The following is a 56,232-nucleotide window of genomic DNA, read 5'->3' on the forward strand; positions in this document are numbered from 1 at the left end:
ATCAAGACGGATACTCACTTCGGCTCGTAGAGGCCACGTATCTCGTTGGGAAGGCTTGATAATTTCTCCCACGAGGGTTCAGGAAGCTTCTGGGCGCGTTCGTGCAGTTCTATGCCGTTTGATACCTTGCGGCATCGCGGTAGCACAGGAGAACGCTACGATGCCACTGACAGTAAAGCAGATCGAAGCCGCCCGTTTCGGTGTAGACAAGGAGCGGCTTGGCGATGGGGGTGGGCTTTACCTGCGCCTGCTTCCCAACGGGGCGAAGCGGTTTCAGGTTCAGTTCGCGCGCGCGTGTGCGCTGACTGAAGACCGTCTGTCCATCAAGGCGATCCGAATTGACCTGGGCGGCCCGGCGCAACAAGTCCCAGACGCTTGTGATCCTGGCGAGGCTCATCCCGGGCGCAGGAAGAGCAAAACAAAGCGACCTGTGGCGGTGGCTGATCATGGTGTCTTGCTGCGCAATGTGGCACGGCGCTGGCTCCCTTCCAATGCTGGCACCAGCCATGGCGTCAGAACAACGTATCTTGTCGGATGCGCTCGCTGGGCTTGACCAGCTTCATTCCTTTCAGGTGCAGCGCGGCGACACTGTTGTTTTTGCACAAGCCCCGCGCGGGCGCGGTCCGGATGGGCTGGCCAACATCAAGTCCTGTGCGAAAAGCATTGTCGGGCTTTTGCTGGGTCAGGCGATAGCGCAGGGCAGGATTGATGGCGTCGGCGCACGGCTGGGCGATGTTGGCCCTGCGCTGATCCCTTCCGGCGCGTGTCCGATCTGACGATGGTGCATCTGGTCACCATGCGCGCCGGGCTAGTCTCGTATCCCGTCGCGCTCTTTCGCAATCCTTGGTCGTGAACGAGATATTATGCGGCTGCGCGGCCTGCATGCCAGTTTCATGTCCTCGCGGTCTAGCGCTGACATATCTCACAACGATGCGCGCGGATAACAGTAGGTTTGCTTGGGCGGTGTTGAGAAAACGTGAGCCCAGGAAGGCTGCAGCCCGCTGCCCTTGCAGCCGCGACGATCTTCTTGACCGCCTGCGCGGAGATGAGCTCTGAGACCGCGCACAGCACCTTCCCGCCGGTTGTCAAGTATAGCTGGGTGTGGCAGACGCGCCTGGCAGAGGAATTTGCCACGCTGCCAGAGCAGGCGCGGGCCTGTGCGAGTAGATAGGTTGGGCAAGGCTTCTGAACTATTGCGTGGCCAAGACCGCGTTCGGCCGCGCAATGTATAATGATCACAACACCTTGACTGCACCCGAAGAATAGGAAATCTCGACGGTAAGCTTGCCCTCATTGACCAACCAGGGACGGATTTCGTAACGCCGCGCGCCGGATTTGTGCATGGGATCGGCCTCCATAATCTCGCGCGCCTGATTCATCGAGTTCGCCCTGATCACCACGGTTCCGTCGCCGCGCCATTCCTGTTCATCCTCGGTCCAGTTCGGTCCGGCGGCGAACATGATGCCGCGGCTTTCGAGATCGACCTGAAAGGCGAGGTGATCCTCGATCACGGCAAGCACCGCGTCCAGATCACCGGTTGGCGTTGTGTGAACGATGTAGAGCTGCTTGCCGAGCATCCCCTTTTTCTTGACCAGATCGCGGATCGCCTGTGCCGACATCGCGTGTTGTGCCATGGTATTTTCCTCCTTTGCCGAGTTGTGTTTCATTTCGAGTGCTCGCAGTCTCGCGGGTGCAACGACGCGCCTGCCTTGTTCAGAGAATGCCGATAACCACCACGGGAAAGGCGAGCATCAGCAGCACCAGAACCAGCATGGCGGCGAGATAGGGCAGCGCGCCCAGATAGACATCACCCAGCGATACCCGCTCGCCCAGAGCCGCCTTGACCACGAAGGCAGCGATTCCGAAGGGCGGGGTAAGAAGTCCGATCTCGACCGCGACGATGGTGACGATGCCGAACCAGATCACCACTTCAGGCCCGATGATGCCGCTGCCCAGCGAGGTGACGAGCGGCAGCATCAGCGGCACCGTGATCACGATGATTGAGGTGGAATCGAGGAACATGCCCATCACGATCACGACGCCGATGAACAGCAAGAGGACCATCCAGAAACCTAGGCCCATATCGGTGACCAGATTGACCATCTGCATCGGCAGCCCGGTCATGACCAGAGAGCGCGAGAACAGGCTGGCGCCAATGATCAGGAACAGCACCGCGACGGTGATCTGCCCGGTCTCGGTCAGCACATCGCGGAAGTTGCGCCAACTGAGCTTGCGGCGGATTGCGGCCAGCAAAAGTGCGGCAAACGCGCCGATAGCACCGGCCTGAGTGGGGGTGAACCAGCCCATATAGATGCCGCCCAGAACCACCCCCACCAGTATCGCGATCGGCACCAGCAGCCGAAACGACGAGCCGAGGGTTTCGGGCTCCAGATCGTCGCTGGTTTCGGGAGCGCCGATGAAACGCGGCGCGAAGCGCGCCAGAAGCACGATGGTAACGCAAAACAGCAAGGCGAGCAGTATCCCGGGCACGACCGCGGCCATGAAGAGCCGGCCGACAGAGCTTTCCGAGACAAAGGCGAAGATGATCAGAAGCAGGCTTGGCGGGATTAACATGCCGAGGATCGACGAGCCCGCAACCGTGCCCGCGGCAAAGCGCGCCGTATAGCCATGCGCCATCATCTGCGGCACGGCCACGCGTGAGAAGATCGCGGCCGAGGCGATGGAAATGCCGGTGACAGCAGCAAAGATCGCATTGGCGACCACCGTCGCCACGCCCAGCCCGCCCAGCAGGCGACGTGTCCACCACGCCGCGACCTTGTAGGCATCGCGCCCGATATCGGCGATGCCGGTCAACAGCCCCATCAGCACGAAGAGCGGCACGACGCCGAAGTCGAACTTGTCTATGGTTCCGGTCGCGGCCACCTTGAGCGTGCGAAAAGCTACTGCGGGATTGTCGCGCACCAGCCAGATCGCGCCCAGGCCGATCACGCAGAGCACGATGGCGACCGGCATGCCACTGAGTAGCAGCAGGAACAGGAAAGCGATGGAGAAGATGCCGATGGTCACCCTCTCGAACCCGGCATTGGCGACGCCGGCGAAAACCAGCATGACTGTTGCCAGCATCAGGGCCAGCACCAGAACCTCGCGAAGAGTAGTCCCGGTCCGGACGGGCCTTGACAGCAACTCCTGGGTCGGCGCGATGACCTGTCGGGCGAATTCGACCGCAAGCGCCACCGCACCGATCAGCGTTGCCAGCGTGAACGGCCAGATCGGCGCGCTGAATACCGTCATGGTGCCGAAATAGGTTCCGCGCGCCAGGTCGCGCTGAAAGTCGGGCAGCAGATGCAAGGCCAGAACGCCGATGACCGCGGCAGCCATGGCCGCAAAGAGGATATCGAGCACCCGCGCCGAAAACACGCTCTGCCGTTCGATTGTACTGTAGAGAAAGTCGATCCGGGTCAGTCGGCCGGTGCGCGTGGCATGGGCAAGTTGCAGAAAGACGATCGGAACGATGGATTTTTCGGTCAGTTCGATCACCCCGTAGAGGGGGCTGGCAAAGAGCTTCAGGCCGATCACATCCGCGCAGATCAGAAACATCAACAACAGAATCCAACAGGTCGCAAAGGCGGCCAACGCGGCAAGAAGACGATCATATATTTGTGTGATAGCTGTGCTGGTTCTCTTGAATGTCATCTGCGCTTGCATTGTGGCCTCCTCCCATTTGGCGCCGGCTCCCCCGGCGCGCGGGGCCGCACGGACAGTGCCGTGCGGCCGTGGTCATGGTCACTGCGACCAGTCGCGCAGGGGCGTCTCGCCCGCATCGGTGATAGCCGCCATGTAGGCATCGAGCAGTTCGGCGCCGTAGGGCAGGTTCGCCGCCCATTGGCTAGCCAGATCGGGCAGCATTTCCGCCCAGCGCGCACGTTCCTCCTCGGGCAGCGTGCTTACGGTAACAGCGGGATCGTCCTGATAGGCGGCGATGACGTTCTGATATCGCGCTTGCAGGAGCGCACCATTCTCATTGCTATATTCGCGCCCCAGTTCGACCAGAACCTCTCGTATGTCGTCGGGCAGACCTTCCCAACTGTCGCGGTTGACCGACATGGCACCGATGAAGTTCGCACCCAGACCGACGAGCGTTACATAGGGCGCAACCTCCTGAAGGCGCAGCGGATAGGCGCCGGTCAGAATGACAAGTACGCCGTCGGCGATTCCGGTCTCGACCTGGTTGTAGTAGGTGGTCAGCGCCCCGCTGACCGGCACGGCACCGACTGCCGACAGCCACGCCCCCGAAGCACCGGGCGCAAGGATGCGCCGGCCACGCAGATCGTCAACGCTTCGGATCGGAAAGTTCGTCAGCAGATGATAGGTGTCGGCTGCGGATGCGCCCAGAAACACCTGATGGTGTTCATCCCAGGACTCGGCCAGGAACGGCAGCTCGTCATGGAGCCGGTTGAACGTGTCGAGCAGAAGCTGCGGGTCGTTGGTGGTGAAGGGCGTGTAGAAGGTGACATTCTGGTAGGGCATGCTGCTTTCCTCCCACAGCGTGCCGACCCAGCCGATATCGGTGATACCCAGTTCCACCGCCGCCAGCGTGTCGCCAAACCCATAGAGCGAACCGCCAAAGGCTTCGGTCCAGTCAATGCGGTTGGGCGAGCCCGCCGCCTCCAGCCGGGCATTGGCTTCGGCAACAACCCGGGATTGGAGCGGTGCGACCCAGGGCAGCGCCGTGGTATGGCTTGACGCGATGGTCAGCCCATAAGTGTCGGCTTGCGCCGTGCCGGTGCCGAGGCCGGCTGCGAGCATAAGGCCCGCCGAGATGGTGCGTTTCATGGTTTCCTCCCTTTGCGTGAATCCGGTTTGATCAGGGGCCGGTGGCCGCCGTTACGGTGCCAGCAGGCTCAAGGCGCATGCGACGCTCGCGCAGCATCGCCCCCCATTCCGCCAGCGCATCGAGCATGTCGCGCGCCGCCTCGATCTGGGTCGGGTTGGGGCTGAAGTGCCCCGCCTCATCGCATTGCTGGCGGTAGAGCGGTGCCACCACATTGTGGTTGAGCGGCACCATGTTGAGCGCCACGCCAACCCGGCGCAGATCCTCGGCGGCGCGCAGCGCGCCCGAGATCCCGCCATAGCTGATTATCGACATCGGCTTGCCCTTCCATTCCTGCGCCAGATAGTCGAGCGCGTTCTTCAGAGCCCCGGGAATGCCGAAATTGTATTCGGTGGTTACGAAGACATAGGCATCCGCCCGGTCGATGATATGGCTGAAACGCTTGGTGTGCTCATGCGTGTAGCGCGCCAGACGCGGGTGGTTCGGCTCGTCCATCAGCGGCAGGGCCAGTGCCTTGAGATCCACCAGTTCGGTGCGGAAGCGGGCATCGCGCTGTGCCGCCTCCTCGAACCAGCGCGCGACGGCAGCGCCGCCACGCCCTTCGCGGACGCTTCCCAGAATGATCTGCAGTGTCAGCATGTTGTGCTCCTTTCCCGCCGCTCACCCGTCTCGGGCAATTGGCGTTGCCTGATAGGCGCGGAACCGCCAGGCGTGTTCTTCCAGAGCCCAGACGGCGAGATACCGGCAATCAAGATCGCGCCGAGTTCCGGCAACATCGACTGTGCCCTTCATGAGGCCATGGACAACCGCCACCCCGGGCAACGCATCTACGCCTTCGATGGTGAAGTCGAGCCGGTGATAGGTGAAATGCCCGCTCTTGACCTTTTCAAGGTAGCTGTCGCGGTCATCCGCCTCGCCACGCGAATGGATGTAGACCAGCGCCGCCGAACACATCATGCGCAGCGCGGTGGTGTCGGCACCAAGCATGGCGATCCGGCGGGTCTCTTCCAGGCCCGCAACCTCGCGCGACAGCGCGGCCGCGCCCATCACACGGGTTCCCTGACTGCTGCGCAGGGGTTGAAATGTTCCATCCAGGCTGTCGACGGCAGCTGTCCCCAGCGATTGACGACCTTGTAGTTCGACAGGTTCTCGCCCGGATCGACGATGCGCGCCTCGAAGGCCGGGTCGTCGATCACCTCCATCTCGGCGGTGCATTCGACAAGGAACCCCGCCGCATCGACGTAATAGGCAAACAGATTGTCGCCCGCGCCGTGCCGCCCCGGCCCCCAGACCAGCCTGCGGTCAAGCGCGTCGAGCACATCGCCCAACCGCTTGAAATCGGCAAAATCGGCAAACTCCCAACTGTAGTGGTGCAGACCCGGCGCCTCTGACTTGACGAAGGCCAGAGTGTGGTGACGCCCGTCACCGGCCCGCATCCAGGAAATTTCCCAGCCAGCGGTCCGCTCGGACAGCTTGAGGCCAAGCACCTGCATCATCTCTTCGGCAGCGCCCGCCGGAACGCGTGCGGCAAGGTTGACGTGGTCGATATAGCGCGGGTGGATGCCCGGTCCGGGATAGCGCATCGGCTGATCGCGCCGCATCGGTGTATGCACCTCGATCTGGTGGCCCTCGCGGAAGCGCAGCGTCACCGCCCGAGCGATCACGGGCAGCGAGGGCGTCTCGCTCACGATCTCCACGCCTGCCGCGCGGGCACGCCGGGTAACTTCGTCCACCTGCGCGCCATCCAGCGCTTCAAGCCCGATGGTGCGCAGCGCGCTCTCACTGGCTTGATGAAACACAAGTTCGGCATGGCGCGTATTGGCCGTCAGCAGGGCGTGCGATTTGTCGCGCGCGACAAGCGACAGCCCCATCACGGCCTGCGCATCATCGATGGCTGCGTCGATATCGGCGACATCAAGGGCGACATAGCCCAGACGTTGAACAAGCGGTTGCATGGTCTTTCTCCCTTCTCGCCGCGCTCAGGCGGCAGCGACTTCGTCTTCAATGTGGTTTTGCAGGATTCCGATGCCCTCGATCTCGACCTCGACAACATCGCCGGGCTTCATGAACAGCTTTGGTTCGCGCGCCCAGCCGATCCCTGCGGGCGTGCCGGTGGCGATCACGTCGCCGGGCTCCAGCGTGATTGCTTCGGAAATGATCGCGATCAGATCGGCCACCGAATAGAGCATGTCGCCGGTATCGCCGCTCTGGACGGTCTCGCCATTCAGGCGCGTGGTGATCCCAAGTCCCTTGGCCCCTTCGGGCAGTTCGTCCGGGGTAACGATTTCGGGGCCAAAGGCGCCGGTACCGTCGAAATTCTTGCCCACGGTCCATTGCGGGGTCTTGAACTGGTAATCGCGGATCGAGGCGTCGTTGAAGATCGAATAGCCCGCGACATGTTGCAGCGCCACTTCCTGCGAAACATGCCGCGCCTGCCGACCGATGACCACTGCAAGCTCGCCTTCGAAATCTAGCTCTTGCGAGCTGCGCGGCCGGATGATCGACGCCCGGTCGGCAACAAGGCTGGTTGCGAAGCGCGGAAACAGAGTCGGATAGGAGGGCTGTGCATAGGGCGACTCTGCCGTGTGGTCGGCATAGTTCAGCCCGACACAGATGATCTTGCCCGGCCGCGGCACTGGCGGCAGCAGGCGTATTGCGGCCAGATCGAGTTCGGGCGCGGCTTCGAGCGATGCAAGCCGATTCTTGATCGCCGGGTCACCGCTCAGGACAGCAACCGGGTCGATCGCCCCAAGGTCGTGCCAGCTTCCCCCTTGCTTGACGGCAACCCCCTCAACCCCGTCCCTAGAATAGGTCATCAGCCGCATGTCGTGCTCCTTTGCAATATGAGTTGTGTTCCGAAATATACTGTTTTTTCCAAAAGTCAATTATTTTGGAAAATATATCCGGACGCGGGTGGAGGCGATGGCTGCACGGGCATTTTCCATAAGCGTTGACTTCTTGGAGATTTTCCATATTTTTCCAAAATATACCTGAAAGGAGATCCCATTGGAGCAGACATCCGTTTCAACCGCGCGCAGTCCGACACGGACCGCCGAGATCCTTGATGTCTTGCGCACCGACATCCTCGAAACCCGTCTGCAGCCCGGAACGCGGCTACGATTCGACGAATTGCGCCGAAGTTATGATGCCGGCATTTCGCCGCTGCGCGAGGCGCTGATGCATCTGGCGTCAGAAGGGCTCGTGGTGTCGGAAGAGCGGCGCGGTTATCGGGTGGCGCCAGTATCCGAGGATGATCTGCGCGAGATTGCCAAGCTGCGCGGCGAGTTCGACGCGCTGGCAATCGCCGAGAGCATCCGGCGCGGCGACGAGTTGTGGGAAGGCCGGGTCATCGCCGCCTTCCACGCCCTTCAGAAACGCAGCAAGATCGGCCCGGATGGCGAGATCGACCGCGAATGGGAAGGCCATCACATCCGCTTCCACGATGCGCTGGTGTCGGAATGCGGCATGCCGAAGCTGATGGGCTTTCGCACCATTCTCGACCTGCAGGCGCGCCGCTACCGCCGCATCGCCGTGCACTACCTGACCGCCCCGCGCGATGATCTGGCCGAGCACCGCGCCATTCGTGATGCGGTGCTTGACCGTGACATTACCGAATCGGGTCGGCTGATCCGCGCGCACTTCATGCGCACGGTGGATATCATCCTGACCAGGCAGCTTGGCTGAGACAGGGCGTCAGGATAAGGGAATATGCTCATCGTGGTCCTCGGGCGGCAGGTCGAAGCGGCCCTGCCCCCAGCGTTCGGCGCGCCATTCCTCTTTCGCAGCCTCGATGCGTTCGCGCGAGGAGACCACGAAGCTCCACCAGATATAGCGCGGCCCGTTCATCGTCGGCCCGCCCATCGCCATCAGCCGCGCGCCCTGCGCGCCCGCCTGCACGGTGATCTTGTCACCGGGGCCGAACACCATCATCTGACCGGCATCATAGCTTTGCCCGGCGATGCTGAGCGACCCTTCGGTGATGTAAAGCCCGCGATCTTCATGATCATCGGGCAGCGGGAAGCGCGCGCCGGGTTCCAGCACCACATCCAGATAGAAGGTTTCCGAATGCAGCGACATAGGCCTTGCCCAGAATCAGCCGCGCGGTGATGCCGGTATCGCTGATCTCGGGCAACGCGTCGCGCCCGTGATGCTCGAAGGCGGGCGCGTCATCCTCATGGTGCTCGGGCAGGGTAATCCATATCTGGATGCCAAACAGGCTCGACGGCCCCTTGCGCGCCGCTTCCGGCGTGCGTTCGGAATGCGTGACACCGCGCCCGGCGATCATCCAGTTGAGCGCGCCGGGCTCGATGATCTGATCGGCGCCGGTGCTGTCGCGGTGATGGAAGCTGCCGCGATAGAGACAGGTGACCGTGCCCAGCCCGATATGCGGGTGGGGGCGCACATCCACCCCCTGCCCGGTCAGGAACTCGGCCGGACCGGCCTGATCGAAGAAGATGAAAGGCCCCACCATCTGCCGCTTGGGTGTCGGCAGGGCGCGGCGCACCTCGAAGCCGCCAAGGTCGCGAGCGCAGGACACGATCAGGGTTTCGATCGCGTTAACCGCGGTATCGCCGGGGCAACCGGGGTCAAGGGTTGGGTTCCAGCTTGTCGGGGGCACTCCTCTTTGGCTGTGGCAAGCGTATGGAAGGGCGGTTTCGCACGCAAACCTTTCCCGTTCGGCAAGAGCGAACACGGGTTTCGCGCTGGCAGCCTTTGGGCGGGTGCGGCACTCTGCCTATCTGCAAGGGGCAGTGTGGTTACTGCGAAACAGGAACAATGAGCGAAGACCATGCCCGGCGGCATCCACCATGTCACCGCGATCACGGCGCGGGTTCAGGCCAATGCGGATTTCTACGTGGCCTTTCTGGGCCTGCGGCTGGTCAAGCAGTCCGCCGGTTACGCCGATGGCGCGCAGTTGCTTCTGTTTTACGGCGATGCTGCGGCCAGCCCCGGCAGCATCGTCAGTTTTCTGGTCTGGGAGGCAGGCGCGCGCGGGCGCACCGGGCATGGCCAGCCCTCGGAAATCGCCCTTGCCGTCCCGTCTGCCAGTATCGGCGACTGGCTGGCTCGCGCGCTCGTGGCGCAGGTGCCGGTTCAGGGGCCATCGCGCGAGTTTGGCGAGCCGGTGCTGCCGCTGAAGGCCCCCGACGGGATCATCGTCAAGCTGGTGGGCGCGGACATGCTCGCCGCCGCGCCCCTTCCCGACCCCATCGCCCCCACGCGGCTGCGCGCCGTCACCATTTTGAGCGCCGTGGCCGAGGCCACCGCCGGTTTCCTGTCGCATTTCGGATATCGAGAGGTTGCGCGCGAGAGAGCGTTGCGGCGGCTTGCATCGGGCACCGACGTTATAGACCTGCGCGATGCGGCGGGTTATGTGCCGGCCATCCCCGGCGCCGGGATGATCGACCATGTGGCGTTGCGGCGGCTTGCATCGGGCACCGACGTTATAGACCTGCGCGATGCGGCGGGTTATGTGCCGGCCATCCCCGGCGCCGGGATGATCGACCATGTGGCGTTCCGAGCGGCCGATATCGCGGCAGTGCGGGAGATGCGCAAGTCGCTCACCCGCGCCGAGGGCCTGACCGAAATGCATGACCGGCTCTATGTCAGGTCTCTGCGACAATCAACAACCTGCGTTACCGTCGCGCCTCCCAGAACGACCGCGCTCACGATCGCCAGCTTCTCATCGTCACCCCAATAACGGCACCGCTCGACCCCCAGAATTTCGCCCCGCATGTTCTCTCCGCGCATAAGAGACGTCATTAACGACGTCGCTATGCAGGTGTCTTGGGCTATCAGCCCGCCTCCCGGCAGGCAGTGACAATCGGGCGGTTACAGCCCACCCTCTGCGGGGCAGCAAGCCCCGTATCATTTCACGACACAAGGCAAAGCTGGCCGAACCAAGCGTTCTGCCAGCATAACCATCACCCGCTCCAGAATTCAATATGCAGACTGACCTTCAGCCATTGCTGGCGCTTGTGCGCCGCCAAGTGCCTTCACGACTTCTCTCGCCCGTGTCGTCATCAACGCCATATCCGAGCCGATGGCCGTGAAAGAATATCCCATATCCCTGAAGCTTTGCACCATTGCCGGTGTCGGCCCAACGATTCCGACCGGTAAGTTCAGCTTGCGCGCCTGATGAGCCGCATCGGCCAGAACGGATTGCACCTCACGATGCCCGATCTGTCCAAGATACCCCATCGACGCCGCCAGATCGCCCGGCCCGACGAACACCCCGTCAAGCCCTTCGATCTTTGCGATCTCTGGCAGCGCGGCCAATGCCTCTGGCGTTTCCAGCTGCACGATGACGCAGGTTTCAGCGTTTGCGCGCTGCAAATAATCCGGCGCGGCACCATAGCCAGAGGCTCTATGAACCGCGGCCACGCCGCGCGTGCCCAGCGGTGGATATTTTGCGGCCGCGACGGCCGCGCGCGCCTCGTCAGCCGATTGGACAAAGGGAAGCATTATCGACTGCGCGCCCGCATCCAGAACCTGCTTGATTGTAACCGGATCATTCCATGGCAGCCGTACCAGCGCCTTCGCCGGTGTCGTCGCAATCGCGCGCAACAGGTTCGCGGTTTCCGCGATCCCGACCGGCACATGCTCCATATCCAGCACCAGAAAATCAAAGCCAAGCTGCCCCAATGCTTCGGCGGTCGACGGTGCGCCAGACATCAGCCAGGTTCCTAATTGACAATGATCCTTTGCCCTTAGCCTCGCTTTGAATGCGTTAGACAAATCCATGTCCGGTACTCCTCAGTAGATTGGCGGTTCTGGCACGACATCGATGCCTTCGAGAAAATCAAAGTCGCAGCCCTCAGGCGCTTGACTGACATGTTTTTGATAAAGCGCGGTGAAACTGCGCTTATAGGGCGACGCCGGAGGCACCCAGCCAGCGCGACGTTCGGCCAGTTCTTCGTCCGGCACTTCCATTTCCAGCCGACCAGCTTCAGCGTCGAGCACAATAATGTCACCCGTGCGCAACAGTGCAAGCGGACCACCCACAGCCGCTTCAGGCGCGACATGCAGAACACATGTTCCATAATGGGTGCCGCTCATGCGACCGTCACATATCCGGACCATATCTGTGACGCCCTGTTTCAGCAGCTTGGTCGGGATCGGAAGATTGCCCCATTCCGGCATGCCGGGCCCACCGACCGGCCCTGCCCCACGAAGCACGAGCACCGTGTCGGCGGTGACATCCAGATCCGGGTCGTTGATCCGGGCGGCCATATCCGCTGGACCATCAAATACAAGCGCAGGACCGCGATGCTTTGGCAGCTCTGCGGCAGAGCTTTTCATGACCGCGCCATCCGGTGCAAGATTGCCTTTCAGCAAGGCCAATGTCCGCCCCTGTGACAGCGGGACGACCGGGTTGTTCATCGGACGGATAACATCGTCATCGTAACAGGCAACACCCTCTAGCGCCGCCCCGACTGTCCGCCCTTCAACCGTGCGCGCATCACGGTCAATAAGGTCGCCCAAGCGGTCCATCAGAACAGGAAGCCCTCCGGCGAACCAGAAATCCTCCATCAGATAGCTGCCCGAGGGGAACAGATTGGCCAGCACCGGAACCCGCGCGGACATCGCGTTCATATCTGAAAGCGAAAGCTCCAGCCCCGCCCGGCGCGCCATGGCAATCAAATGAATCGCGGCATTTGTCGATCCACCAAGCGCCATATAGACCGCAAGACCATTGCTCAGACTGGACTGCGTCAGGATATCGCGTGGCTTCAGGTCTTCCAGCACCATCTCGACCGCGCGCTGACCTGTCCATGATGCAAGCCTTGGATGGCCCGAATCTGCTGCGGGAACACTGGACGCACCTGTTCTGGTCAGTCCCATTGCATCGACAATGGATGTCATTGTCGATGCTGTTCCCATCGTGTTGCAGGTCCCGTGCGAGCGCGTCATGCGGCTCTCAAGGTCGATCCAGTCGTCTTTCGAAATCTCGCCGGTTTGCAACTCGTTCCAGTATTTTTTGGTATGCGTTCCCGCACCGGTGACCTGCCCGCGCCACCGGCCCGAGGACATAGGCCCTGCCGGACAGAAAATCGTCGGCAGATTCATTGACAATGCGCCCATCAGCAATCCGGGCGTGGATTTATCGCACCCCCCCAGTAGCACGCAGCCATCGACCGGATGAGAGCGCAGCAACTCTTCTGCCTCCATCGCGAGAAAGTTGCGGTAGAGCATTGTCGTAGGCTTAACCATCACTTCGCCGACCGACAAAGCGGGCAGTTCGATCGGGTAGCCTCCGGCCTGCCAGATCCCGCGTTTCACAGACTCGGCCCGGTCCCTCAGATGCGCGTGGCATGGGCTAATATCGCTCCATGTGTTGAGGATCGCTATAACCGGTTTGCCAAGGAACTCTTCGCGCCGCATTCCCATCTGTTGAAGCCGCTGGCGATGGGCGAAGCCACGGATATCTTCTGACGCAAACCAACGCTGGCTGCGCAGAGCCTTTATCCTGTCAGACACCTTGCCTGCATTCATGTCACCGCCCTCCTGTTTCGCGATTATCCGCGTTGGTATCCGGTGCAGATTTTCCACCACGTCTGCGGATCGCACCGATGATCGGCGCCGTCACTGCCACGAAAGCGCAGAAAAATAAGATCATCGCGAGCGGCCCAGCCGTGAAAAACGCGAAGAAGTTCCCATCGTGCAGCAGCAGACCCCGGCGCAGGGTCTGCTCAAACTGTGGTCCCAGCACCAGACCGATGACCAATGGCGCCAGCGGAAAACCTGTCAGCCGGAAGAGCAGTCCCGCCGCGCCGAAAGCGACGGCGACAACCACATCCATGGGATTCCCGCGCACCGTGACAGCACCGAGAATCCCGAAAACGATGATCCCGGCCGTTACGATATGCTGGGGAACCGTCAACAGCTTTCCAAAAATCCGCACCAGCGGGAAAGCCAGCACCAGCATCACAAGATTGATGAGGATCAACACCACGAAGATCGCATTCACCAGTTCAAGGTTTTCAGACATCATCCGCACGCCGGGCGTGATCCCCTGCACCACCAAGGCGCTCAACAAAATCGCTGTGACCACATCACCGGGAATACCAAGCGCCAAAGTCGGGATCATCGCGCTGCCGGTAACCGCATTGTTCGACGATTCTGCCGCGACGATGCCTTCGGGCTCACCCTTGCCAAAGTTATCGCGCTTCGGGGATGATTGCCGGGCAAAGGCGTAGCTGATAAACGCCGCAGTCGCCGCGCCGGTCCCCGGCAAAGCGCCGACGAATGATCCGATGGCAGAGCTGCGCAGCAATGTCCTCACACGCCCCTTCCACGCCCGCAGGCTCGGCAAGCGCAAGCGAACGCCTGAAACCTTGGCGGTTTCCTTGTTGCCCGTCGCCACCCGCCAAAAGGCTTCGGACAGTGCAAACAGCCCGATGACCACAGCAATCAGATCAAAGCCGGCTGACAAAAATTGCGTGCCGAATGTGAAGCGGGCAGCGCCGGTCACAGGATCTGTGCCGACAAGAGCCAGCATCAGGCCGATCACCCCCATCAACAGCCCCTTGGCGGTGTTGCCATGCGACACTGCGGCGATGCATGTCAAAGCCAGCACGATCAGGGCAAAGACCTGAACCGAGCCAAAACTGGTGGCAAATCGCGACAGTTGCGGCGCGGCAAGGATCAGCACGGCGCAGGAAATAAGACCCCCGATAACAGACGCCATCGTGGCCCAGCCCAAAGCCAGCCCCCCCTCGCCATTCTGCGCCATAGGGTATCCGTCCAGCGCCGTTGCCGCAGCTTGCGGGGTGCCGGGAGAGTTGACGAGAACAGCAGAGATCGACCCGCCATAAACTGACCCGCAATACACCCCCAGAAGCAATGTCAGGCTGGGGACCACATCCATGCCAAACGTAAACGGCAGGCAAATCGACAGACCAACCACCGATCCCAGACCGGGCATGGCACCGATCAATATTCCAAGCGTCGTCCCCAGCACCAATGCGCTCAGTGTCCAGATATTGAACACATCCATCAAGACATCAATCATTTCAGAACATCCCCCCCGACACCATCAGGGGCAGCCTCAGACCCAGAATGTGATGGAACAGCGCCCAGAACCCCGGGCCTAGCAGCAAGAGCGCGCCAGCAAAGCGCAGCGGGCTGGTTTCGCGAAGCAGCACAAGGATAAGGGCCATGCCTGCCGTCACGGAGAAAAGGTAACCCAGATAAGGCAGTGACAGCGCCACCAGAAACAAAACCACCACCATCAGGGCGGCTCTGCCAAGATGTTTTGGCGCCTCGCCCGGATTGTCCGGCGATCTGGCGGGGATGAAGATCGCGCGAATGCCACACCCCGCCGCCAGAACGATCCACAGTGCCAGCAAGATGCGCGGCAATCGCATCGGCGAATCTGTAGAGGCGGTGTTGATGCCGCCCCCCGAGACAAAAGAAAACCACATGAGAAGTGCCGCCAGCCCTACCAGACCAAAGCACAAGACAGCCTCAGCCTGTCGCGACATCACGGCACCTCCCTTTTAATCAGCCAGCGTTTCTAGCGGTTATTGCGTCAGGCCCGCGTCTTGCAGGATTTGCGCGTTCACCTCGGCATTGCTGCGTACGAAAGCCTCGAAATCCTCAGGCCCACGATACATCAGGCCGGTATTGGTCTGCGCGGCCAGCTCTTGAAACGCCGTCGCGTCAACAGCAGCAGAACAGGCATCTGCCAACGCGCTTTTCTGCGCTTCGTCCAGACCTGTCGGCGCAACAAGGCCTTGCCAGACCGAGAATTCGAGATCGTAGCCAAGCTCGGCCATGGTCGGGATATCCGGATAGGCTTCAAGACGCTCGGCAGAGAAAACCGCCAATGCCGTCACATCGTAGGATTCCATGACCGTGGCAGTGTCGACAAACAGATCAATCTCGCCGCCTGCCATTGCATTCATCGCGACGCCTGTGCCGTCAAACGGCAGATGGACAGAGTTCATATCTGCTTCGGTGGCAAAGGCCGCCATCGCAATATGTGGGATCGTGCCCGGCCCGGAGGACCCGTAAACAACCCGGCTATCGGCGCCTTGCGTTACCCATTCTGCGACTTCCGACTTATCCGATCCGGCTGACTGCAAAAGAAATACAGGCGTCGAAGTCGTCTGGCAGATGTAGTCAAAACTGTCGAGATCATAGGCTGTGTCGCGCAGCGATGGCTGTATCGCCAACGGACCGATCGGAATATAGCCAAGTGTATTCCCGTCCGCTGATGCTTGCGCCACCGCAGCCGCACCGATGGTGCCGGACGCGCCAGCAATATTGCGAATGACGATTGTTCGATCAAGCGCCGCAGAAAACCCCCGCTCGAAAACGCGCGCAACTGTGTCGCTCCCGCCGCCTGCGCCAAATGGAACAACCAGCTCCATGGTCTGAGATTGCGCCGCTGTCGCAGCACCCAGCATCACGAACAGGCTGGCAAACGTAATCTTCGTTCTCATAGCTTCTCCTCCCCTCAGGTTTTGTGGCGAAGCATCCTCCCCACCGGTCAAAATAATAGCGCTACGATTTTTAACGTCAAACACTTTTCTCAGCTGCCGGGGAACCCACCAAAACGTGTTTTCCAGGACGTGTGGCACAGCCGTGGCAGGCGCGCTCTTGTGTCATGTCCACTCCTCGGGATAGTTTTGTGCGGTAGTAAACTGGAAATCTGAGGGCAAAATGACGGAGGTGGAAAAAGCGCAGCGTGTCCGGCGCGGGATGGAGCGCGTGACCATGATGGATGTCGCGCGCCACTCTGGGGTCTCTGCATCTTCGGTGTCGCTTTTTCTGCGCAAACCGGAAGCGGTTTCTGCAAAAATCGCGCCACGCATCGCCGCCGCCATCGAGAAACTGGGCTATGTCCCCAACTATGTCGCAGGCGGTCTGGCCGCAGCGGGATCGCGGGTCGTCAGCGTGATCGTGCCATCGCTGCGAAATGCGTTCTTCTCGGAAACCGTGTCCGCACTCGAGAAGAACCTTTCGCGAAATGGCTTGCAAACACTTGTGGGACATACAGAATATTCGCTTGAGCAAGAAGAGCGCCTTGTCAGGGCGGCACTTTCATGGGCACCGGCGGCGATTGTTCTGACCGGGAATGATCACACGGATGGGACCCGAAACCTTCTCCTCAAAACCGCAACACCCGTGGTCGAAATGTGGGAATTACCCGACGCCCCGATCGATTGCGCAGTTGGCTTTCCCCACGAAGAGGTGGGCCGTGCCATGGCCCGGCATTTCATAGCGCGCGGCTATGAGAATGTGGCCTTTCTGGGGGCGCGTCTTGACGAAGATACGCGCGCAGCCAGCCGGGCGCGCGGGTTCATGGAAGAAATGCGCGAGGCCGGGTGCAAAGCGCAACTTATCTCAGACCCGGCCCCTGCGAGCACCGCCACGGGCGCCCGCATGCTCGACGCGATCGGAAACGATGTGCGGGCTGTGGCCTGTTCAAACGATATCGTCGCGCTTGGCGTTTTGTTCGAAGCGCAGAAACGCGATCTGACGATACCAGACAGATTGGCCGTCGCGGGGTTCGGTGATCTCGACTTTGCTGCAAATTGCGTCCCGCCACTGACAACCATACGCCCACAAGCGGAACAAATTGCCGAAACCGTCGCCAATTGCATCCTGAACCGCGAAAGCGAGCAACGCAGCTACCGAACTGACTTTGCCCTGATTCCACGCCGCAGCGCCTGAGCACCCTCCCCCGGACCGGACCTCAGGCCTCAAGATGCCGGACCACATTCTGCACTGTGATCCAGCTTATGCGCGTGTTCGATTCCACTGTCACACCGGCAATATGGGGCGTTGCGATCAGATTGGGCACCCCGGCCAGCGCGTTTCCCGATGCCAACGGTTCATTGGCAAAGACATCCATGGCAGCGCCGCCGATCCCGCCCGCCTGCAAGGCGCGCGCAAGCGCGGTTTCATCGACAATCTGCCCGCGCGCCGTGTTGATCAGCACAGCCCCCGGCTTCATCGCCGCAAGACGCTCTGCATTGAACAGACCTCGCGTTGTGTCCGTCAATGGCACATGCAGGCTGACAGCATCCGCAGCCGACAGAAGGGTTTCAAGCGTTTCATGGCGCTCTGCGCTCTGCCATGCCGGATGATCTGCGGGCAGGAACGGGTCATAGGCGATTATCGTCATCCCGAGCGCGCGCGCGCGTTGTGCAACTGCCTGTGCAATGGCCCCATATCCGACAAGCCCAAGACAAGCACCTGCACATTCATAGCCGATCATCGCCTGCCGTGGCCAATGTCCGGCCAGCACTTCAGAACTGCCCATCCAGGCCGCGCGGCGTAGAACAAGAACCGCTGTGACGACATATTCAGCAACCGATACCACATTGCCGCCAGTGGCAGGACAGACTTCGATCCCGCGCTCAGCCGCAAATTCCGTGTCGATATTGTCAAGACCGACCCCCAGTCGCCCGATCACACACAAGCCGGACGCTGCCTCGATCAGGGCGCGGTCAACCTTCGTGCGGTTGCGCACAATCAGACCATCCGCATTGGCACAGACCTGCCGCAAACGCTCGGCATCATCGACCAGTTCAGGGTCATATGTCACATCATGGCGCGCGCGCAGCCAGTCAATCGCTGGCGCGTCCATGAACTCGGATATCACGACATGGCCCATGGGTTTCCTCTCTTTTAGTCACAATTCCTGAAATGCCCGGTCGTTGCACTGCAACGCCGAAAAACTCATGTTTCACGCTGCAAGGTCACAAAGCTCTCAAGTTCTTCGGGCAGGCTCCTGAAACCATGCCCAAGCCCCGGACGCGCAGACAAAGTCCAATAACCATCCGAGATATGTGCCTGCGAACTTGCAACAAGGTCGCGCAATGGATTGGCGTTTACATCGACTTCAAGCGCGCCCGCGCCCCCGGCAGCCGCGAGAACATGGGCGGAAGCAAGCAGCCCAATCCCGCCACCCAGAAAATGCGGGCAGTATATCTGGCCGTTTTCAAGCGCCTGTTGTGCAACCGCCAGATTGCCGCTGACACCGCCCCATTTGCAGACGTCGGGCTGCACATAGCGCAAATGCCCGGCCCCGATCTGAGTATCGAAATCCGCAAATCCAGCTATATTCTCGCCTCCAGCCAAGGGCACGCCGATCTTTGCAAGTTCAGCCCAGTCAGCAAGCGAAGCATCCGCCACAATCGGCTCTTCCATCCACCGCAACCCCAAAGGCGCGATCTTCGACAGAAACGCACTGGCCTCGGGCACAGACCATGCCTGATTTGCGTCGGCACTCAGCGTCTCAGTCGGTTGCACCAGGTTCATGCAATCGCCCAGCGCCTCTGGCTCCCCGGTGCTGTCGAACCCGACTTTGACCTTGAAGCCGCGAAACCCGATGCTACGCGCGCTTTCAATCGCCTTGGCAGCATTGGCAATATGGATCCCGCTCGCATAGGCCGCAACACGCGCGGCAGGGCGGTCCGACAGCACAGCCGATAGCGGAACCCCGCTGCGCGTTGAAACCAGATCCCAAGCCGCGATATCAAGCCCTGCAATGGCCTGCCGGAACGGTCCCGGCTCACCACATTGCAACGCCCGGATACGGGTCGTTGCCTCAAGGGTGCGCAGCATCTCGGCCGGGCTCTCCCATGTCCGCCCCAGCACGATATGGGCCAGATCATCCATCAACAGATGGACCCGGTGCTCCGCCCCGGCTACAGGCCAGTTTGCAAAAACCTCGCCCCAGCCGACCGCGCCGGACGCCTCTTCGATGCGCACGAACACTGCCGGCCGATCGCGCATGACACCGAAAGACGTTGCGACCGGCGCAGTCAGCGGTGCGCGCAGCGACCAGGCACTAATCCTGTCGATACGAAAGGACAGACCAGTCTCATGCATAGGCGCAAGCGAAGGCACCTTCGCGGTCAATCGTCTGGAAATCATAGCTCGGTGACCACGGCTTCGCATGCGCGCGTGTCAGATCGCACAGGCGCTGCATGCGGGCGCTTCCGTCCTGTGCCAAGGCGTCAAGGACGGCCGCGCGGTCAGGAAAATGCGACTGGATCGCATCCAGCCAGATCGTGCGACCGGCAAGGAACCCCTGAGCGCCCGCAGCATAGGAATAGCTGAGCACCCGCTCGAAATCCTCAGGCGCAGCGCCTCCTGACAGCAGAACCCAAGGAATGCCCGCATCCCTGCAGATCTGGCCGATCGCCTCGAATTGCGCCGCCGCTTCTTTGGCTTCTGCGCTGCCATTACGCTCCGGCAACGACGCCGCAGGCAATGGCGATTCCAGCTTGTAGAGGTCAACGCCATATTCAGGCTTTGCAAATTCCCGCACGCTTTCGACCACCAGATCGGCCCGCTTATCGGCGCTTTCCACATAATCCGTGGTATATTGCTTGCTGTCGGCAAACGGATAGACCAGAAGTTCCAGCACGAAGGGAATGTCATGACGGCGACATTCCGCAGCAACCGTGCGCACATAATCCTGCTGGTGACGAATGACTTCTGGCGCGGCATCAGGGCGATACCATGCCAACACTTTGACGGCATCCCCACCCAGCCTGCGGATCTTCTCGACACTCCAATTATCGATGGAACGCGAAATGCGCCCCCCGGCAGTATCATCAAAGCGATGCTCTTCAAGCGTAACGATCAAACCGGTACGCGCGGGCAGAATATCGATAGCGGCAGGCACTGCGAAATTCGGATCAAGCAACATCGAAGAGGCGTGGTGCGACAGCCCCTCGACCAACAGGCGTTTCGCGGCAAGCATGTCATGGAACGAAACCTCGCGCGCGGCCTGTCCACGCGCTTTGGCAATGGCATTCACAAGCGGCGGGCGCTGATCGAGGGCTACCATTGTAAAAAAACCATCCGCATCCGCCAAGCGCGCCATCCCGCGCGTTTTACCGATCTGAGTCATTCTAGCGTTCTCCACAGCTTGAGTGTTTGTTGAAAATTGGGAATTCCGGCGCGGCCGTTGCGCCGCGTGCATTTCAATGCCGCCGCTGCCGCCGCGAAACCAGCGGCGGACTGGCTGTCAGCCCCTGCCCCGATGGCCATGGCCCATGCCCCATGAAAGACGTCGCCCGCACCATTCGTGTCGACGACATCGACATCGAACGCGGGGTGATGGCGGTGCTGACCGGCCTCGATCCAGTCAACGCCCTGCGCGCCGCGCGTCACCGCCGCGACCTGGCAGCCATATTTCACCAGCTTCTCAAGCCCCTCTGGGCCTGCAAACTGCGCTAATGCCTGCTCAGAGAAAATGGCGTGATCGGTCAGCGGCAACAGGGTTTCAAAGACCGACGCTTCGGCAACATCCGCATCCAGTACTGTCGGCACCCCGGCATCCCGCGCGGCGCGCAACACTGCGACCGCGCCCTCCGGCCAGCGCGGGTCCACAAGGACCGCATCAGCCTCACGGACCTTCTCCAGGTTAAGCCAGTCAGGCGATTGCGGCAAATCCGCACCGCGAAAATTGACGATCAGGCGCTCGCCTTCCGGATCGACCAGCACGCAGGACACCGACGACCGGGCATTCTCGAACAAGCGGAACTGATCGACATTGACGCCATCAAGCGCAAGCTCGCGTTTCATGGCCAGACCTGCACTGTCCTGCCCGGCACGGCCCCAGAATTGCGCTTGCCCGCCAAGCTGGGCAACAGCGACCGCGGCTGTAGCCGCCATCCCGCCACCACCCGACACATAGCCACCTGCCACGGATTTACCTGCATCCTGCGGCAGCAAACCGACCGACCAGATGTGATCCATGGCCGTAAGCCCGAGGCAGATCACCACCGGATCAGTCTTTGTCCAACCTTGGGCTGCGGCAATCATAGACCAGCTATGCAGAGATATTTCATCTCCACATACTCCTCGATCCCATGGCGCGACCCTTCGCGACCAAGGCCGGATTGCTTGACCCCGCCAAACGGCGCGGCCTCATTCGCGATCATGCCGGTATTGATCCCGACCATGCCGGATTCCAATGCTTCCGCGACCCGGAACACCCGCGCCAGATCGCGGCTGTAGAAATACGCCGCAAGGCCGAACTCGCTTCGATTTGCCAGTTCGATCGCCTCCTGCTCAGTTGCGAAAGGGATCACCGGGGCAAGTGGTGCGAAAGTTTCCTCTCGGGCCACAAGCGCATCGGGGCTGACATCTGCAAGAACGGTCGGCTCGAACCACGACCCGCCCAAAGCGTGCCTTTTGCCACCCGACAGCACGCGCGCGCCGCGCGTCACCGCATCCTGCAAATGGGCCTCGACCTTTTCCACAGCCGCAAGATCAATGAGCGGGCCTTGCTCCACCCCGTCCTGCGCGCCGTCACCCACATTCAGTTTCTGCGCGGCTTGCGCCAAGCGCTGCGCGAAGTCTTCGGCGATAGACTGGTGCACATAGATCCGGTTTGCACAGACGCAGGTCTGACCGGAATTGCGAAACTTCGCGATCATCGCGCCCGCAACGGCGGCATCAAGGTCTGCATCCTCGAAGACAATGAAAGGCGCATTCCCCCCCAGTTCAAGCGAGAGCCGCTTGATGTCATCTGCACTTTCACGGATCAACCAGCGCCCGACCTCGGTCGAACCTGTGAAACTGATCTTTGCGACATCCGGGCTTTTGCAGAAGATCGACCCGATCATCTGCGCCTTGCCGGTCACCACCTGAAACACGCCAGCGGGGATGCCCGCCCGTTCCGCCAGCACCGCAAGCGCGATTGCTGAAAGCGGTGTCTGGGACGCAGGTTTCACGATGATCGGGCACCCGGCAGCAAGCGCGGGACCGGCCTTGCGCGTGATCATGCCATTGGGGAAATTCCACGGCGTGATCGCAGCGCAGACCCCGATGGGTTGTTTCAGAACGATAACGCGCCGGTCCTGTGCCGGTGCGGGGATCACTTCGCCGTAAACGCGCTTGGCCTCTTCGCCGAACCATTCCAGATAGGCGGCATTCGACAGGATTTCGCCTTTGGCTTCCGCCAGCGGCTTACCTTGTTCCCAAGTCAGGATCTGCGCCAGATCATCCGCATTCGCGACGATCAGATCATACCATTTGCGTAACAGCGCACTGCGCGCCTTGGCGGGGCGCCCGGCCCAATCGGCGCGCACGGATTTTGCGGCAGCAATCGCGCGCTCGATCTGCTCTGCACTCAGGCTCGGGACAGACGCAATCACGGCCCCATCCGCAGGATTTGTCACAGCAATCGCGGCCTCTGGCGCTGCCGCAATCCACGCGCCCGCGATGAAGGCATCTGCGCGCAGCAAGCTCTGATCAATCAGTTTCAATGTCATAGCGTCACTTTCCGTTTTTTCCGATGAGGCGCATTTCCGTGGCACTGTCGAAAAGATGTGCCTTGCCGGCGATGGGGCGCAAAAATACCGAACCACCGGCCACGGGCCTCAGGTCAGGCGAGACGCGGGCGATCAGATCCTGCTCCGCAGCGCGGACATGGATCAGCGTGTCAGAACCCAGAGGCTCGACAAGCATGATTTCGGCAGGGATGCCCTGCCCCTCTGGCACCACTTCAAAATGTTCGGGGCGCACACCAAGGATCAGGTCAGGCCCACTGACCCCTGTGCTCAGACCACTGTCAAGCGGCAAGCTGTCCCCCCCTGCCAGCCGAAGCTGTTCGCCCTCCAGAGTAATCGGCAGAAAATTCATCGAGGGCGAGCCGATAAAGCTGGCAACAAACAGATTGATCGGGGCCTCATACACCTCTTCCGGTGTCCCGACCTGCTGGATGACGCCCGATTTCATGACAACGATCCGGTCGGCCATGGTCATCGCCTCGATCTGGTCATGCGTGACGAAAACCATCGTCGTGCGCAATTGCCGGGACAGTGTCTTGATTTCGGCCCGGACCTGCCCGCGCAGCTTCGCGTCCAGATTTGACAATGGCTCATCGAACAGGAACACTTGCGGGTCACGCACGATCGCACGGCCCATCGCCACCCGCTGCCTCTGTCCACCCGAAAGCGCCTTTGGGCGGCGATCCAGATAAGGGTGAATGTCCAGCAATTTCGCGGCAGCATCAATCTTGGCGTTGATCTCGCTCGCAGGCAGGTCACGCATTTCCAGCGCAAAGGCCATATTCTGCCGGACCGTCATATGCGGGTAGAGCGCATAATCCTGAAACACCATGGCAATATCGCGCTTCGCTGCAGGCACATCATTCACGCGCCTGTCCCCGATCATCAGATCGCCCCCGTCGATTGCTTCCAACCCGGCCAGAACGCGCAGCAATGTCGACTTGCCGCAGCCTGATGGGCCGACCAGCACGATGAATTCCTCATCCTCGATTTCCAGATTCAAATCCGGGATGACGGTCGCCGCCCCATATTTCTTGACGACGTTTCTCAACGAGATCGAGGCCATTACTGCTCCCCTGCAAATGACAGAATGGGTTTGATGGATTTGCCGCTCGCAAAATCCGCGAATTTGCGTGGCAGATCCGCCAGCGCAAAGCGATCATCGACAAGTCTGGCGTAACGCGCGCGATCCGCGCGCAGAAGCGCCACATTTTCCGCAAACTCGCTTTTCGGGAAATAGAAGGTTCGCGTCATAGTGAAATCCTTGCGGCGAAAGACCTTGTCTTCGTTGATCACCCAAGGTTTTGCATTCTCGCCCACCAGAACAATCACGCCAGCAGGCAACACGAGATGGATCGCCAGATCCCGCGCAGCGTGATTGCCGGAACATTCCACGATCAGATCATAGCGTTTCTCAGTGCTGGCGGTCGGGACGATATTTGCACCGAATTCACGCGCAAGTTCCGCCCGCTCGGTGTTCGGCTCACTGACATCAATGCTGCCATAGCCCAAGGCATGTGCCGCCAGCAGCACACCCAGCCCGACAGGCCCTGCCCCCATGACAAGCACTGTCGGGGATGAATTGCGCAAATGCCGCGCCGCTTCGCGCAGCGCATGCGCCGAGGTTCCGATCGTGTCCAGCAGCAGCGGCGCAAGGGTTTCGTCAATATCTTCAGGAACTTCCAGTAGACAGTTTTCCGGCACGGTCAGGAATTCGGCATAGCCACCATGCCGGTTCCACCCGATCAGCGAGGATACAGTCAGACAACTTTGCGTCATGCCCTGAAGGCAGGTCGCGCAACTGCCGCAATGCTCGGGGATATAGACGGCGCAAAGCTTACCGTGCAGCCTGTGGCCGGGCTGTTCGACCCAACCGGCAATTTCATGGCCTGCGATAAATTCTGCACCGCCACGCCACAGTTTGAAATCCGAACCACATAGCGCGGTCGAGGCGACACGCAGAAGTACTTCATTGGCGGCAGGTTCGGGGCGCGGTGCCGCCACGACATGGATTTCCTCATTCCCACGGAAATCAGCCGCCTGCATCATCGATTCATTGCTACGCATGTTCATCCTTTCACGGCGCCAAGGGTGAGCCCGGAAATCAGCCATCTCTGAACGACAATCGCCAGAATCAGCGGTGGCAGGGCGATAATTGTGGCAGCGGCCATCAGCCCACCCCAGTTGGTCGAGCCTTCGCCGATGAAGTTGAAAGACGCCGCGATGAGGGTCTTGGTCTGCGCATTGCTCAGGACCAGCGCGAACAGAAAGAAGTTCCACGAGAACACAAAGGCCAGAATAGAGGACACAGCCAGACCTGACGACACGAGCGGCAAACCGATCCGCCGGAAAATCCGGAAGGGCGAGCACCCATCAACCTGCGCCGCTTCAAAGATCGAACGCGGGATCGCATCGAAATAAGGCAGCAAGACCCAGATCACGATTGGCAGGGTGATCACAGCATGCGTCAGGATCAACGCCCAGTAGCTGCCGATCATGTCCACTTGCCGAAACATCACATACCATGGCAGCAGGAACAGCGTGCCCGGTGCCATCCGTGCCATAAGCGCAACGACAGCAGGCCATGTGATCCGCGTCCATGACGCCACGAAAGCAGCGGGTGCACCGAAAAGCAGGCCCAGAATGGTCGATCCGGCAGTCACGATCAGCGAATTGACGGCATAGCTCAGAAAGGGTGTCTGGCGTGTCAGCGTCGCGTAATTCTCTCCTGTGGGCGAGAATACCAGCGTCGGCGGATATGCCGTGACCTCGTGAGAGGGCTTGAATGAGGACAGGATCATCCATGCCGTCGGCGTCATCACGATGATCCCCGCAAGGACCAGTAGCGCCACATTGACCCAATCCAGCCAGGGTGCATCCGAGGGTTTTCTTGACATATTACCACTCCACTCCTGCACGCAGCCGATTAAGTGCAATGACCGCACCCAGAACCATCACTGACAAAGTGACCATCAGCGCGCTGGCATAGCCCAGTTGGAAAAACTCGAAGCCCTGCCGGAACCCGTAGATGTTCAGGGTCATCGAATGGTTTGACGGGCCGCCCTGCGTCGTGATGTAGATCAGGTCAAAAAACCGCAGCAGATCGACAGAGCGCAGCACCATCGCGGTGACCAATGTGGGCAGCAACAATGGCAGCGTGATCCGGAAGAATACCGCACGCCGCGAAGCGCCATCTATTTCGGCGGCTTCATAGACGGATGGCGGCAGCGATTGCAGCCCCCCCAGCACAATAAGCGCGACATAGGGGGTCCATTGCCATGTGTCGATTATGGCAAGCGTTGGCACCACCATCATCGGAGAGGCCAGCCAATCGGACGGCGGCAGGCCAAGTGAGGTCAGAATCCAGTTCGCAGCCCCAAGCGAAGGATCAAGGATCACAAGCCACATCATCCCGGCCACGACCGGCGGCATCAGAAAGGGCGAGATGAAAAGCGATCTCAGGATACCCGGCAGGCGTTTGGCACGAAATAACAACAACGCCAGGCCAGTACCAAGCACCAACTGCATCACCAGCGAAAGAGCATAAAGATAGAAGGTGATCCAGATACCGTTCCAGAACTGCGCATCATCGATCATGCGCCGGTAATTCCCCCCACCCCAGCCCGTGATCTGACCGGTCGAGGAATAGGTCTGAAAGCTCATCCAGATTGTGTAGATGAACGGAAACGCAATCATGCTGACGGTAAAGACAAGCGCCGGCAGTGACATCATCGCCATCTGGCGACGCTGGTTGTTTTCGACTCTCATTGTCTGTCTCCCTATCCGGCCAGAAATCCGCCATCGACAGAGAACACCGATCCTGTGACATAGCCCGCACCGGGCATGCACAGAAACGCGACTGTGGCGGCGATTTCCTCGGGCTGTCCCCACCGCCTCAAGGCCGTGCGGGCGGCGATGCGGTCATAATGCGCTTTGTCCTTGCGCCCTTCGGCATTCAGCGGCGTTTCGATATATCCCGGCGCCACCGCATTCACGCGGATGCCCTGATCCGCCCAGGCATGCGCAAGCGCGCGCGTCAGCATCACCACACCCCCCTTCGAGGCACAATAGGCAGGGAGCCTTGGCAAAGCCGCAAAGGCATTCATCGACGCGATATTGACGATGCTGCCCCCAGAGGCCGCGAGCGCCCCCTGAAACGCAAGGCAGGTGCGCATGGTGCCTGTCAGGTTCACGTCAATCACCGCCTGAAAAACCGACAGATCATATTCCGCGTCCCGCCGCAGGATCCCTGCGGCATTGACCAGACAATCGACATGCGTGCGTGATGCCGCAAATTCTGTCATTGCCCTGTCATCGGTAATATCCAGAATTTCGACACTCAGACCCTCTCGCCCCTGATGAGGCGCCGCGTTGACCTCTGCGGCAGTGGCACCGGTCGCGGTCACGGATGCGCCATGGTGCAAGAACTCGTCAACAATTGCCGCGCCGATCCCTCCTGTGCCGCCAATGACGACAGCATGAAACTTTGGCGGCAACAGGAAAGATGCAGACGTCAAGCCAATGCTCCCCTGCGATAACGGTTTGGATTGCCAGACCAGCGCAGTCTATGCGCTGGTCTGGTGCGCAAGGCTCAGTCTCTTGCGATCAGCGCATTCAGAGCAGTGTCGGCACGCGCGCAGGCCTCTTCGACTGTGCCATTGCCCAAAAGCAGATCCGCGACCGCCTGCCCGATATATTCACGCGATTCCGGGTTGGCGACGATCGGATAGCCAATCTCGGAAGACCCGGTATTGGCAAGCACGGTCAAAGCGTCGTGCCATTGCTGGCGCACCTCACTTTCGCTCAGCCATGCCCGGTAATCCTCGGATTCCGCGATGGCCTCACGCGGGGGCGCGATCCCTTCCAGTGCAAGGCGTGCCTGCATTTCCGGGCCAGTTGCCCATTGCAGGAAATACCATGCCGCATCCGGATTGCTGGAATGCGAAGAAATCGCCAGCGACCAGCCGATCACTGTCGGATGCGACCCGCCCGGCCCTTCGGGCAGTGGAATGATCGCGGTATCCTCAAGCCGGACACCACCCTCCATGATCGGTCCGAACTCGTTTGACGACTGGAACGACATGGCCGAACGCCCAGCGCGATAAAGCGCAGTCAATTGTTGGAAGCTGTAATTCACCACCCCCGGAGGGCCATAGTCCCGAAGCAGATCAGAATAGAGCGTGAGGGCTTGCTGTGCTTCAGGCGCGCAAAGTGCCGACTGGCCGTCATGCATGTATTCGCCGCCCATATTGCGCAAGAAACCCGCGAATGTGTAGGGCACCGCCGGTGCCAGCCCGCGCGACGCAAACGGGGTCAGATCGGTGCAGTCGCTCAGGCTTGCGGCCGCGTCAACCAGCGCGTCAAGCGTTGCCGGGGCCTCAAGGCCACATTCCTCGAAAACATCGGTGCGATAATAAAGCAACGGACCTTCAATATTCAGCGGGACCCCGGTCAATGCGCCATCAAAGGTCGCCGCCTCCATCAAGGCAGGTCCAAACCCCTGCGCATCATAGTCTGGCGACACGTTGTTCTCGATGAAATCCGAAATATCCGCATACCAGCCCGCGGATGCAAATTGCATGCCCTCGCGCGAAGGAAGCGTCATGAAGATGTCGACCTCATTGCTGCGCGCGTTCATCACTGTCATCAAGCGCTGGCGCATCTGCTGCTCTTGATAACTGTCCACCACCAGATTGATGCCGGTCAGCTCACGGAACTCGTCTGCATTTGCAACGATCAACTGCCCGAGCGGATTGGAATTTGCCAGAAATGTAATCGTTTCGCCTTCATGTGCGCGCCAGTCGAACTCCTGCGCGACACTCACAGCAGGCCAGCAAACGGCAAGCGCTGTCGACAGGTACGCGGCACTTCTGAATGTTATGTGCATGTGCTTCCTCCCTTGAATGGTAGTACCGTCCATACTGCCTCCAACAGCATGTAACCGGTTACATATCACCTGAATTTCCCTCACGTCAAGGATTCGCGTCGCACCACGTCAAGAAACAGTTTTCAATTCTGAAATTCTACGGCTAAACTTGCTTAGGAGGATCGCATGAACACCAGAAATTCTGACATTTCCTTAGGAAATCGTAAGGCCATCGGGATCCGGGACATCGCGAAACGCGCCGAGGTTTCGACAGCAACCGTGTCGCGGTTCCTGAACAATCCGGCCTCTGTCGGTGTCGCATTGCGGCATAAGATTGACAAAGTCATTGAAGAAACCGGTTATATTCCGCACGCATCCGCACGCGCCTTGTCCTCCCGCCGGAACCAGACGATCGGTGCGATCGTGCCGACTGTGGACAACGCCATGTTCGCCCAGGGGATACAGGCTCTGCAAAGCTTTCTGGCGTCAAAAGACTATCTGCTGCTTCTCGCCACGAACGAGTATGATCTGGAAACGGAACTGCGACAGGCCCGCAATCTGGTCGCTCGCGGCATCGATGCCCTGATCCTGCGCGGCGACAGGCACCACCCGACGCTGCATCGTTTACTGGCGGCGAATTCGATCCCCTTCATCAATGTGGGCGTCTATGAACCGGCCAAGCCCTACCCCTCTGTCGGGGTCGACAACCGAGAGGCTGGCAGAGAACTAACAAGATACATCACCGGACTGGGTCATAAACACATCGCAGTCGTTGCCGCACATCAGCGCAACAATGATCGCGCGCAAGCCCGGCTCGACGGGATCCTCTCCGTTCTCGCAGAAAACGGATGCAGCCCTCCGGACGAATGGGTCTTGCATGTGGACTACAACCTGTCCGATGCGGGCGATGCCGCGCGCATGCTTTTGCAAGGGCCAGACAGACCGACCGCCATTATCTGCGGCAATGACGTCATCGCCTATGGCGTGATGATGGCGGCCATCCGGCTGGGTGCCTCAGTCCCGCAAGATTTGTCAGTGGTTGGTTTTGATGATCTCGAATGGAGTCGGCATCTGCAACCAAGCCTGACAACCATTCACATGCCGACAAATGAAATCTGGACCCGTGCAGGCCGGTATCTGGTCGAGGTGCTGGCCGGTCACGCTCCGGTTCTGCATCAACAGGTCCAGTTTCATCTGGTCGTGCGCGAATCAACCGCGCCGCCGCGCTAATATATCGCTGAAAAAGCCCCCGCCTCGACAACGGACTGAGAACATGCGCCCCCCGTTCGCAGAATAACGGCGGGTGTGAAGATGCGCGGAAACCTTTTCGGGTGCATGTACCCCACGCGCAGAACAGCACGGAGATCCCGCGACCTCGCCCAGATGATAGAACAACTTTCTGACTGGCGAATAAAGCCGTATTGATGACACGGATGCTCCCTTATTCTTTGAAGTCTCTCGCAAACAACATCTTGGCACGTTGTGATGTCAATGAAAGGCGCAATCCGCGCCATCAACAAGCAAGTCCTGTTATCATCATGGCCCAACGATCTGGCACCCTTCGGTCAGTCGCGAAATAGACGCGAGCAGTGACTCTCTGTCGATTGCGAAATGCTGGTACAGATCCTGAATCGTGCCGGTTTGCCCGAAATGCTCGACACCATGCGCGAGGGTGCGGTGCCCGGCCACGGAGCCGAGCCAGGCCAGCGTTGCCGGATGACCGTCAATCACTGTCACAAGGCTGCAACTCGACGGCAATGGCATCAGCAGGCGTTCGATATGGCTCTGCGCCGCCGCATTTCCGCGCGCACGGGCACGTTGCGCGGCGCTCCAGCCCGCCGCAAGCCGGTCGGCAGAGGTCACGGCCAGCACCCCGATATCGCGCCGGTATTCCCCGGCTATCCCTGCAGCGGCGATCGCTTCCTCCGCGACCGCGCCCTGATAGGCGATGACGACACTGCAATTCGGACCGGGTTCGCGCAGCCAATAGGCCCCGTCAATCACGCCCTGCCGGAACCTGTCGCTGGCGCGGCGTCCGGGCTGTTCCAGCGGTCGCGTGCTCAGGCGCAGATAGACCGAGCCGCCGGTTTCGTCGCGCAGCCATGTGCGCTCGTCCGGATCGCCCTCGCCGTCGCGCTGCAGATAGTCGAAGGACCAGTGCAGGATCTCGGCCAGTTCATCTGCAAAAGCCGGTTCGAATGTGGCAAGACCGTCCTGCGCCATGCCGGTCAGCGGTGTGCCGATGGACTGATGCGCCCCGCCCTCGGGGGCAAGCGTGACGCCCGAAGGCGTGCCGACAAGGATGAAGCGCGCATCCTGATAGCAGGCATAGTTCAGCGCATCGAGACCGCGATGCACGAAAGGGTCATAGACCGTGCCGATGGGGATCAGCCGCCTGCCCCAGAGCGAATGCGCAAGCCCTGCCGCGCCAAGAAACAGAAAGAGATTCATCTCGGCGATGCCAAGCTCGATATGCTGACCTTCCGGAGAAAACTCCCATTTCGCGGTCGAGGGAATACGATGCTCGATGAACGCATCGGGTTGCGCCTGCCGGGCAAAAAGCCTGCGGCGGTTGACCCAGGCCCCGAGACTTGTGGTCCCGGTCACATCGGGCGAGGTGGTGACGATGCGTCCGGCCAGCGCGCCGGTGTCACGGGCCAGATCGCCAAGGATCTTGCCAAAGGCGAGCTGGGTCGAAATCTCGCGATCCGCAGGGGCGTTCAGCTGCGGCAGATCCAGCCGCTCTTCTGCAAAGCGGCGCGGGAAACGGGCAAAAAACGGCACCTGTCCCAGAAAGGCGCGCAGCCCGTCCGCGTCATCCACGGCCGCGAACCGGTCCCATTCCGCGCCCTCCGCCACGCCCATCCGCGCCTGCCAGTCCGCCATCTGCGCCTTGGTCATCAGACCGCCGTGATTATCCTTGTGACCGGCAATCGGCGTGGCCCAGCCCTTGATCGTATAGGCCAGAATGCAGGTCGGACGATCATGGTCGATGGCGGCGAAGGTCTCGGCCATGGTCTGCACGCAATTACCGCCCAGATTTTCCATCAGTTCGGCCAGTTCAGCATCGCTGCGCCGCGCGATCAGGGCCGAAACATCGCCCTGATCCCCCAGATCATCCATCAGCCGTTTGCGCCAGACCGCGCCCCCCATATAGGTCAGCGCGGAATATTCCGCATTCGGACAGGCATCGATCCAGCCGCGCAGGGCTTCGCCGCCCGGTTCGCGGAAGGCCGCACGCTGCAGATGGCCGAATTTGACCCGGATCACATCCCAGCCGAAAGCGTCGAAAATCTTCTCGACGCGCTCCAGCAGACCCTCGCGCACGATCCCGTCCAGCGACTGGCGATTATAGTCGATGATCCACCAGCAATTGCGCAGATCGTTCTTCCAGCCTTCCTGCAACGCTTCATAGATATTGCCCTCATCCAGTTCCGCATCCCCCAGCAGCGCGATCATCCTGCCGCAGGGGACGTCCCTGCCCCAGGATTTGGCCCGCAGATAGTCCTGCACCAGCGCGGCGAAGGATGTGATCGCCACCCCCAGCCCCACCGATCCGGTGGAGAAATCAACATCATCGACATCCTTGGTCCGGCTCGGATAGCTTTGTGCACCGCCATAGCCGCGGAAATTCTCCAGCTTCTCGCGCGGGATATTGCCCATCAGATACTGCATCGCGTGAAAGACCGGCGCGGCATGCGGCTTGACCGCAACCCGGTCCTCGGGGCGGAGCGCGGAAAAATAGAGCGCCGTCATGATCGACACGATAGAGGCCGAGGAGGCCTGATGCCCGCCGACCTTGATCTCGTCGGTCTTGGGCCGGAGATGATTGGCATTGTGGATCATCCAGTGCGACAGCCACAAAAGCCGCTGTTCGATTGTCTTGAGATATGCAGCCGTGTCGGTCATGTCGCGCGTCCCCGAATCCATCAATGCGTTGTTGCACGATAGCGATCTGTATCCGGCGATTGGCACCAAATCATTTGCCATTCCCGGCCAGTTGCGCTGAAATCACGCGCATAGCTCATCCCTCACGATGGAAATCAGCGCCGATGCCCGAGAACCTTGACAGAATCGACTACAAAATCCTGCATGCGCTGCAGCAGGATGCCCGTTTGACCCATCAGGAACTCAGCGAGAAGGTCGGGCTTTCGCCCTCTCCCTGCGCGCGGCGCATCCGCAAGCTTGAAACCGAGGGTTTCATCACCGGCTACAGCGCATCCATTGATGATGCGCGACTGGGATTTGGCTTCAGCGTCTTCATTTCCGTGCGGCTCGACCGGCAGATCGACGACCGGCTGATGGCGTTTGAGACCGAGATACAGCGTTGTCCCGAAATCGTCGAATGCTGGCTGATGACCGGGCGCTTCGATTATCTGCTGCGGGTTGCCGTCAGCGATCTGGCGGAATTCGAACGCTTCCTGACCAGCCGCCTGACCAAGCTGCCGGGGGTCGCCTCGCTTGACTCTTCGGTTCCGATCCGGCGGGTGAAAAACCTGCCCGCAAGACTGGAATGACCAGACAGACGGCAGAAAGCTCAGCTCCGGTTGATCTGATACTGACGCATCTTGCGATAAAGCGTCGGACGCGAAATCCCCAGAATCGCCGCCACGCGCGTCAGATTGCCTTTCTCCGCCAGAATCGTGCGCCGGATGGCGCTTTCCTCGATGCTTTCCAGATCCCCGGAATGACCGCTCAGGATGATCTCAAGCGAATCCGCCTCGGGCGTTGGTTCGTCAAGATCGCGGCGCAACTCGGGCGGCAGATCGCGCGCGGTCACGACCGGGCCGGAGGCCACGAGATAGATCCGCTGCATGAGATTGCGCAGTTCGCGCACATTGCCGGGCCATCTGTATTTCAGGAACAGATCAAGGGTATCCTCGGCGAATTTCATCTTTGGCCGACCGGTTTCCTGCGCATAATGGGCCGAAAAATGCTCGATCAGCGCAAGGATGTCATTGCCGCGCTGGCGCAGCGGCGGAACCTCGATCGTGACCACGCCGATCCGGTAGAAAAGATCGCGCCGGAAGCGGCCCTTGTCGATTTCCATCCGCAGGTCGCGATTGGTCATCGCCACCAGCCGGACATCCACGGCGCGGCGCTTGTTGTCGCCCATCCGGTAGACGGCCCGCTGTTCCAGCGCCCGCAGCAGATAGGGCTGCAATTCAATCGGCATATCCCCGATCTCGTCCAGACATAGCAGCCCACCATCGGCAAGTTCGAACTTGCCCGGCCTGCCGCCGCGAACCGCGCCGGTGAAAGCACCGTCAACATAGCCGAAAAGCTCGGCGCCGATGAGGTCACTTGAAATCGCCGCGCAGTTCAGCGGCACATAGGGCGCCTCTGCGCGGTCAAGCCGGCTGTGGATCAGCCGGGCGAAAAGCTCCTTGCCGACCCCGGTCTCACCCTGGATCAGCACCGAGACGTTGGCGGTTGCGGCGCGTTCTGCCAGCTCGATGGCTTCCAGCATGCCCGGCGATGACCCGATGATATGGATTGTCGCTTCGGACACATTGCGCCGTGGCCTGATGCTGCGGGCGCTGAAATCCGAACGCAGACCCGCGCCATCCGATTTCAGAAACAGCGCCGCACCGCGATAGGCATTCCCGAGGATCAGGCGCTCCAGCCCCTGCGCCTGCACTTCGGGGGGCAGCAGCCGGGGCAAGTCCTTGTCGGAAATCCCCTCGATATCCGGCAGCAGCTTGTGGCCGACAATGAGTTTTTCAGGTGCCGGGAAACGCGCCTCATCGACCCCCCTGCGGAATACGATGCGCCCGCTGCTGTCGAGCAGCAGAACCGAACTGTCAGTGCGGCTGTATTTCGATTGCAGGAAGGCTTCAAGCAATTGCGTGCGGTCCTGCCGCTGACGCTCTGCTAGCGCGATCTCGATTTCACGGGCGGCGGCCAGCACCAGCGCGACATTGTGCCGCCGGAAGATATCGGGCGGGCCGGACAGATCCACCACACCGATAATGGAATTGTCAAACGGGTTGCGGATCGGGGCGCCTGCGCAGGTCCAGCTCTGTATCCCTTCCACAAAATGTTCCGAGGCATGAACATACATCGGCTTGCCGGTTGTCAGGACAGTGCCGATCCCGTTCGTGCCGACAAATTTCTCATTCCATTGCCCACCGACTTCCAGATGGATGCCCTGTCCGTCGTCAAGGACCGATTCATCGCCGATCGCATCAATGATCACGCCCTGATCATCGGCCAGGATCAGGATCGATTTTGCTTCACTCAGATGCGGCTCCAGACGCCGGAAGGCCGCCAAAGCGGCCTTGCGCAGATGCAGATTGCGTTCCCGCCTCAGGGCAATCTCGTTATCATCGGGTATCTTGCGCGTCCCCAGATTGCCCGCATCCACCCCCAGTTGCAGACTGCGCTTCCAGGAGGCGAAAATATCCTCCCGAACGTGGTCCGGATGAGCACTCCCGGACATATCGGATGTCACGAAGGACTCCCATGCCGAACGGATATCGCGATCCGTTGATGTATCAGACCTTACCACCTTTGGCGCGACCTTATCCTTGCTTGCCTTATAATAGCTCGCTCGAGTCATCTTGGGGTAAACCCTGCCCTTTCTCCGATTGTGTGCCGGAAGCGCATTGCTGCGAATGCTGAGCATCCACAAGCCCGAGGGACTCCCCGAACATCCGGGCGATATCCAGATCTGACAGCGCGGGATCGATTTGCACGCCCTCGAACTGGCGGAGCGCGTGCCGGGTCTCGTCATCGACAGGCGACAGAAAGCCATTCTCTTCGGTGGCGAGAATAAACACCCTCGAACCGAAGCTGTTGCGGATCTCCCCCAGAAGCTGCATCTGCTTTCCACTGATCCGGTCCGCCAGCACGACCCTGCCGTTCAGACTGACGCGGATATAGGGTTCGGGTTCAACAGGTCTGGCTGACCCTGCCATGGAATGGATCAGCAATCCTTCGGGCTGCGGTTCTTCGTTCCTGCGTGCCTGCTCCTGGCGCATCCGGGTGAAGCCGCCATTGCTGATCTGGTCAGCCAGCCTGCGGATGGTTCCGGCATTCTCGGAAAGCAGCCGCTTGGCCCGCACGTCCTCAAGACGCGGACCTTCGCGCTTAGAAATAATATCCACGCGCATTCCTCCCTCGCAAAATATTAGCACCTGATGCAGAGTGATGCTACGTCAAATTGTCGCAGCATCGCTTTTTCGCCCCGAAGCGGAACAGGTTTCGACAGGGCATTTCCCTCATGACCAGCGCCCGATCAGAAGCACTGTCGAGCACGCCAAATCCCCGCGACCGGAGGGGGTTTGCGGTCGCGGGGTGCGCCGGGATGCGATACCGGAAAACCGCATCCCGGAAACTGAGACAGCCGGAGAAGACCGGCGCGCATTCGCCCGGAACCGGGCATCGCGCGCCCTCTCCAACCTGTCAGATCATGACCTCGCCACCATTGGGCGAAATGCAGGTGCCGTGGAAAAAGCTGCCCTCGGGCGAGGCCAGCAGCACCGCCGCAGGCGTGATCTCGTCCACTTCCGCAAAGCGCCCCAGCGGGATCGCCGCCTTCAGCGTGTCGAGCAGTTCTTGCGACAGCGGTGTCAGCAGGTCGGTATTGGTGACCCCCGGTGCGACAGCATTGACCCGAACCCCGGTGCCAGCACATTCAAGCGCAAGTGCGCGGGTGAAGGTCATGTTCGCGCCTTTGGCCGCGCAGTAATGCGTGAGCGTCGGCGCGCCCTTATAGGCCAGTTGCGAGGTGATGTTGATGATCCGGCCGCTGCCGCGCTTCTTCATGTCGCGATAGACGGTCTGGGCCATGAAGAACGTGCCCTTCACATGCACATCCAGCATCCGGTCGAAGCTTTCCTCGCTGATATCCTCGAAAGCCTCGGTGATGTTATGGCCCGCATTATTGACCAGAATATCAATCTCCCCCAAGGCCGCCCTGGCATCTGCGTAGAATGCCTGGATCGCCGCGACAGAGGACACGTCGCATTCAGCGGCATAGGCCTTGCGGCCCAATGCGCCGATGGCCTTGGCGGTTTCGGCGGCGCGGTCATTGTCGCGGTAATGGCAAAAGGCGATATCCGCGCCCTCTGCCGCCAGTGCCAGCGCAATCCCGCGCCCGATCCCGCGCGATCCGCCTGAAACGAGTGCTGTCTTGCCAGCCAGTTTCTGTGTGGTCATGTCATTCTCTCCTTGTTTGTGTTCATTTGCGTCCGAGCAATTCGGCACCACCGCCCAGCGCTGGCCCCTCGGTCGGATCGACCTCGCCCTCGTCCAGATGGCCGACCAGCGTTTCCGTGGTCAGGATCAGCGTCGCGACGGATGCTGCATTCACCAGCGCACTGGCGGGCACGCGGGCAGGATCGATGATCCCGGCGGCGAACATGTCGCCGATCTCGCCGGTCACGGCGTTGTAGCCATGATCCTTCGGCGCATTGACCACATTCTCCGAGACGATATCAGCATCGGCACCGGCATTGCGGGCGATACGCCGGACCGGGGCGGTCAGGATCGAGCGCACCAGCGCCACGCCGCGGGCAATATCACCGGATACCCTGAGGTCATCCAGACAGGGCGCAAGCTGCGCGAGCGCCGTTCCGCCGCCCGCGACAACCCCGTCTTCCACCGCAGCACGCAGCGCGCAGAGCGAGTCCTCGATCAGCTGGATCGTCCGCTTCTGTTCGACCGGCGTGAAGCCGCCCGCATAGATGATCGCGCTGCCGCCGGTCAGTTTGGACATGCGCTCGCGCAGCTTGTCTTTCTCGATATTCGGCGGCGCCGCGTCATACTGGCGCTGCACCTGCGCGCGCCGGGCCATGATCGCCTCGGGCGCGCCCGCACCGCGCAGGATACTGGTATGCGACGCCTGCGTGCGCACCAGCCCCGCGCCGCCAAGCTGCGCCCGCGTGACATTCTCGACTTTCTTGCCCAGATCACGCGCCAGAACCTCGCCGCCGGTCAGGATGGCGAGATCATCCATCATCGCCGCACGCCAATGACCATATTCGGGCGGATGCACGATCAGGTATTTCCCCGCGCCGCCATTTTCCAGCAGCGTGATCACTACTTCCGGCGCAATCTCTTCGGCGATGATCAGCAGCGGACGGTTTTCCGCATCGGCAATCTGTCTTGCATTGTCCAGCAGCTCGGGCTTCAGGATCTTCTGATCTGTCATCAGAATCAGCGGGTTGCGCAACACGGCTTCCATATTCTCGCGGTCTGTCACCATGTGATGCGAGATATAGCCGCGCTCGAAGGACATGCCCTCGACCACTTCCATCGTCGTGTCTATGGTCACGCCGAAATCCGCCGAGATGACGCCATCGCGCCCGACGCGGCGATAGGCATCCGCAACCATCGCGCCCAGCTTCGGATCCGTGGCCGACACCCGCGCCACGGCTTCCAGATATTCGGGGTTGTCCTCGCAGTCCCGCGACGAGGCATCAATCGCGTCAATGATCGCCTGAACGGCCAGATCGATACCGCGACAGAAATCGACCGGGCGCACTCCGCTTTCGGTCATCTCGACGCCCTTCTGGATCATGGCATTGGCCAGAACAATCGCTGTCGTCGTCCCGTCGCCGGCGACCTCATTGGTCTGCATCGACACTTCGCGCACCACCTGCGCGCCCATATTCTCGAAACGGTCGGTCAGTTCGATCTCTGACGCGATGCTGACGCCATCGCGTGTCACCAGCGGCGTGCCGACCGGGCGATCCACCATCGCATTCAGCCCTTTCGGCCCCAGCGTCGGCTCGACCGCCGCCGCCAGCCGCGCGACACCGCGCGCAAGCGCTTTGCGTGCCGTCTTTCCGTGGATGATCTGTTTAGCCATGTCTTCCTCCTTCGGTCGCGGGGATTCCCCGGACCTTCTCCCCTGTTTTTCAGTCGTTTATCGCCTAGCGCCCCGGTTCTGACGCCACCCGCGCCGGGACGCGCCCCGCCATGAAATCCATCAAGCTCGGCCCGTTAGGCCCGATCTCGACTTCACGGTATCGCGCCGAGGCAAGCCCCCGGCACAATGCGCCGTTGAACTCCATGTTGATCCTGGTGCTGCGCAGCCGACCAAGATGCACCGCGAGATCCTCGGCCGGAATGGCGCATCCCTGCCATGTCGGGAAGGCCAGATCATCGTCCGTGACCGCCAGCCGCCGTTCTGACATGAGATCAAGATAGCGCGGAAGCTGGCGCAGCTCTTCCTCGCCGGAGAAGCGCAACCTGCGCAGCGCCCCCAATGTCATGGCGACAATCTGTTCCGCCGATCTGCCCAGAGCCTGAACCGCCAGCATCACAACTTCCTGCCGCCGGTCGAACGCCTTGGCCGCGAATTTATCGACCACCTCGCCAAGAACGGCACCGCCGCAATTCTCGGCGAAGATCTCGTGAAAACTGCGGCCGCTATTGACACCGGCATTCACCTCATCGCCGAAGCAATGGTCATTCAGCCGCACCGTGACCTCGCGCACCCATGGCAGCGCCGAGACTTCCGCCCGGATACCAAAGGCCATCAGAAAGGCGAAATTGGGCGAACACCAATAGGTGGGCAGCCGGAACTCGACCAGAACCGAATCCGTATCGGTGATCTCCACCTGTTCGACGAATTTCATGTCGGTGATCGGCTCGTCCAGCTCGGGATCCGAGACCGCCGACAGGCGGTCCCAGACTTCAAGCTCACGTTCTGTCATGAGGCTGGCCAGAAACATCGGCTTACTCCGCCGCGATCTGGACCGGTGCCGCTGCAAGCTGCTTCTTCCTGGCCTCGACATCGACATCATAGAGCCGCGCCGCATTAAGGCCGAGGATCTTCTCCTTGACCGCATCCGTCAGCTGCACGCCGCCCCGCTCTGCAGAGATATCCTCGGGGATCTGGAAGGCCCAGAGCTTCTCGACCAGCCATTGCGGGGTCCAGATCGCATAATCCGAGCCGAAGAGCAGCTTGTCCTCACCGACCCACCACAGCAGTTCCGCGATCACCTCGCCGAAGTAACGCGGCCGGGTATGGATGAAGGGCAGCGCCACCGCGAGACCCGCATAGACATTGGTTTCCTGCGTCGCGATCCAGCAGAAATCATCCAGTCGCGGCAGGCCGCAATGCTCGATGATCCAGTTCAGGTTCTGGAAATCGGTCGCGGCATAATCAACGTCATGGACGTCGAAGGCGTCCTTCGACAGCGGAATGATCGTCGGGCCCTTGTGAACGTGGATATTGCGGATGCCCAGCTTGTCGCAGAGCTCGAAGCATTTATAGGCCGACGGATCGTTCAGCGCCCAGCCCTTGCTGTCGCCGTTCCATTCAGCGGTGTACATCTTGACACCTTTGATATCGAATTCTTCCTTCATGTAATGGATATATTCGAGCGCCTTCTCGCCATCGCGCGGATCAAAGGATCCGTTGACGATGAAGCGCTCCGGATAGCGCTCGGCCATCTTCGTGCTGCGTTCGATCGACGAGAAGCCGTTCTTGTAGAAATCCCGCAGATAGGTGGACTGGATGATCGCCATGTCATCGGGGCCATCAATGAACAGGTCGCGATAGATATCTTCCTCGCTGTATTTCTCGAATTTGGGTTTCTCCCACAGCTGCTCTGCCGGGCTCAGATTGGTATGATAGGCATAGAAGCAATCGATGAACTGCTTGCCATGGATGTTCGACTGGTTTTCCGGGCTGCCGTCCCAGAAATGGGTGTGGCCATCGATCACGAAGATTTCCTTGCCTTCAGGCGTCTTGAACATCTTGTCCTCCTGGATGTGTAATATTCTGGGGTCCAGCGGTCCCCGCGCATCGCCGCGCGAGGCCCCGCGTCTTCTTGTCGGGAACGGGATCCGCGTCATGGCTGGCAGGACGGTTCCCATCTGGCCTGTGGGTGTGGCGGACGCGACATTCGCCGCGCCCGCGCTGACGGGTGATCAGATATATTCCATCACTTCGTTCATATCCCCGAAGAGGATGACGGTATTGTCATCGACCCGGACCATCCGGCCATAATGGGTCGACGTGTTCACCTCGAAGATCTCAGCCGTCATCTCGCGGCCAAGATATTCGGTGATCTCGTCCATCTTGAAGATCAGCTTGCCTTCGCCATCGATCCGGATGGTGGCCGGATTGTAGGTGATCGTCACTGACGGGTTGTTCTCTTCCATGAACTCGGCAATGGCCCGCGCCTCGACCGAGTCATTCATGGTGACACCGCATTGATGCGACACCTCGCGCGTGGTCATGTCGATGTCCTGCATCGACTTGAAGATGTTTTTGTTCGAAGCGTTGCGCGCTATGGTTGACATGAGTGTGTTCCTTGCTGGGTGATCAGTTGAGGCCAAGCTCGGCGAGGATCTGGGCCAGACGCTCGCGCGAGACTTCCTTCACATCCTGGAAGGAAACCGGCTTGGAATGCGGCTGCGACCAGACCGGCTGCAGGGCATTCGCGGCTTTCTCGGCAAGCGCACCATGCCTGGCGATCCAGGAGCGGAACAGCTTGCGGTTGTGATCCGCATGGGTCTCGTCATTGGCCAGCAGGTAGATCAGATCGACCGTATTCGCGAGATTGCGCTCGTAATCGGCCTCGGCGGCGGAAATCACCGGCGGCGTGATGAAGTCGTTATTGGCCGCCGCCGCCTGCATGAAGAAGCCCGAGCGGACCAGTTCTCCCACCAGCGGTTCAAAGACGATATTGATGGCGAAATACTGCTCCAGATAATCCTCGCAGCCCATGATCGTCTCGATCGCCTCGCGGGCCGGCTGCCAGATCGGATCTTCCAGCCAGGTCTGCTTGCCCAGTTCATCATTCCAGCCCTCGATATCCATGCCGATCTCGGCCAGATACAGCGTGATGTCCTGAGTCAGGCGCATCTTGTAGGAGGAATTGGTCAGCGTGGCATTGTTGATCATCTGCGTATAGCCGTAACGCTGCGCCTGCATGAGCGAGGTCGCCATGCCGAACTCGGCGTGTTTCCAGGCCCCCAGATGCTTTTGCAGGATCGTCAGCCAGGCCTTGTCAAAGGCTTTGTGCGCGCCAGCCTTGCGGGCATTCGAGATGACATTCTGCACCATTGTCTCGATCTTGGACTGGCGCTGGAAATGGGTGCGCTCCCATTCCTGATCCGGCGCGCGGAACGCGTGCCAGTTGCTCGACAGCGCTGCGGTATTGTCCTTCTGATAGGCCCCGCCGCCCTTGCCGCCCTCGAACTCGATGATCCAGTCCTGAATCAGGTAGCGTTCGGGATCGGGTTGCACGTCAACGGTGACATCCTCGTAATGCGTCGCCCGCTTGCCGCGCGGTTCGAAATAATTGTAGCGGCGGCTGGTCGAGCCGATGAAGGATGCGGCACCTGCGGCGCCGGAACCGACTGAACTTGATGTTGCTACCATGGTAGCCTCCCTTTGGTTGGTTTCACGTCACTAGCGTTCGGGCCGGTCTCAGTGGCCCGAAGAACCGGAAGTCGGCGTGAACTTGTCGAAAAAGATGTGGTCGCTGTCGAAGTCATGCATGAACAGCACCGGCGTCAGCGCGTCGATCATCGGCGGTGGGCCGCAGGCATAGACATCGCCTTCGCCGTCGATACCAAGCTCGCGCAGCCGACGGTCGACGACTTCATGCACGAAACCGCGCTCGCCGCTCCAGCTGGCATCATCATCGGCATGGCTGAGCACGGGCACATATTCCACCGCGGGATGGCCCGCAGTCAGGGCTGCGATCTCGTCAAGCTTGAACAGATCCGCCTGTGTCCTTGCGCCATAGAAGAAATAGACAGGGCGCGCCTCGCCGCTCTGGATATGATCGTTCAGGATCGACCAGACCGGGGACATGCCCGAACCGGCCCCGACCAGGATTACCGGTCCTTCCCGTCCTTCGCGTCGGAAGCACATTCCGTAGGGGCCTTCGACACTGACTTCGGCACCGGCCTTGATTCCTCCACCGTCAAGCTCGTTCGAGAATCGCCCGTCGGGATATTTCTTGATGATGAAGCCGAGTTTTTCGGCTTCGCTCGGCGGATTTGCCATGGAGAACGAACGTGTAATCTCCTCCCCCGTTTCCGTCCTGACCGTGATGTCGACATATTGGCCCGCCCAGAATTTGAGAGGTGTATCCAATTCGATCTGAACACTCCGAATGTCGTGGGTCAGCTTCTGGAAATCGACGATCTTGCCAGAGAATTTCCGGACAGGGATCGATTTGGAGAGCACTTCCTCATCGTAGTTCAGAAGTTCGATCTCGACATCGCTGTGAACAAGGGTCCGGCACATCAGGATATGCCCGCTGTCCTTTTCCATCTCATTCAGCGCGAAAGTCGAATAATTCAGCATCTCGGTCTCGCCATCGAGCTGGACGCATTTGCAGGCAGAGCATTGCCCTTCCTTGCAGCCATGCGGCAGTGCAATTCCCTGCCGGAATGCGGCATCGAGCACGGTTTCGCCTTCTTCGACCTCGAATTCGACGCCAACCGGCTCCAAACGGACGTTATAAACTTCCGTCATTCTTTCCTCCCTGAAGAACGGCACACGCCTGTTGCATGTCCGCAGGTCCGGAAGCCGCCTGCGCGGCTCCCGGTTCTTGGTTTCAGTTGCAGGGGTTGATCGTGAAGCCCTTGCGGTACTCCGCGACATGGGCGTTGCGTTCGTCATCCGACATCGCACGCAGCATGTTGAGCGGCGAGCGCAGCGTATGACCGCGCACATGCTCAAGCTTCCACATGTCCTTGTTGTCGAAGCGCAGATGCGGCTGGGCCACCAGAGTCTGCCCGTCTTCACGCACGAAGTTCAGATCGACGATGGCATCGGCCAGATCCCAGCCATCATAGACGGTTTCCCATTCCCGCTTGCCCGAGAACTTGCCCATCGCCGGCGTCGGCCGCCCCTGATATTCGTCCGAGAAGGCTTCGACAGCGGTCCAGCGGTCCAGCTCATGGGCGAATGTGTGCCATTGACCGTCGATCTGGTCGATCACCATATCCTCGCGGATGAGGCAGGGCACGAGGCACGACCAGCAGCGATGCGGATAGACATAGCCCGTGTCCTGATTGAAGGTGACGACCGTCTCGCCGGGTTTCGACAGTTTGGCATACCATTTCCAGAATTCGCCGAACTCGGCATACCAGCCCGGATATTTGTGCTCGAACCACTCGAAATCCTTGTCGGTCTGGGCTTCGATCCGCCAGAAGTTCACCGGCCAGCCGACCGCGAAGAACTGGGCGACCTTGTGGACATAATTGCGCTCGGTGATGCGCTTCCAGGCTTCCTGGACATCGTCGTGATGGATCTTCACGCCGTATTTTTCGAGCGGCAGCATATAGGTGCGGTAGTAATCCTCGAAGATCCAGCGATGCCACATCTCCGCATAGGATTCCTTTTCCTTGTCGCGGTTGGTGGTGCCGTATTCGATGAATGTCCCGATCGCGGCATCAACGATGGCGTGGTTCTGCCAGAACGCATAGCGCAGATCGCGCTCCAGCAGCAGATGGTTTTCCGGCTCTTTCAGCGCCGCCATCAGCAGCGAATGGCCGTTGCCGATATGGCGGCTTTCATCCGACTGCACCGACAGGAAGACGGTGGGCAGCGCGTAATCGCCATTGCGGGCGGCTTCCGACGGCATGGCCACGAAAAGCGTGTTGGTGAAGGCGGTTTCGGCAACAACGGTCAGATACATGCAGGCGGCGGTCATGGTGTCGCCGGTGATGAACCCTTCGCCGAACTGGCGGCCGATGGTCGTCGCATAGCATTTGCCGAAAGCTTCTTCGGTAATGTCGAAACCGGCGGGGTCGATATAGTTTTCCATATACCACTTCTTCAGGTTCATCTGAATCGTGGAGTGGCGGAATTCATCGACCATCTGCATGGTGAACCCTGTGCGCAGATCCTCGCCGGGGGCCAGCCGGGCCACCATGGCCATCGAGCGCGCGGCCGAAATCTCGGGGAAGGGAATGATCGCCAGAAACAGCTTCATCCATTCGATCCAGCGCGGCTCCACATTGCGGAACATGTCGCCGCGCAGCGCGGCATCCAGCGCCCCATAGACCCGGTTGTCCTTTTCCTCTTCCATCGGAAAGTAGGAGCGCAGCACCTGCTTCATCGGGTCGCGCGGGGCCTTGGTGATCTTGTAATCTGTCGGGAAGGTCGCAGCTTCCTGAACATAGGATGGATTCCAGCCGAGATCCGCGATTTTCTTGGTCGCCTCCCCGACCGAGATACCACGCTGTGACGTGATCTTGTTAAGCGTCAAAGTCATGCCATGAGCCTCCTTAAAGCTCTGAGACCGATCAAACGGTCGCGTTTGGCGGCTTTCGCCGTTTCATGTCATGCGATCAGGCAAGGCGCCGGATCGCACGGTCTCTCGGCAAAGGTGGTGAAAGTTGAGCTGCCCTGCCGCGATCCGGCAGCACGCGCTGCCGATGCGTTCAGTGTCTCTCCTCCCGTCCTTCGTTCTTCTTCGGTCAACAGATCGGTTGATCGCGTGTTATGTCTTTCTTTATGCAAAGCCGGTTCCAAAGAGACCGATTCAGGGCGGAATGCAGAGGGCGCGCCGCTAACCATCCGTTAATAATATATATTTTTTGATGATTTTTTTGGCTTTCTCTTGCCCGCCCCGGCGGCGTTCCGGCCAGAACAGCGTAGTGATACATTTCGTTACACCGGGTGTAACGCGGCAGGCGTTCATTACGTTACATTTGAAATACATCTATTCCGCGCGCCGGTTCCGCCCCGCGCCGCCATCGGTCAGGGCTGCCGGGGGCATGATCCAGCCGGACCATCTGCTCTGATGAAATCAGCTCTGCCGACGCCGCTCTGCTGCGCCCGAGAACCCGAGTTCCTGACGATACCGGGCAACGACACGGCGCGACACGGAAAGCCCCTCAGCCCTCAGCAGGTCCGAGAGCCTCTGGTCGGACATCGGAGAGCGCGCGTTTTCATGCGCGAGGGCCTTGCGCAGTCGCGCCATGACCCGAGGCTTGGACGGCCCATCCGCGCAGGCCTGTGCGGCAGCATGGGGACACAGTTCTCTGGCGGATATGATGCCGCTCGGCCCCTCGACCAGCAGACCGTTCAGAACCCGGCTGACGGTGCTGAGGTGAAAGCCGGTTTTCTCGGCGATGGCCGATAGCGACAGCGGCAGCAGGGCCTGTGCGCCATCGCGGAAAAAATCGCCCTGCACCGCCAGCACCACCTGCATGATCTGCTGCAGCGCGTTGTGGCGCAAATCAACCGCCTGTTTGATCGCACGCGCCTGCGCAAGCGCCTGCCGCATCTCTGGCGAGATCCTCTCAGCCGCCCCGGCGTGACGCGATATCCGCGTCTCCAGCGAGGATCTCAGAACGGCAACCCATCCGCTGCCCTGCTTCTCTACCCGCACATCGGGTTCGCGCATCAGGGTCGGATCCGTCGAGAACCGGCTGCCGGGTTTGGGATCCAGCCTGCGCAGCCGGGCAAGCTGGCGCGAGACGGTTTCCGGCGTCAACCCCGTCGTACTGGCAAGCGCCCCGGGGCCACCGCGCTGCAGCAGACCCAGATTGCCGAGAACGCATCGCATCTCCTCATCCAGATGCCCCTGATCCTCAAGCTGCAACTGCAGGCAGTCGCGCAGGTCACGGGCGAAAAGCCCGGCAGGGGAGACCCGGCGCTGGACCAATCGGAGCCCGTTCTCGACAAGGTGCGGCTCCAGCCCGAGTTGTCGGGCAATCTCATCCACCGGACAGCCCAGCCAGCCGGTCGGCTCCAGCGCTTCGATCAGGGCCATGACCAGCCGCTCCATGGGGCCGCCATGCGCGATCAGACCGGCGAGTTCGCGCAGGACATGCTCATAGAGCCCCGAGGGTTCAGCGGCCATGCCGGTATCGGGAAGATCCTGCGCATTGCCCGCGCGCGGGGCCATTCCGCTGCGCCGACGGACCACAAGAAACGGATTGTCCCGCGCGGTCTGCAACAAGTGCTCATCCAGTTGCTCCCCCGACATCTGCAGGACCGTTGTCACCTGCCCCAGCCGGAAAACCTGCGACTGCCGCAGAGTCAGACGGGTCGAGAGACTCATGCGGCGGCCTCCGACAATATCGCTGGCAAGGTTCCGATCACCTGGGCTAGCATCGGTCCCGGATCGCAAGGATGTCTGACGCCATGACCGAAACCCTTCCCCCCGGCAGTGTCACCCCGCTCTGTAGCGGCCCGCCGGAACTGTCCTATCCGGGGCTTTCGCCGCAGCTTCTGGCGCGGGTCAAACAATTGTGGTCGGCGCGTGGACTGGATTTCGACCCGTGCTGGCGGGCGGGAATACGCAGCCTGCCCGGCTTTCACCCGGTGCCCCGTTTCGACAGTTCGACCAACAGCGCCGCCGTCGATCTGGTCTTTCTCTTCGATCAGGCCATGTTGTGGATACGCGCCATGCATGCCGCCACGGCCACCGGACACGCACACGGCGTCGCGGGACTGACCCCGGATCAATGGCACGGGCTTGCCGGGATCACCGCCCGGCTGACCGAGCAGCTCTCGGCGCTGCGCCTGCTGGCCCTGACCGGGCTTCCGATGCCCGCCATGCAGATTGCCCGCGCCATTTCCGAAGACGTGGACATGGCGCTGGTCCTGCTGATCCGGCCGAAACTCGCACAGCGATTCGCGCTCTGCCGCAGCGCCGAGGACACCAATGACTTCTGGCGCCGTCACATCGCGGGCGGGCGGGCCTTCAAGGCGATTGCGGAAAAACTCTATGGCGTCGGCATCGACCATTCCGCCGATACGGACTACGCCAAATGGCGCAGATCGGTGCTGACGACCCTCAGCACAGCCGTTCACAGCAACATTCTGAGTGCCGCCGATACCGGGCACAGCCCGAACAAGGCCCTGCTGAACGATGACAGCATCTATTTCGCAACTTATCGTGTCCATGAGCTTTGCGCCTATGCACAGCTTGTCACGCCTGATCTGACCGATTGGCAGCGCCGGACCGGCGAACTGGCGCCCGACAGCTTCGCACCGCTGGCGGCACCACTCAGCGCCATTCTCATCAACCAGATCCAGAGCCTGAGCAGCCCCGTCTCGCCCCGGATCCGCAGCGCGCAGGCACCGCGCCATTAATGCATGGCATCTTCGTGCTTGCCGAGCCGGCCCTGCGCGATCCATTGCGCGGCAAGGATCAGGGCGCCGGTGGCGAAATCCTTGCCATGATCCTCGATCATGGCTTCGGCGGTTTTCGCCAGTTCCTGAAAATAGCGGTCCTTGCTCTGTTCTTCGGTATTCAGTGCCTGAGTCATCGTCTTCGCTCCGTTGCTGGATTATTTGAACATTGTCTTGGGGAATGTCGCTATCGACGCAGCACCTGCAGCAGTTCCGATCGCCAGATGCGCGCCATCGGGCGACCAGGCGAGAGCTGTCACAGCGTCGCCCCGCCCTTCGCGCAGCATCATTTCCTCGCGCCTGCCGATCTGACAGATCGTGACCAGCCCGTTGGCGTATCCCACCGCACAGAGATCGCGCAGCGGATGCACGGCCACCGTCTCGACCAGCGTTAGACCCGGCTTTCCCGTCTCGACAGAGACGCCCTCATGCGGGCCGAAGGGCAGATCCGGCAAGTGCCATCCGACCACACGAAACGCCCCCGACGCGATCATCGCATTCGCCTTGCTGCTGAAAGCCACAGCCGTGACCGGCGCCGGAAAATCAACGATCCGGTCCACCTGCCCTTTTGCGACATCCACCAACAGCAGGGCCTTGTCAGCGCAGCCGCCCACGATCCAGCGCCCCTCCGGCGACCATCTCAGACGGATCACCCGCCCCTCAGCCGCGATCCGCGCCAGACAGGCCAGATCCGCCGTGTTCAGCACCGTCAACTGCCCCTCCCCCCAGCAGGCAATCCGTTGCGCATCGGCGGAGACGGCGATCCGGGTAACAGCATGTTCCAACCCGGTCGAAACCAGCGTGATCCCGGTCTCGGGCGACATGATGTCCATCCGCGCCCCGCGCGCGACCACAAGCCCCCGCTTGTCAGGCAGCGCTGACAGTGCGGTGACACGCCCCTCCCCGGCCCGCGCGATGCGCAGAACCTGCCCCCGCGCGGTCGCACGCCAGATTTCCGCACCATCATGATGCACGAAGGCGAAACCCTGTTGCGCCACAGGGCAGAGACCGGTGGCGACAGCCGCCACAGGCTCTTGCGAGCGCGCCGGCAATGGCAACGGTTTTTCACGCGGACGGATCGTCATCCGCCCGGTTTCCAGCTCGCTGCGCATCCGCGTCTCGGGGCCTTCGGCATCTGCCACCTGCAGGAAAGCCAGCGCCCCATCTGCCAGCGTGACCGCAACTGTCGAGCCAACCACATTGAACCGCAGATCCCGGATCTCAGTCCCCAGATCCCATGTTCTGGCCAGCAGGTCGAAGAGCGACAGGGCGTGTGGCGGGATATGCTGGGTCATGTGTCATCTCTTTCAGTGAGGGCTGCGAGATCGTGATCCACGTCAGCCAGTTCGGTTTCCAGAGCCTCTATCCGGGTCATGCAGGCCGCCAGCGCCTCGGCATTCGCCACGCGCTCCGCCGCACCGGCACCGAGTTCCGTGCCGTCCTCGTCATGCTTCTGATCCAGAACAAGAAGGCCGCTGGCGATCTGGTTCAGCCGAAGATGCTCGCAATTGGCATCCGCAATGGCCTGCACCAGCGAAATCCGCCGCGTCATGATCATCTGGATCTTGTGGTTGCGATCTGTCATGGAATCGCGCCAACATCTGCAGCAGCGACCAGAACGGAGATATGCACCCGATGACCGATCCCGTCGATCTGCGTTTTTTCACCAGTTTGCAGAAGGTGCTGGCGCGTACTGACACTGTGGACACGGCCTGCCGCGATGCGGTCGAGCGCGCGCTCGCAACCGGCATGCCGGAGGATCTGCGCATCGCACGCGAGAGGGTTCACGCCCTGCCGACCGAGTTTCGCGAACGTGTTCTGGCGCAGGTTCACGCCGCCATGGCCAGCGATCTTTCTGCAATCTGGGACATGATGCCGACGAGATCCGGCGCGGGACGACCGAACTAGGTCGGTTTCCCCCGCCGCGGATCGTGCGGGGACAATGCGGGCCATCATCGGCGTCTCCTCCCATGAGCTTCCGATCTGTCGAGTGCCAGACAGCCTATCCGAACTCTGCCCCCGTGCAATTGAAACCGCGCGATCCGCGCCCGCAGACAGCCAAAAAAGATGCATCTGTAATATATCGTTACACCTTGCCCCGACAAATCGTAACACTTTGTTCCAGATAGATTTTTCACGCATTGCCGAATAGACTGAATTACAGTGAAACCGATTCGCTCGGGTGATTCGGGGCAGCACGGCCCCCGTCAGACCCGGCCGGAAGCGACATGAGGCCGCCCGCTTGAACTGCTTTCCCGAGATGATCGCGGCAGATGGTGTCCTGCTGCGCCCCGCAGAACAGGGCGACCTCGCGGTGATCGCCGCGCATCTGAATCTGCCGGGTATCGCGCGCTGGATGGCGGCTGTCAGACACCCGTTTACCGATGCCGATGCGGCAGAGATCCTTGCCCTCGCCCATGATCCGTCGCAATGCCTCCGGGTGCTGGAGCTGGGTGGCACCATGGTCGGCTGTCTCCGGCTTTCACCGGATATCTGGTTCTGGCTCGCCCCCTCTGCACAGGGTCAGGGGCTGATGTCGCGCGCCCTCCGGGCAGCACTCACCGCCTATTTCAACCGTCCCGCCCCGCCCCTCTTTGCCACCTGCCGCGATGACAATCTTGCCGCGCTCTCCCTGCTGTCCCGTCTCGGATTCTCGAAAATGCCGAAGCGCAAGAGACTGTTCTTTCAGCATGAAGGCCGCGCCCTGAAGTGTCTTGAACACGTTCTCTGCGCCGAGCAATGGCTGCAGCTTCACCCGCCGCGACTGACCTGCGGCTCGCTTGCGCTGCGGCCAGCCGTGCAAAAGGACGCCCCGGCCCTGGCCCAGATGCTGCCAAGCCTCGGAACCGAAGGCGGCAGCCCCTGGCCGCACCCGGAAACGATACGCGATTTCATTGAACGCCATCGCTGCCGCATCCGGGGCAGAGGATTGTTTACCATCGAGGACGACAATCGCTGCGTCATCGGGATGGCATTGCTGGGCGAAACGCCCGACAGGACAAATCTGCGCTTCATGACCGCAGAAGCCTCGGCCCGGCATTCGGAAAATGTCACCAAGCTCCTGCGGGATGACCTGTCAGGGGCATGACCGGCGCTACTGGAAGCGCCCACCGCGTTCGAGAACTTCGATCTGATATCCATCCGGATCGGCCACGAAGAAGAACCGGGCGATGACCTCTCCGGCAGGTGCGAAATCGACCAGCTTGCGCGGCGCCAGCCCCTCGGCCTCGAACCGTGCATGTTCTGCAGCGGCATCCGGGACAGAAACGGCAAGATGGCCATAGCCATCGCCCGGTTGATAGGGCTCTGTCCGCCCCTTGTTGACCGTCAGTTCCAACTCGAACCCGGTCTCGGAATTGCTGAGATAGATCAGTGTGAACTCCGGAAAATCCAGCCTGTCGGCAATCTCCAGCCCGAAAGCCTTGCTGTAGAACGCAACCGAGCGATCTTCCTCCAGCACCCGGATCATGCTGTGGATCATTTTTGCCATTGTACGCACCTTCCCTTGTCATGGTCCCGACAAATGTCGCCGCAACGGCAACGCGATGGGTAGTATTGATCTACTACCAACTCGCCTCAGCCAGACAGGCCCGGCGGTTCGGGTCACGCCGATACCGGCGCCATCGCCTGCTTGCGGTCCAGATACACAAGACAGGTACAGCGCAACAGCGAGCTGAAATTCACAGGTTCGCCGTGTAACTGCACCACTTCATCCTGCAGCTTTGAGATAAACGCCGATGTCGAAAACCCTTCGGATTGTGCGAGATCGTCCAGTATCTCCCAGAACAGGTTTTCCAGTCGGATGCTGGTGCTTTGCCGGTTGATGCGCATCCGGCGCGTTGTCGCAGCATAGCGATGCGGATCCTGACCGGCATAGATCTGGCACATGATTTCCTCCTCCCGAAAAGCGACTGTGATCCACAAGGCAAACAATCGATCCCCGACAGAAAGTATCGGGCAATGACGGTCCCAAAACCGGTCCCAGCGACGGTCCTGTGAAAAGAGGCGACCGCACAAGCCCTTGAAATGAAACAGGCTTACGGCACCAGAATAAAATGGCGGAGACGATGGGATTCGAACCCACGAGACCCTTCCGGGCCTACTCCCTTAGCAGGGGAGCGCCTTCGACCACTCGGCCACGTCTCCGCTGACCCGTCTAATGTCCCTTCCCCGCAGCCGCAAGCGGAAAAGCCACCCCTCAGCGCGCGAATTCGCGCGCGAGATGCGCGCGCAGCAGTTTCAGGCAGGCCTGCACCTTGGGACTGCGATGCAGATCGACATGGGTGACCAGCCAGAGCGCTGCCTCCCACTCGGTCCGGCTGTCCATCACGCGGATCAGCCCCTCCCCCTCGCCCTGCCCCTGCGGCAGAAAGCCAAGCCCCAGCCCCTGCCGGATCGCGGCCAGCCGCGTCGCCTGATCGTTGCTGGAAAAGGCGATCCGCGCCGCCCTGGCTTTCAGCCAGCCAGCGAAGGGCGGGCGCCCCGCGCCCTCACCGATGCTGATGAAGCGATGCGCGGCCAGAGCGGCGTCATCTTCGGGCCGTCCATGCGCCTCCAGATATGCCGCGCTGGCATAGAGCGCGACCGGCAGACGCCCCAGCGACTGCACCACATTATCCGCCTCCTGCGGCTCGTTGCCTGCGCGTAGCGCCACATGCGCCTCGCCATATTCCAGCCGCAACACACGCTCTTCCGTGCGCAGGCAAGGGCTGAGTTTGGGATAGCGCGCCAGCATTTCCGCCAGCACCGGCACCAGCATGAGGCTCAGTTCCGGGATCGTCGTCAGCACCAGCGGCCCGGCAATCCCTTCCTGCAAATCCTGCAGCTGCGCCGCCAGCTTCTCGAAACGCTGCTCGGTCTCGGCGGCGGTCTCGAACAGCGCGCGCCCCGCTTCGGTGGGGGTATAGCCCTTGGGGTGGCGCTGGAACAGCTTGACCGCGATCCGCTCTTCCAGCGCGTCGATATGGCGGATGACCGTCGCGTGATGGACCCCAAGCGAGGCCGCAGCCCCGCTCACTGTGCCCGCGCGCGCGACATGCAGCGCCGTGCGCACCTCATCCCAAGGTTCCAGACCCATCCCCTGCCCCTTCTGCGGCTTTGGCCCGCAGTCTAGGCGCAGGCAGGCCCGGCCTCAACCCGCCTTGCGCGCCGCCATATGCGCAGCAAAGCGCTCGAACAGATAGAAACTGTCCTGCGGGCCGGGGCTGGCCTCGGGGTGATGCTGGACCGAGAAAACCGGCTTGTCCTGCACCCGGATGCCGCAATTCGACCCGTCAAACAGCGAAGTATGCGTCTCGACCACGCCTTCGGGCAGGGTCTGGCTGTCCACGGCAAAGCCATGGTTCATCGAGGTGATCTCGACCTTGCCGGTGTCATGATCCTTCACCGGGTGATTCGCGCCGTGATGGCCGTGATTCATCTTCACCGTGCGCGCGCCCAGCGCCAGCGCCAGCATCTGATGGCCCAGACAGATGCCGAAAACCGGCAGATCGGCCTTCAGCACTTCGCGGATCATCGGCACCGCATAGTCGCCCGTCGCCGCCGGATCGCCGGGACCGTTCGACAGGAACACCCCGTCAGGGTTCAGCGCCAGCACATCCTCGGCCGTCGCGGTCGCGGGCAGCACCGTCACATCACACCCCGCCGAGGCCAGACACCGCAGGATATTGCGCTTCGCGCCGTAATCGATCGCGACAACCCTATGCACCGGCGCGGTCTGCGGCTTGTAGCCCTCGGGCCAGGCCCAGCGCATCTCATCCCAGCGATAGCTCTGCGCGCAGGTCACATCGCGCGCCAGATCCAGCCCCACCAGCCCTTTCCAGGCCCGTGCCTTGGCGACCAGCGCCTCGATATCGAACTTTCCTTCCGGGTCATGGGCCAGTGCCACATGCGGCGCGCCCTGCTGGCGGATGGCGCGGGTCAGGCGGCGGGTATCGACACCGCCGATGCAGATCCGGCCCTTCTTCTCCAGCCAGCTCACCAGATCGCCCGTCGCGCGCCAGTTCGAGGGCACGGTCGGATCCCATTTCACCACCATCCCCGCTGCGACCGGCTCTGCGGTCTCGTCATCTTCCGGCGTGACCCCGACATTGCCGATATGCGGGAAGGTGAAGGTCACGATCTGCCCGGCATAGGACGGATCGGTCATGATCTCCTGATAACCGGTCATGGCGGTGTTGAAACACAGCTCCGCCACCGTCTCGCCCCTGGCCCCGAAGCCGCGTCCGTAGAAGATCGTCCCATCCGCAAGCGCAAGGCAGGCTGTGGGTTTGGTGCTCTGGGAAGACATGGGGCTGGCTCCGTCTGATCGGATTTTGCGCGTTCCTAAGGGGCGGGGCGGGAAGAATCAAGCCGCGCCTTGCCCTTGCTGCCACTCTGCCCCTCAGATACTGTCTGCGGATCACTCAAAGGAGCCCCCCATGTCCCTGCGCGACCGGATTTCCAGCGAACTCAAGGCCGCGATGAAGGCCAAAGAGGCCACGAAACTTGCCACTTTGCGCCTGATCAATGCCGCGATCAAGGATCGCGAGATTGCCGCGCGCGGCGAGGGCGGGCCCACCGAACTGACGGATGCCGATCTCGTGGCGGTGCTGACGCGCATGGTCAAGCAGCGCCGCGATTCGGCCCGCGCCTATGAAGAGGCCGCGCGGCTCGATCTGGCCGAAAAGGAACTCGCCGAGATCGAGGTGATCGAAAGCTTCCTGCCGCGCCAGTTGGATGCCGAGGAAATGGCGCAGGCGGTGGATGCCGCGATCAAGGAGTTGGGCGCAAGCTCGGTGCGCGACATAGGCCGCGTCATGGGCGCGCTCAAGACCCGCTATGCGGGCCAGATGGATTTCGGCAAGGCGGGCGCGCTGGTCAAGGCGCGGCTGGCCTGAGGGGGGCGCTATCCGGCCCCCGCCCCGATAATGCCCGCCCGCGCGAAAGCGCGGGCAGCGCCCGCGAATGGCATGGGCGGGCGGGAGGGCCATGAGCGGGCGCTTTTTCGGCGAAAACAAAGCGCCGCGCCAGATGACCCGAAATCCCGCATCCATTGAAGCCCCCGCGCAGCGCCCGACCGCGGGTGGGCGCTCCCACAGTGAAAGCGGGCAGTTTATGCTGCGGCATATTCCAGCGGTTATGAAATGCCTGACAGCGAGAAGCGCCCGCCGTCGTGCCGTAGGCACGCCTCCGGCGTGACGGGGCGGTCGGGCGCTGCGCGGCGGCCTGCGGCCTTGATTCCGCGCTGGGACGTCGCTGCGCGGGACGGCGCAGCCAGTCAGCCAGTCGTCGCCCGGTGCTCCCCCAGATCCTGATAGAAGCGAAGCAGATACCCATCCGGGTCAGCCACCACGAATTGCCTGTGCCCCACCTCTGCTTCGCCGACCCGATACCACCGATCCTCGGTCGGCAGATACAACGGATAGCGCGCCGCTTCGAGACCCGCCAGCAGCGGCTCAAGGCATGCCACCCTGATCTGGACATTCAGACCCTTTCCAAAAGGATAGCGCTCCGGCAGATGCCCGTCATCGAAGCTGCGCCCCGCGCCGATCTGGTCGAGCATCAGCTCCGCCCCGTCCCGAGACAGAAAGCAGAACCCCTCTTCCGGGCGCTCATAGACGCAGCTAAAGCCAAGTATCTCGCAATAGAATCGCTTCGACCGGCGCCAATCCGTCACGGCGAATTCAGGAACAAGCGCGTTTGCCATCACCCCATCGCTTCCGCAAAAGCCGCCTCCAAAGCCTCTGCCCCGCCCGCTTCCGGGGCCGCGCGCATCGCCAGCGCCCGCTCCGACCGCGCCAGCCCTTCGCCCGAGAGCAGCGGGCAGACCCCGGCCAAAGCCTGCATCTCGGCCAGATCGCCATTGCAATGCAGCACCAGATCGCAGCCCGCCGCCAGCGCCGCTTCCGCCCGCGCGGCAACCGGCCCCTGCAAGGCCTGCATCGAGATATCATCGGTCATCAACAGACCTTGAAACCCGATTTCCTCGCGGATCAGCCCGATCATGCGCGGCGATTGCGTCGCAGGCGCCTCCGGGTCGATATCGCGGAACACCAGATGCGCGGTCATCCCCAGCGGCAGATCCGCCAGCGCCCTGAATGCTGCGAAATCAGTGCCTTGCAGCTCACTCTTCACAGCGTCAATCACCGGCAGGTCCAGATGGCTGTCCAGCGTCGCGCGCCCATGCCCCGGAATATGCTTCAGGACCGGCAGCACGCCGCCGCGCAGCAGGCCATCCGCCATTGCGCGC

General features: G+C 61.1%; 56 protein-coding genes, 1 tRNA gene and 1 pseudogene (1 of these 58 only partly in view). 11 read left to right on the plus strand and 47 right to left on the minus strand.

Features of this window, described 5'->3' with window-relative positions:
• Positions 1-160 precede the first annotated feature (160 nt).
• Positions 161-553 (plus strand): Arm DNA-binding domain-containing protein, encoded by a 393-nt coding sequence (locus tag BG457_RS20730; RefSeq protein ID WP_425434923.1) that lies wholly within the window; start codon positions 161-163, stop codon positions 551-553.
• Entirely contained in the window at positions 507-776 is a 270-nt protein-coding gene (locus BG457_RS11030; RefSeq protein ID WP_139257695.1) for a hypothetical protein, read from the plus strand. The genes BG457_RS20730 and BG457_RS11030 overlap by 47 nt, the downstream gene beginning before the upstream one ends.
• Positions 777-1,235: 459 nt before the next feature.
• Here BG457_RS11030 and BG457_RS11035 read toward each other — a convergent pair whose 3' ends face one another.
• From BG457_RS11035 to BG457_RS11065, 7 genes are all read right to left on the minus strand, one after another.
• Positions 1,236-1,634, minus strand: coding sequence for a YciI family protein (locus tag BG457_RS11035; protein WP_139257697.1), 399 nt, complete (start codon positions 1,632-1,634; stop codon positions 1,236-1,238).
• 79 nt (positions 1,635-1,713) lie between these two features.
• Complete coding sequence (locus tag BG457_RS11040; protein ID WP_175546783.1) at positions 1,714-3,558, minus strand: TRAP transporter large permease subunit; 1,845 nt, start codon at positions 3,556-3,558, stop codon at positions 1,714-1,716.
• A gap of 186 nt (positions 3,559-3,744) precedes the next feature.
• The gene (locus tag BG457_RS11045) at positions 3,745-4,794 is read right to left on the minus strand and encodes a C4-dicarboxylate TRAP transporter substrate-binding protein (RefSeq protein WP_071797215.1); all 1,050 of its coding nucleotides are present in this window, start codon (positions 4,792-4,794) and stop codon (positions 3,745-3,747) included.
• A 31-nt stretch (positions 4,795-4,825) separates the two neighbouring features.
• Positions 4,826-5,431 carry an NADPH-dependent FMN reductase gene (locus BG457_RS11050; RefSeq protein WP_071797216.1) on the minus strand — a complete coding sequence of 202 codons (606 nt, stop codon included), beginning with the start codon at positions 5,429-5,431 and terminating at the stop codon, positions 4,826-4,828.
• Positions 5,432-5,452: 21 nt separating this feature from the next.
• Positions 5,453-5,839 carry a nuclear transport factor 2 family protein gene (locus BG457_RS11055; protein WP_071797217.1) on the minus strand — a complete coding sequence of 129 codons (387 nt, stop codon included), beginning with the start codon at positions 5,837-5,839 and terminating at the stop codon, positions 5,453-5,455.
• Positions 5,839-6,747, minus strand: a complete 909-nt coding sequence (locus tag BG457_RS11060) for a VOC family protein (RefSeq protein WP_071797218.1) — start codon at positions 6,745-6,747, stop codon at positions 5,839-5,841. The genes BG457_RS11055 and BG457_RS11060 overlap by 1 nt, the downstream gene beginning before the upstream one ends.
• 24 nt (positions 6,748-6,771) lie before the next feature.
• Positions 6,772-7,617: a fumarylacetoacetate hydrolase family protein gene (locus tag BG457_RS11065; protein WP_071797219.1), complete on the minus strand. Its 846-nt coding sequence runs from the start codon at positions 7,615-7,617 to the stop codon at positions 6,772-6,774.
• Positions 7,618-7,798: 181 nt separating this feature from the next.
• Here BG457_RS11065 and BG457_RS11070 point away from each other — a divergent pair, with 181 nt between their 5' ends.
• Positions 7,799-8,476, plus strand: a complete 678-nt coding sequence (locus tag BG457_RS11070) for a GntR family transcriptional regulator (RefSeq protein ID WP_084657600.1) — start codon at positions 7,799-7,801, stop codon at positions 8,474-8,476.
• A 9-nt stretch (positions 8,477-8,485) separates the two neighbouring features.
• Here BG457_RS11070 and BG457_RS11075 read toward each other — a convergent pair.
• Positions 8,486-9,410: pseudogene (locus BG457_RS11075) on the minus strand (pirin family protein).
• Positions 9,411-9,581: 171 nt separating this feature from the next.
• Between BG457_RS11075 and BG457_RS11080 the strand changes: the two are divergent.
• Positions 9,582-10,493, plus strand: a complete 912-nt coding sequence (locus BG457_RS11080; RefSeq protein WP_071797220.1) for a VOC family protein — start codon at positions 9,582-9,584, stop codon at positions 10,491-10,493.
• 239 nt (positions 10,494-10,732) lie between these two features.
• Here BG457_RS11080 and BG457_RS11085 read toward each other — a convergent pair whose 3' ends face one another.
• The 6 genes from BG457_RS11085 to BG457_RS20595 form a co-directional block, all read right to left on the minus strand.
• Positions 10,733-11,536: an HpcH/HpaI aldolase family protein gene (locus tag BG457_RS11085; protein WP_071797221.1), complete on the minus strand. Its 804-nt coding sequence runs from the start codon at positions 11,534-11,536 to the stop codon at positions 10,733-10,735.
• Between the two features lie 12 nt (positions 11,537-11,548).
• The gene (araD, locus tag BG457_RS11090) at positions 11,549-13,288 is read right to left on the minus strand and encodes an L-arabinonate dehydratase (protein ID WP_071797222.1); all 1,740 of its coding nucleotides are present in this window, start codon (positions 13,286-13,288) and stop codon (positions 11,549-11,551) included.
• A gap of 1 nt (position 13,289) precedes the next feature.
• The gene (locus BG457_RS11095) at positions 13,290-14,807 is read right to left on the minus strand and encodes a tripartite tricarboxylate transporter permease (protein ID WP_071797223.1); all 1,518 of its coding nucleotides are present in this window, start codon (positions 14,805-14,807) and stop codon (positions 13,290-13,292) included.
• Between the two features lies 1 nt (position 14,808).
• Positions 14,809-15,279 carry a tripartite tricarboxylate transporter TctB family protein gene (locus BG457_RS11100; protein ID WP_084657601.1) on the minus strand — a complete coding sequence of 157 codons (471 nt, stop codon included), beginning with the start codon at positions 15,277-15,279 and terminating at the stop codon, positions 14,809-14,811.
• A 39-nt stretch (positions 15,280-15,318) separates the two neighbouring features.
• The gene (locus tag BG457_RS11105; RefSeq protein WP_139257699.1) at positions 15,319-16,326 is read right to left on the minus strand and encodes a Bug family tripartite tricarboxylate transporter substrate binding protein; all 1,008 of its coding nucleotides are present in this window, start codon (positions 16,324-16,326) and stop codon (positions 15,319-15,321) included.
• A 78-nt stretch (positions 16,327-16,404) separates the two neighbouring features.
• Positions 16,405-16,614: a hypothetical protein gene (locus tag BG457_RS20595; protein ID WP_245770987.1), complete on the minus strand. Its 210-nt coding sequence runs from the start codon at positions 16,612-16,614 to the stop codon at positions 16,405-16,407.
• On the opposite strand from BG457_RS20595, the gene BG457_RS11110 reads away from it, so the two are divergent.
• The gene (locus BG457_RS11110; RefSeq protein ID WP_425434925.1) at positions 16,520-17,476 is read left to right on the plus strand and encodes a LacI family DNA-binding transcriptional regulator; all 957 of its coding nucleotides are present in this window, start codon (positions 16,520-16,522) and stop codon (positions 17,474-17,476) included. The two genes, BG457_RS20595 and BG457_RS11110, sit on opposite strands and share 95 nt — an antisense overlap.
• Positions 17,477-17,498: 22 nt before the next feature.
• Here BG457_RS11110 and BG457_RS11115 read toward each other — a convergent pair whose 3' ends face one another.
• The 11 genes from BG457_RS11115 to BG457_RS11165 all read right to left on the minus strand — a co-directional run bounded on the left by BG457_RS11115 (position 17,499) and on the right by BG457_RS11165 (position 28,948).
• Positions 17,499-18,422 (minus strand): hydroxyacid dehydrogenase, encoded by a 924-nt coding sequence (locus BG457_RS11115; protein WP_071797226.1) that lies wholly within the window; start codon positions 18,420-18,422, stop codon positions 17,499-17,501.
• 65 nt (positions 18,423-18,487) lie between these two features.
• Positions 18,488-19,642: a mandelate racemase/muconate lactonizing enzyme family protein gene (locus BG457_RS11120; protein ID WP_071797227.1), complete on the minus strand. Its 1,155-nt coding sequence runs from the start codon at positions 19,640-19,642 to the stop codon at positions 18,488-18,490.
• A complete protein-coding gene (locus tag BG457_RS11125) occupies positions 19,635-20,672 on the minus strand; it encodes a tagatose 1,6-diphosphate aldolase (protein WP_071797228.1) in 1,038 nt (345 codons plus the stop codon). The genes BG457_RS11120 and BG457_RS11125 overlap by 8 nt, the downstream gene beginning before the upstream one ends.
• On the minus strand, positions 20,669-21,589 hold the full coding sequence (locus tag BG457_RS11130) for a PfkB family carbohydrate kinase (RefSeq protein ID WP_071797229.1): 921 nt from the start codon (positions 21,587-21,589) through the stop codon (positions 20,669-20,671). Before BG457_RS11130 ends, BG457_RS11125 begins: the two co-directional genes overlap by 4 nt.
• A complete protein-coding gene (locus BG457_RS11135; RefSeq protein ID WP_139257703.1) occupies positions 21,586-23,043 on the minus strand; it encodes an NAD-dependent succinate-semialdehyde dehydrogenase in 1,458 nt (485 codons plus the stop codon). The genes BG457_RS11130 and BG457_RS11135 overlap by 4 nt, the downstream gene beginning before the upstream one ends.
• A gap of 4 nt (positions 23,044-23,047) precedes the next feature.
• Entirely contained in the window at positions 23,048-24,127 is a 1,080-nt protein-coding gene (locus BG457_RS11140; RefSeq protein ID WP_071797230.1) for an ABC transporter ATP-binding protein, read from the minus strand.
• Positions 24,127-25,128 (minus strand): alcohol dehydrogenase catalytic domain-containing protein, encoded by a 1,002-nt coding sequence (locus BG457_RS11145; protein ID WP_217649519.1) that lies wholly within the window; start codon positions 25,126-25,128, stop codon positions 24,127-24,129. Before BG457_RS11145 ends, BG457_RS11140 begins: the two co-directional genes overlap by 1 nt.
• Positions 25,129-25,130: 2 nt before the next feature.
• Positions 25,131-25,958, minus strand: coding sequence for a carbohydrate ABC transporter permease (locus tag BG457_RS11150; RefSeq protein ID WP_071797232.1), 828 nt, complete (start codon positions 25,956-25,958; stop codon positions 25,131-25,133).
• 1 nt (position 25,959) lies between these two features.
• Complete coding sequence (locus BG457_RS11155) at positions 25,960-26,829, minus strand: carbohydrate ABC transporter permease (protein ID WP_071797233.1); 870 nt, start codon at positions 26,827-26,829, stop codon at positions 25,960-25,962.
• A gap of 11 nt (positions 26,830-26,840) precedes the next feature.
• On the minus strand, positions 26,841-27,578 hold the full coding sequence (locus BG457_RS11160; protein ID WP_071797234.1) for an SDR family NAD(P)-dependent oxidoreductase: 738 nt from the start codon (positions 27,576-27,578) through the stop codon (positions 26,841-26,843).
• Positions 27,579-27,652: 74 nt separating this feature from the next.
• On the minus strand, positions 27,653-28,948 hold the full coding sequence (locus BG457_RS11165) for an ABC transporter substrate-binding protein (RefSeq protein WP_071797235.1): 1,296 nt from the start codon (positions 28,946-28,948) through the stop codon (positions 27,653-27,655).
• 165 nt (positions 28,949-29,113) lie between these two features.
• Here BG457_RS11165 and BG457_RS11170 point away from each other — a divergent pair, with 165 nt between their 5' ends.
• Positions 29,114-30,157 (plus strand): LacI family DNA-binding transcriptional regulator, encoded by a 1,044-nt coding sequence (locus tag BG457_RS11170; RefSeq protein WP_139257705.1) that lies wholly within the window; start codon positions 29,114-29,116, stop codon positions 30,155-30,157.
• A gap of 306 nt (positions 30,158-30,463) precedes the next feature.
• On the opposite strand, the gene BG457_RS11175 is transcribed toward BG457_RS11170, so the two are convergent.
• Positions 30,464-32,836, minus strand: a complete 2,373-nt coding sequence (locus BG457_RS11175) for a transketolase (RefSeq protein ID WP_071797236.1) — start codon at positions 32,834-32,836, stop codon at positions 30,464-30,466.
• A gap of 143 nt (positions 32,837-32,979) precedes the next feature.
• Here BG457_RS11175 and BG457_RS11180 point away from each other — a divergent pair, with 143 nt between their 5' ends.
• Positions 32,980-33,444, plus strand: a complete 465-nt coding sequence (locus tag BG457_RS11180; protein ID WP_071797237.1) for an Lrp/AsnC family transcriptional regulator — start codon at positions 32,980-32,982, stop codon at positions 33,442-33,444.
• Between the two features lie 20 nt (positions 33,445-33,464).
• Here the strand turns inward: BG457_RS11180 and BG457_RS11185 are convergent, their stop codons facing one another.
• The 11 genes from BG457_RS11185 to BG457_RS11235 form a co-directional block, all read right to left on the minus strand.
• On the minus strand, positions 33,465-35,369 hold the full coding sequence (locus BG457_RS11185) for a sigma-54-dependent Fis family transcriptional regulator (RefSeq protein ID WP_245770990.1): 1,905 nt from the start codon (positions 35,367-35,369) through the stop codon (positions 33,465-33,467).
• Between the two features lie 97 nt (positions 35,370-35,466).
• Positions 35,467-36,036: a hypothetical protein gene (locus BG457_RS11190; RefSeq protein ID WP_071797314.1), complete on the minus strand. Its 570-nt coding sequence runs from the start codon at positions 36,034-36,036 to the stop codon at positions 35,467-35,469.
• Positions 36,037-36,334: 298 nt separating this feature from the next.
• Entirely contained in the window at positions 36,335-37,090 is a 756-nt protein-coding gene (locus BG457_RS11195; protein WP_071797239.1) for an SDR family NAD(P)-dependent oxidoreductase, read from the minus strand.
• 22 nt (positions 37,091-37,112) lie between these two features.
• On the minus strand, positions 37,113-38,744 hold the full coding sequence (gene groEL / locus BG457_RS11200; RefSeq protein WP_071797240.1) for a molecular chaperone GroEL: 1,632 nt from the start codon (positions 38,742-38,744) through the stop codon (positions 37,113-37,115).
• A 64-nt stretch (positions 38,745-38,808) separates the two neighbouring features.
• Positions 38,809-39,594: an iron-sulfur cluster assembly protein gene (locus BG457_RS11205; RefSeq protein ID WP_245770991.1), complete on the minus strand. Its 786-nt coding sequence runs from the start codon at positions 39,592-39,594 to the stop codon at positions 38,809-38,811.
• Between the two features lie 22 nt (positions 39,595-39,616).
• Positions 39,617-40,642 carry an amidohydrolase family protein gene (locus BG457_RS11210; RefSeq protein WP_071797242.1) on the minus strand — a complete coding sequence of 342 codons (1,026 nt, stop codon included), beginning with the start codon at positions 40,640-40,642 and terminating at the stop codon, positions 39,617-39,619.
• 174 nt (positions 40,643-40,816) lie between these two features.
• Entirely contained in the window at positions 40,817-41,191 is a 375-nt protein-coding gene (locus BG457_RS11215) for an MmoB/DmpM family protein (protein ID WP_071797243.1), read from the minus strand.
• Positions 41,192-41,213: 22 nt separating this feature from the next.
• Positions 41,214-42,275 carry an aromatic/alkene monooxygenase hydroxylase subunit beta gene (locus BG457_RS11220; protein ID WP_071797244.1) on the minus strand — a complete coding sequence of 354 codons (1,062 nt, stop codon included), beginning with the start codon at positions 42,273-42,275 and terminating at the stop codon, positions 41,214-41,216.
• A 48-nt stretch (positions 42,276-42,323) separates the two neighbouring features.
• Entirely contained in the window at positions 42,324-43,382 is a 1,059-nt protein-coding gene (locus tag BG457_RS11225; RefSeq protein WP_071797245.1) for a 2Fe-2S iron-sulfur cluster-binding protein, read from the minus strand.
• Positions 43,383-43,464: 82 nt separating this feature from the next.
• The gene (locus BG457_RS11230; RefSeq protein ID WP_071797246.1) at positions 43,465-45,129 is read right to left on the minus strand and encodes an aromatic/alkene/methane monooxygenase hydroxylase/oxygenase subunit alpha; all 1,665 of its coding nucleotides are present in this window, start codon (positions 45,127-45,129) and stop codon (positions 43,465-43,467) included.
• Between the two features lie 537 nt (positions 45,130-45,666).
• Complete coding sequence (locus BG457_RS11235; RefSeq protein ID WP_071797247.1) at positions 45,667-46,926, minus strand: RNA polymerase factor sigma-54; 1,260 nt, start codon at positions 46,924-46,926, stop codon at positions 45,667-45,669.
• Positions 46,927-47,009: 83 nt separating this feature from the next.
• Here BG457_RS11235 and BG457_RS11240 point away from each other — a divergent pair, with 83 nt between their 5' ends.
• The gene (locus tag BG457_RS11240) at positions 47,010-47,963 is read left to right on the plus strand and encodes a hypothetical protein (RefSeq protein WP_071797248.1); all 954 of its coding nucleotides are present in this window, start codon (positions 47,010-47,012) and stop codon (positions 47,961-47,963) included.
• Here the strand turns inward: BG457_RS11240 and BG457_RS11245 are convergent.
• From BG457_RS11245 to BG457_RS11255, 3 genes are read right to left on the minus strand one after another with little or no spacing between them, the layout of a single operon-like run.
• A complete protein-coding gene (locus tag BG457_RS11245; protein WP_071797249.1) occupies positions 47,960-48,139 on the minus strand; it encodes a hypothetical protein in 180 nt (59 codons plus the stop codon). The two genes, BG457_RS11240 and BG457_RS11245, sit on opposite strands and share 4 nt — an antisense overlap.
• Positions 48,140-48,160: 21 nt before the next feature.
• Entirely contained in the window at positions 48,161-49,297 is a 1,137-nt protein-coding gene (locus BG457_RS11250; protein WP_071797250.1) for a WD40 repeat domain-containing protein, read from the minus strand.
• On the minus strand, positions 49,294-49,587 hold the full coding sequence (locus BG457_RS11255) for a hypothetical protein (protein WP_071797251.1): 294 nt from the start codon (positions 49,585-49,587) through the stop codon (positions 49,294-49,296). The genes BG457_RS11250 and BG457_RS11255 overlap by 4 nt, the downstream gene beginning before the upstream one ends.
• 50 nt (positions 49,588-49,637) lie before the next feature.
• Here BG457_RS11255 and BG457_RS11260 point away from each other — a divergent pair, with 50 nt between their 5' ends.
• Both BG457_RS11260 and BG457_RS11265 read left to right on the plus strand, forming a co-directional pair.
• The gene (locus BG457_RS11260) at positions 49,638-49,910 is read left to right on the plus strand and encodes a hypothetical protein (RefSeq protein WP_071797252.1); all 273 of its coding nucleotides are present in this window, start codon (positions 49,638-49,640) and stop codon (positions 49,908-49,910) included.
• Positions 49,911-50,244: 334 nt separating this feature from the next.
• On the plus strand, positions 50,245-51,090 hold the full coding sequence (locus BG457_RS11265) for a GNAT family N-acetyltransferase (RefSeq protein WP_139257706.1): 846 nt from the start codon (positions 50,245-50,247) through the stop codon (positions 51,088-51,090).
• A 6-nt stretch (positions 51,091-51,096) separates the two neighbouring features.
• Here the strand turns inward: BG457_RS11265 and BG457_RS11270 are convergent, their stop codons facing one another.
• From BG457_RS11270 to carA, 5 genes are all read right to left on the minus strand, one after another.
• Positions 51,097-51,492 carry a VOC family protein gene (locus tag BG457_RS11270; protein WP_071797254.1) on the minus strand — a complete coding sequence of 132 codons (396 nt, stop codon included), beginning with the start codon at positions 51,490-51,492 and terminating at the stop codon, positions 51,097-51,099.
• Positions 51,493-51,605: 113 nt separating this feature from the next.
• The gene (locus tag BG457_RS11275) at positions 51,606-51,890 is read right to left on the minus strand and encodes a ribbon-helix-helix domain-containing protein (protein WP_071797255.1); all 285 of its coding nucleotides are present in this window, start codon (positions 51,888-51,890) and stop codon (positions 51,606-51,608) included.
• Positions 51,891-52,058: 168 nt separating this feature from the next.
• Positions 52,059-52,148 (minus strand) — tRNA-Ser (locus BG457_RS11280).
• 52 nt (positions 52,149-52,200) lie between these two features.
• Positions 52,201-53,079: a LysR family transcriptional regulator gene (locus BG457_RS11285; RefSeq protein ID WP_071797256.1), complete on the minus strand. Its 879-nt coding sequence runs from the start codon at positions 53,077-53,079 to the stop codon at positions 52,201-52,203.
• A gap of 54 nt (positions 53,080-53,133) precedes the next feature.
• Entirely contained in the window at positions 53,134-54,291 is a 1,158-nt protein-coding gene (gene carA / locus BG457_RS11290; protein ID WP_071797257.1) for a glutamine-hydrolyzing carbamoyl-phosphate synthase small subunit, read from the minus strand.
• Positions 54,292-54,421: 130 nt separating this feature from the next.
• Here carA and BG457_RS11295 point away from each other — a divergent pair, with 130 nt between their 5' ends.
• The gene (locus BG457_RS11295) at positions 54,422-54,880 is read left to right on the plus strand and encodes a GatB/YqeY domain-containing protein (RefSeq protein WP_071797258.1); all 459 of its coding nucleotides are present in this window, start codon (positions 54,422-54,424) and stop codon (positions 54,878-54,880) included.
• 380 nt (positions 54,881-55,260) lie between these two features.
• Here the strand turns inward: BG457_RS11295 and BG457_RS11300 are convergent, their stop codons facing one another.
• Together BG457_RS11300 and BG457_RS11305 are read right to left on the minus strand one after the other, a co-directional pair.
• On the minus strand, positions 55,261-55,689 hold the full coding sequence (locus BG457_RS11300) for a bleomycin resistance protein (protein ID WP_071797259.1): 429 nt from the start codon (positions 55,687-55,689) through the stop codon (positions 55,261-55,263).
• Positions 55,689-56,232, minus strand: the 3' portion of a protein-coding gene (locus BG457_RS11305; protein WP_071797260.1) for a glycoside hydrolase family 3 N-terminal domain-containing protein. It continues 449 nt past the right edge of the window; the window shows 544 of its 993 coding nt (coding positions 450-993); its start codon lies off the right edge, out of view — the gene reads right to left on this strand; its stop codon occupies positions 55,689-55,691. Before BG457_RS11305 ends, BG457_RS11300 begins: the two co-directional genes overlap by 1 nt.

It is taken from the genome of Natronohydrobacter thiooxidans, assembly GCF_001884735.1.
In the GTDB taxonomy this organism is placed as follows: domain Bacteria; phylum Pseudomonadota; class Alphaproteobacteria; order Rhodobacterales; family Rhodobacteraceae; genus Roseinatronobacter; species Roseinatronobacter thiooxidans_A.

Excerpts from the sequence above, each read along its gene's own strand:
- BG457_RS20730 (WP_425434923.1), top strand. The coding sequence starts at position 161 with ATGCCACTGACAGTAAAGCAGATCGAAGCCGCCCGTTTCGGTGTAGAC.
- BG457_RS11030 (WP_139257695.1), top strand. The coding sequence starts at position 507 with ATGGCGTCAGAACAACGTATCTTGTCGGATGCGCTCGCTGGGCTTGAC.
- BG457_RS11035 (WP_139257697.1), bottom strand. The coding sequence starts at position 1,634 with ATGGCACAACACGCGATGTCGGCACAGGCGATCCGCGATCTGGTCAAG.
- BG457_RS11040 (WP_175546783.1), bottom strand. The coding sequence starts at position 3,558 with ATGTTTCTGATCTGCGCGGATGTGATCGGCCTGAAGCTCTTTGCCAGC.
- BG457_RS11045 (WP_071797215.1), bottom strand. The coding sequence starts at position 4,794 with ATGAAACGCACCATCTCGGCGGGCCTTATGCTCGCAGCCGGCCTCGGC.
- BG457_RS11050 (WP_071797216.1), bottom strand. The coding sequence starts at position 5,431 with ATGCTGACACTGCAGATCATTCTGGGAAGCGTCCGCGAAGGGCGTGGC.
- BG457_RS11055 (WP_071797217.1), bottom strand. The coding sequence starts at position 5,839 with ATGGGCGCGGCCGCGCTGTCGCGCGAGGTTGCGGGCCTGGAAGAGACC.
- BG457_RS11060 (WP_071797218.1), bottom strand. The coding sequence starts at position 6,747 with ATGCAACCGCTTGTTCAACGTCTGGGCTATGTCGCCCTTGATGTCGCC.
- BG457_RS11065 (WP_071797219.1), bottom strand. The coding sequence starts at position 7,617 with ATGCGGCTGATGACCTATTCTAGGGACGGGGTTGAGGGGGTTGCCGTC.
- BG457_RS11080 (WP_071797220.1), top strand. The coding sequence starts at position 9,582 with ATGCCCGGCGGCATCCACCATGTCACCGCGATCACGGCGCGGGTTCAG.
- BG457_RS11085 (WP_071797221.1), bottom strand. The coding sequence starts at position 11,536 with ATGGATTTGTCTAACGCATTCAAAGCGAGGCTAAGGGCAAAGGATCAT.
- araD (WP_071797222.1), bottom strand. The coding sequence starts at position 13,288 with ATGAATGCAGGCAAGGTGTCTGACAGGATAAAGGCTCTGCGCAGCCAG.
- BG457_RS11095 (WP_071797223.1), bottom strand. The coding sequence starts at position 14,807 with ATGATTGATGTCTTGATGGATGTGTTCAATATCTGGACACTGAGCGCA.
- BG457_RS11100 (WP_084657601.1), bottom strand. The coding sequence starts at position 15,279 with ATGTCGCGACAGGCTGAGGCTGTCTTGTGCTTTGGTCTGGTAGGGCTG.
- BG457_RS11110 (WP_425434925.1), top strand. The coding sequence starts at position 16,520 with ATGGATGTCGCGCGCCACTCTGGGGTCTCTGCATCTTCGGTGTCGCTT.
- BG457_RS20595 (WP_245770987.1), bottom strand. The coding sequence starts at position 16,614 with ATGCGTGGCGCGATTTTTGCAGAAACCGCTTCCGGTTTGCGCAGAAAA.
- BG457_RS11115 (WP_071797226.1), bottom strand. The coding sequence starts at position 18,422 with ATGGGCCATGTCGTGATATCCGAGTTCATGGACGCGCCAGCGATTGAC.
- BG457_RS11120 (WP_071797227.1), bottom strand. The coding sequence starts at position 19,642 with ATGCATGAGACTGGTCTGTCCTTTCGTATCGACAGGATTAGTGCCTGG.
- BG457_RS11125 (WP_071797228.1), bottom strand. The coding sequence starts at position 20,672 with ATGACTCAGATCGGTAAAACGCGCGGGATGGCGCGCTTGGCGGATGCG.
- BG457_RS11130 (WP_071797229.1), bottom strand. The coding sequence starts at position 21,589 with ATGATTGCCGCAGCCCAAGGTTGGACAAAGACTGATCCGGTGGTGATC.
- BG457_RS11135 (WP_139257703.1), bottom strand. The coding sequence starts at position 23,043 with ATGACATTGAAACTGATTGATCAGAGCTTGCTGCGCGCAGATGCCTTC.
- BG457_RS11140 (WP_071797230.1), bottom strand. The coding sequence starts at position 24,127 with ATGGCCTCGATCTCGTTGAGAAACGTCGTCAAGAAATATGGGGCGGCG.
- BG457_RS11145 (WP_217649519.1), bottom strand. The coding sequence starts at position 25,128 with ATGCGTAGCAATGAATCGATGATGCAGGCGGCTGATTTCCGTGGGAAT.
- BG457_RS11150 (WP_071797232.1), bottom strand. The coding sequence starts at position 25,958 with ATGTCAAGAAAACCCTCGGATGCACCCTGGCTGGATTGGGTCAATGTG.
- BG457_RS11155 (WP_071797233.1), bottom strand. The coding sequence starts at position 26,829 with ATGAGAGTCGAAAACAACCAGCGTCGCCAGATGGCGATGATGTCACTG.
- BG457_RS11165 (WP_071797235.1), bottom strand. The coding sequence starts at position 28,948 with ATGCACATAACATTCAGAAGTGCCGCGTACCTGTCGACAGCGCTTGCC.
- BG457_RS11170 (WP_139257705.1), top strand. The coding sequence starts at position 29,114 with ATGAACACCAGAAATTCTGACATTTCCTTAGGAAATCGTAAGGCCATC.
- BG457_RS11175 (WP_071797236.1), bottom strand. The coding sequence starts at position 32,836 with ATGACCGACACGGCTGCATATCTCAAGACAATCGAACAGCGGCTTTTG.
- BG457_RS11180 (WP_071797237.1), top strand. The coding sequence starts at position 32,980 with ATGCCCGAGAACCTTGACAGAATCGACTACAAAATCCTGCATGCGCTG.
- BG457_RS11185 (WP_245770990.1), bottom strand. The coding sequence starts at position 35,369 with ATGTCCGGGAGTGCTCATCCGGACCACGTTCGGGAGGATATTTTCGCC.
- BG457_RS11195 (WP_071797239.1), bottom strand. The coding sequence starts at position 37,090 with ATGACCACACAGAAACTGGCTGGCAAGACAGCACTCGTTTCAGGCGGA.
- groEL (WP_071797240.1), bottom strand. The coding sequence starts at position 38,744 with ATGGCTAAACAGATCATCCACGGAAAGACGGCACGCAAAGCGCTTGCG.
- BG457_RS11205 (WP_245770991.1), bottom strand. The coding sequence starts at position 39,594 with ATGACAGAACGTGAGCTTGAAGTCTGGGACCGCCTGTCGGCGGTCTCG.
- BG457_RS11210 (WP_071797242.1), bottom strand. The coding sequence starts at position 40,642 with ATGTTCAAGACGCCTGAAGGCAAGGAAATCTTCGTGATCGATGGCCAC.
- BG457_RS11215 (WP_071797243.1), bottom strand. The coding sequence starts at position 41,191 with ATGTCAACCATAGCGCGCAACGCTTCGAACAAAAACATCTTCAAGTCG.
- BG457_RS11220 (WP_071797244.1), bottom strand. The coding sequence starts at position 42,275 with ATGGTAGCAACATCAAGTTCAGTCGGTTCCGGCGCCGCAGGTGCCGCA.
- BG457_RS11225 (WP_071797245.1), bottom strand. The coding sequence starts at position 43,382 with ATGACGGAAGTTTATAACGTCCGTTTGGAGCCGGTTGGCGTCGAATTC.
- BG457_RS11230 (WP_071797246.1), bottom strand. The coding sequence starts at position 45,129 with ATGACTTTGACGCTTAACAAGATCACGTCACAGCGTGGTATCTCGGTC.
- BG457_RS11235 (WP_071797247.1), bottom strand. The coding sequence starts at position 46,926 with ATGAGTCTCTCGACCCGTCTGACTCTGCGGCAGTCGCAGGTTTTCCGG.
- BG457_RS11240 (WP_071797248.1), top strand. The coding sequence starts at position 47,010 with ATGACCGAAACCCTTCCCCCCGGCAGTGTCACCCCGCTCTGTAGCGGC.
- BG457_RS11245 (WP_071797249.1), bottom strand. The coding sequence starts at position 48,139 with ATGACTCAGGCACTGAATACCGAAGAACAGAGCAAGGACCGCTATTTT.
- BG457_RS11250 (WP_071797250.1), bottom strand. The coding sequence starts at position 49,297 with ATGACCCAGCATATCCCGCCACACGCCCTGTCGCTCTTCGACCTGCTG.
- BG457_RS11255 (WP_071797251.1), bottom strand. The coding sequence starts at position 49,587 with ATGACAGATCGCAACCACAAGATCCAGATGATCATGACGCGGCGGATT.
- BG457_RS11260 (WP_071797252.1), top strand. The coding sequence starts at position 49,638 with ATGACCGATCCCGTCGATCTGCGTTTTTTCACCAGTTTGCAGAAGGTG.
- BG457_RS11270 (WP_071797254.1), bottom strand. The coding sequence starts at position 51,492 with ATGGCAAAAATGATCCACAGCATGATCCGGGTGCTGGAGGAAGATCGC.
- BG457_RS11275 (WP_071797255.1), bottom strand. The coding sequence starts at position 51,890 with ATGTGCCAGATCTATGCCGGTCAGGATCCGCATCGCTATGCTGCGACA.
- BG457_RS11285 (WP_071797256.1), bottom strand. The coding sequence starts at position 53,079 with ATGGGTCTGGAACCTTGGGATGAGGTGCGCACGGCGCTGCATGTCGCG.
- carA (WP_071797257.1), bottom strand. The coding sequence starts at position 54,291 with ATGTCTTCCCAGAGCACCAAACCCACAGCCTGCCTTGCGCTTGCGGAT.
- BG457_RS11295 (WP_071797258.1), top strand. The coding sequence starts at position 54,422 with ATGTCCCTGCGCGACCGGATTTCCAGCGAACTCAAGGCCGCGATGAAG.
- BG457_RS11300 (WP_071797259.1), bottom strand. The coding sequence starts at position 55,689 with ATGGCAAACGCGCTTGTTCCTGAATTCGCCGTGACGGATTGGCGCCGG.